The organism is Hydrogenophaga sp. YM1 (genome assembly GCF_016903055.1).
GTDB lineage: Bacteria > Pseudomonadota > Gammaproteobacteria > Burkholderiales > Burkholderiaceae_C > Hydrogenophaga > Hydrogenophaga borbori.
On the sequence record NZ_CP070223.1, the window covers coordinates 1,324,114 to 1,381,617 of the forward strand.

Annotated in this window: 46 protein-coding genes and 1 tRNA gene (2 of these 47 cut by a window edge); 29 read left to right on the plus strand and 18 right to left on the minus strand. The window is 71.0% G+C overall.

Annotated features, from left to right (window positions below; all coding sequences use genetic code 11):
* The 3 genes from orn to JNX00_RS06495 all read left to right on the plus strand — a co-directional run.
* Positions 1-578: the 3' portion of an oligoribonuclease gene (orn, locus tag JNX00_RS06485; protein WP_070398853.1), read on the plus strand. It extends 10 nt beyond the left edge of the window; 578 of the gene's 588 nt are visible here — the last part of the coding sequence; the start codon falls outside the window, past its left edge; its stop codon occupies positions 576-578.
* Positions 579-706: 128 nt separating this feature from the next.
* Positions 707-2,287 (plus strand): inorganic phosphate transporter, encoded by a 1,581-nt coding sequence (locus tag JNX00_RS06490; protein WP_204744437.1) that lies wholly within the window; start codon positions 707-709, stop codon positions 2,285-2,287.
* Positions 2,288-2,562: 275 nt separating this feature from the next.
* Entirely contained in the window at positions 2,563-4,386 is a 1,824-nt protein-coding gene (locus JNX00_RS06495) for a DEAD/DEAH box helicase (protein ID WP_204744438.1), read from the plus strand.
* Positions 4,387-4,422: 36 nt separating this feature from the next.
* Here the strand turns inward: JNX00_RS06495 and JNX00_RS06500 are convergent, their stop codons facing one another.
* Positions 4,423-4,938 carry a MarR family transcriptional regulator gene (locus JNX00_RS06500; RefSeq protein ID WP_204744439.1) on the minus strand — a complete coding sequence of 172 codons (516 nt, stop codon included), beginning with the start codon at positions 4,936-4,938 and terminating at the stop codon, positions 4,423-4,425.
* A gap of 89 nt (positions 4,939-5,027) precedes the next feature.
* On the opposite strand from JNX00_RS06500, the gene JNX00_RS06505 reads away from it, so the two are divergent.
* Both JNX00_RS06505 and JNX00_RS06510 read left to right on the plus strand, forming a co-directional pair.
* Positions 5,028-5,996, plus strand: coding sequence for a tripartite tricarboxylate transporter substrate binding protein (locus JNX00_RS06505; RefSeq protein WP_070398849.1), 969 nt, complete (start codon positions 5,028-5,030; stop codon positions 5,994-5,996).
* A gap of 79 nt (positions 5,997-6,075) precedes the next feature.
* Positions 6,076-7,284: a flavin-dependent oxidoreductase gene (locus JNX00_RS06510; RefSeq protein WP_204745007.1), complete on the plus strand. Its 1,209-nt coding sequence runs from the start codon at positions 6,076-6,078 to the stop codon at positions 7,282-7,284.
* 9 nt (positions 7,285-7,293) lie between these two features.
* Here the strand turns inward: JNX00_RS06510 and JNX00_RS06515 are convergent, their stop codons facing one another.
* A complete protein-coding gene (locus JNX00_RS06515) occupies positions 7,294-8,013 on the minus strand; it encodes a response regulator (protein WP_204744440.1) in 720 nt (239 codons plus the stop codon).
* A 147-nt stretch (positions 8,014-8,160) separates the two neighbouring features.
* On the minus strand, positions 8,161-9,465 hold the full coding sequence (locus JNX00_RS06520; RefSeq protein WP_239478266.1) for an NnrS family protein: 1,305 nt from the start codon (positions 9,463-9,465) through the stop codon (positions 8,161-8,163).
* 213 nt (positions 9,466-9,678) lie between these two features.
* On the opposite strand from JNX00_RS06520, the gene JNX00_RS06525 reads away from it, so the two are divergent.
* Positions 9,679-11,595: a type IV pili methyl-accepting chemotaxis transducer N-terminal domain-containing protein gene (locus JNX00_RS06525; RefSeq protein ID WP_204744441.1), complete on the plus strand. Its 1,917-nt coding sequence runs from the start codon at positions 9,679-9,681 to the stop codon at positions 11,593-11,595.
* Positions 11,592-12,284: a response regulator transcription factor gene (locus JNX00_RS06530; RefSeq protein WP_070398845.1), complete on the plus strand. Its 693-nt coding sequence runs from the start codon at positions 11,592-11,594 to the stop codon at positions 12,282-12,284. Before JNX00_RS06525 ends, JNX00_RS06530 begins: the two co-directional genes overlap by 4 nt.
* Before the next feature lie 6 nt (positions 12,285-12,290).
* Here JNX00_RS06530 and JNX00_RS06535 read toward each other — a convergent pair whose 3' ends face one another.
* Positions 12,291-12,845, minus strand: coding sequence for a hemerythrin domain-containing protein (locus tag JNX00_RS06535; RefSeq protein WP_083293133.1), 555 nt, complete (start codon positions 12,843-12,845; stop codon positions 12,291-12,293).
* Between the two features lie 157 nt (positions 12,846-13,002).
* Between JNX00_RS06535 and JNX00_RS06540 the strand changes: the two genes are divergently transcribed.
* The 10 genes from JNX00_RS06540 (at position 13,003) to JNX00_RS06585 (ending at position 28,712) form a co-directional block, all read left to right on the plus strand.
* The gene (locus JNX00_RS06540) at positions 13,003-14,274 is read left to right on the plus strand and encodes a nitrate/nitrite transporter (protein ID WP_204744442.1); all 1,272 of its coding nucleotides are present in this window, start codon (positions 13,003-13,005) and stop codon (positions 14,272-14,274) included.
* Positions 14,275-14,295: 21 nt separating this feature from the next.
* Positions 14,296-15,708 carry a NarK family nitrate/nitrite MFS transporter gene (locus JNX00_RS06545; RefSeq protein ID WP_204744443.1) on the plus strand — a complete coding sequence of 471 codons (1,413 nt, stop codon included), beginning with the start codon at positions 14,296-14,298 and terminating at the stop codon, positions 15,706-15,708.
* A 25-nt stretch (positions 15,709-15,733) separates the two neighbouring features.
* A complete protein-coding gene (locus tag JNX00_RS06550) occupies positions 15,734-19,549 on the plus strand; it encodes a nitrate reductase subunit alpha (RefSeq protein ID WP_204744444.1) in 3,816 nt (1,271 codons plus the stop codon).
* Between the two features lie 18 nt (positions 19,550-19,567).
* Positions 19,568-19,930, plus strand: coding sequence for a cupin domain-containing protein (locus JNX00_RS06555; protein WP_070398841.1), 363 nt, complete (start codon positions 19,568-19,570; stop codon positions 19,928-19,930).
* Complete coding sequence (narH, locus tag JNX00_RS06560) at positions 19,927-21,459, plus strand: nitrate reductase subunit beta (RefSeq protein WP_204744445.1); 1,533 nt, start codon at positions 19,927-19,929, stop codon at positions 21,457-21,459. The genes JNX00_RS06555 and narH overlap by 4 nt, the downstream gene beginning before the upstream one ends.
* 1 nt (position 21,460) lies before the next feature.
* The gene (gene narJ / locus JNX00_RS06565) at positions 21,461-22,153 is read left to right on the plus strand and encodes a nitrate reductase molybdenum cofactor assembly chaperone (protein ID WP_204744446.1); all 693 of its coding nucleotides are present in this window, start codon (positions 21,461-21,463) and stop codon (positions 22,151-22,153) included.
* A complete protein-coding gene (gene narI / locus JNX00_RS06570) occupies positions 22,150-22,857 on the plus strand; it encodes a respiratory nitrate reductase subunit gamma (RefSeq protein WP_070398838.1) in 708 nt (235 codons plus the stop codon). Before narJ ends, narI begins: the two co-directional genes overlap by 4 nt.
* 3 nt (positions 22,858-22,860) lie before the next feature.
* The gene (locus JNX00_RS06575; protein WP_083293132.1) at positions 22,861-23,712 is read left to right on the plus strand and encodes a peptidylprolyl isomerase; all 852 of its coding nucleotides are present in this window, start codon (positions 22,861-22,863) and stop codon (positions 23,710-23,712) included.
* Between the two features lie 133 nt (positions 23,713-23,845).
* Positions 23,846-27,424 (plus strand): LAGLIDADG family homing endonuclease, encoded by a 3,579-nt coding sequence (locus JNX00_RS06580; protein WP_070399204.1) that lies wholly within the window; start codon positions 23,846-23,848, stop codon positions 27,422-27,424.
* Positions 27,417-28,712 carry an FAD-binding oxidoreductase gene (locus tag JNX00_RS06585; RefSeq protein WP_204744447.1) on the plus strand — a complete coding sequence of 432 codons (1,296 nt, stop codon included), beginning with the start codon at positions 27,417-27,419 and terminating at the stop codon, positions 28,710-28,712. The genes JNX00_RS06580 and JNX00_RS06585 overlap by 8 nt, the downstream gene beginning before the upstream one ends.
* Before the next feature lie 7 nt (positions 28,713-28,719).
* Here the strand turns inward: JNX00_RS06585 and JNX00_RS06590 are convergent, their stop codons facing one another.
* From JNX00_RS06590 to gcl, 4 genes are all read right to left on the minus strand, one after another.
* Positions 28,720-30,213 (minus strand): nucleobase:cation symporter-2 family protein, encoded by a 1,494-nt coding sequence (locus JNX00_RS06590; protein WP_204744448.1) that lies wholly within the window; start codon positions 30,211-30,213, stop codon positions 28,720-28,722.
* 210 nt (positions 30,214-30,423) lie between these two features.
* Positions 30,424-31,347 carry a 2-hydroxy-3-oxopropionate reductase gene (locus JNX00_RS06595; RefSeq protein WP_204744449.1) on the minus strand — a complete coding sequence of 308 codons (924 nt, stop codon included), beginning with the start codon at positions 31,345-31,347 and terminating at the stop codon, positions 30,424-30,426.
* A 10-nt stretch (positions 31,348-31,357) separates the two neighbouring features.
* Positions 31,358-32,152, minus strand: coding sequence for a hydroxypyruvate isomerase (gene hyi / locus JNX00_RS06600; protein WP_070398834.1), 795 nt, complete (start codon positions 32,150-32,152; stop codon positions 31,358-31,360).
* Between the two features lie 35 nt (positions 32,153-32,187).
* Positions 32,188-33,984: a glyoxylate carboligase gene (gene gcl / locus JNX00_RS06605; RefSeq protein ID WP_070398833.1), complete on the minus strand. Its 1,797-nt coding sequence runs from the start codon at positions 33,982-33,984 to the stop codon at positions 32,188-32,190.
* A 122-nt stretch (positions 33,985-34,106) separates the two neighbouring features.
* On the opposite strand from gcl, the gene JNX00_RS06610 reads away from it, so the two are divergent.
* The 6 genes from JNX00_RS06610 (at position 34,107) to JNX00_RS06635 (ending at position 40,460) form a co-directional block, all read left to right on the plus strand.
* Positions 34,107-35,015 carry a LysR family transcriptional regulator gene (locus tag JNX00_RS06610; RefSeq protein ID WP_070398832.1) on the plus strand — a complete coding sequence of 303 codons (909 nt, stop codon included), beginning with the start codon at positions 34,107-34,109 and terminating at the stop codon, positions 35,013-35,015.
* A gap of 64 nt (positions 35,016-35,079) precedes the next feature.
* Positions 35,080-35,805 (plus strand): GntR family transcriptional regulator, encoded by a 726-nt coding sequence (locus JNX00_RS06615; RefSeq protein ID WP_204744450.1) that lies wholly within the window; start codon positions 35,080-35,082, stop codon positions 35,803-35,805.
* 103 nt (positions 35,806-35,908) lie between these two features.
* Positions 35,909-36,883, plus strand: a complete 975-nt coding sequence (locus tag JNX00_RS06620) for a tripartite tricarboxylate transporter substrate binding protein (protein WP_204744451.1) — start codon at positions 35,909-35,911, stop codon at positions 36,881-36,883.
* 10 nt (positions 36,884-36,893) lie between these two features.
* A complete protein-coding gene (locus JNX00_RS06625) occupies positions 36,894-38,963 on the plus strand; it encodes a metallophosphoesterase (RefSeq protein ID WP_204744452.1) in 2,070 nt (689 codons plus the stop codon).
* Positions 38,964-39,007: 44 nt separating this feature from the next.
* On the plus strand, positions 39,008-39,952 hold the full coding sequence (locus JNX00_RS06630) for a LysR family transcriptional regulator (protein WP_204744453.1): 945 nt from the start codon (positions 39,008-39,010) through the stop codon (positions 39,950-39,952).
* 4 nt (positions 39,953-39,956) lie between these two features.
* Complete coding sequence (locus tag JNX00_RS06635) at positions 39,957-40,460, plus strand: TlpA disulfide reductase family protein (protein ID WP_204744454.1); 504 nt, start codon at positions 39,957-39,959, stop codon at positions 40,458-40,460.
* A 4-nt stretch (positions 40,461-40,464) separates the two neighbouring features.
* Here the strand turns inward: JNX00_RS06635 and phnE are convergent, their stop codons facing one another.
* The 5 genes from phnE to JNX00_RS06660 all read right to left on the minus strand — a co-directional run bounded on the left by phnE (position 40,465) and on the right by JNX00_RS06660 (position 46,575).
* A complete protein-coding gene (phnE, locus tag JNX00_RS06640; protein ID WP_070399203.1) occupies positions 40,465-41,241 on the minus strand; it encodes a phosphonate ABC transporter, permease protein PhnE in 777 nt (258 codons plus the stop codon).
* Between the two features lie 44 nt (positions 41,242-41,285).
* Complete coding sequence (phnD, locus tag JNX00_RS06645; protein WP_204744455.1) at positions 41,286-42,242, minus strand: phosphonate ABC transporter substrate-binding protein; 957 nt, start codon at positions 42,240-42,242, stop codon at positions 41,286-41,288.
* Positions 42,243-42,290: 48 nt separating this feature from the next.
* Complete coding sequence (gene phnC, locus JNX00_RS06650) at positions 42,291-43,124, minus strand: phosphonate ABC transporter ATP-binding protein (RefSeq protein WP_070398825.1); 834 nt, start codon at positions 43,122-43,124, stop codon at positions 42,291-42,293.
* Positions 43,125-43,288: 164 nt separating this feature from the next.
* Positions 43,289-44,581, minus strand: a complete 1,293-nt coding sequence (locus JNX00_RS06655; protein ID WP_070398824.1) for an aspartate aminotransferase family protein — start codon at positions 44,579-44,581, stop codon at positions 43,289-43,291.
* Complete coding sequence (locus tag JNX00_RS06660; protein ID WP_204744456.1) at positions 44,578-46,575, minus strand: acetoacetate--CoA ligase; 1,998 nt, start codon at positions 46,573-46,575, stop codon at positions 44,578-44,580. Before JNX00_RS06660 ends, JNX00_RS06655 begins: the two co-directional genes overlap by 4 nt.
* 69 nt (positions 46,576-46,644) lie before the next feature.
* Between JNX00_RS06660 and JNX00_RS06665 the strand changes: the two genes are divergently transcribed.
* A complete protein-coding gene (locus tag JNX00_RS06665) occupies positions 46,645-47,346 on the plus strand; it encodes a Crp/Fnr family transcriptional regulator (protein WP_070398822.1) in 702 nt (233 codons plus the stop codon).
* Positions 47,347-47,369: 23 nt separating this feature from the next.
* Here the strand turns inward: JNX00_RS06665 and JNX00_RS06670 are convergent, their stop codons facing one another.
* A complete protein-coding gene (locus tag JNX00_RS06670) occupies positions 47,370-48,287 on the minus strand; it encodes a LysR family transcriptional regulator (RefSeq protein WP_070398821.1) in 918 nt (305 codons plus the stop codon).
* A 99-nt stretch (positions 48,288-48,386) separates the two neighbouring features.
* Here JNX00_RS06670 and JNX00_RS06675 point away from each other — a divergent pair, with 99 nt between their 5' ends.
* The 4 genes from JNX00_RS06675 to JNX00_RS06690 are packed head-to-tail and all read left to right on the plus strand — an operon-like array spanning position 48,387 to position 53,722.
* Positions 48,387-49,358, plus strand: coding sequence for a Bug family tripartite tricarboxylate transporter substrate binding protein (locus JNX00_RS06675; RefSeq protein ID WP_070398820.1), 972 nt, complete (start codon positions 48,387-48,389; stop codon positions 49,356-49,358).
* Between the two features lie 13 nt (positions 49,359-49,371).
* Positions 49,372-50,766 carry an aspartate aminotransferase family protein gene (locus JNX00_RS06680; protein ID WP_204744457.1) on the plus strand — a complete coding sequence of 465 codons (1,395 nt, stop codon included), beginning with the start codon at positions 49,372-49,374 and terminating at the stop codon, positions 50,764-50,766.
* Positions 50,763-53,030 carry a LamG domain-containing protein gene (locus JNX00_RS06685; RefSeq protein ID WP_070398818.1) on the plus strand — a complete coding sequence of 756 codons (2,268 nt, stop codon included), beginning with the start codon at positions 50,763-50,765 and terminating at the stop codon, positions 53,028-53,030. Before JNX00_RS06680 ends, JNX00_RS06685 begins: the two co-directional genes overlap by 4 nt.
* Entirely contained in the window at positions 53,027-53,722 is a 696-nt protein-coding gene (locus JNX00_RS06690) for an enoyl-CoA hydratase-related protein (protein ID WP_204744458.1), read from the plus strand. The genes JNX00_RS06685 and JNX00_RS06690 overlap by 4 nt, the downstream gene beginning before the upstream one ends.
* A gap of 42 nt (positions 53,723-53,764) precedes the next feature.
* Here JNX00_RS06690 and JNX00_RS06695 read toward each other — a convergent pair.
* The 3 genes from JNX00_RS06695 to JNX00_RS06705 all read right to left on the minus strand — a co-directional run bounded on the left by JNX00_RS06695 (position 53,765) and on the right by JNX00_RS06705 (position 55,611).
* Positions 53,765-53,840, minus strand: a tRNA-Ala gene (locus tag JNX00_RS06695).
* 29 nt (positions 53,841-53,869) lie between these two features.
* Positions 53,870-54,727 (minus strand): NAD(P)-dependent oxidoreductase, encoded by an 858-nt coding sequence (locus JNX00_RS06700; protein WP_204745009.1) that lies wholly within the window; start codon positions 54,725-54,727, stop codon positions 53,870-53,872.
* A 146-nt stretch (positions 54,728-54,873) separates the two neighbouring features.
* The gene (locus JNX00_RS06705; protein ID WP_070398815.1) at positions 54,874-55,611 is read right to left on the minus strand and encodes a GntR family transcriptional regulator; all 738 of its coding nucleotides are present in this window, start codon (positions 55,609-55,611) and stop codon (positions 54,874-54,876) included.
* A gap of 118 nt (positions 55,612-55,729) precedes the next feature.
* Between JNX00_RS06705 and JNX00_RS06710 the strand changes: the two genes are divergently transcribed.
* The gene (locus tag JNX00_RS06710) at positions 55,730-56,611 is read left to right on the plus strand and encodes an alpha/beta hydrolase (RefSeq protein WP_070398814.1); all 882 of its coding nucleotides are present in this window, start codon (positions 55,730-55,732) and stop codon (positions 56,609-56,611) included.
* A gap of 100 nt (positions 56,612-56,711) precedes the next feature.
* Here the strand turns inward: JNX00_RS06710 and JNX00_RS06715 are convergent, their stop codons facing one another.
* A protein-coding gene (locus JNX00_RS06715; protein ID WP_070398813.1) for a GMP reductase crosses the window boundary here: on the minus strand, positions 56,712-57,504 show its 3' portion. 185 nt of this gene lie beyond the right edge of the window; the window shows 793 of its 978 coding nt (coding positions 186-978); the start codon falls outside the window, past its right edge; it ends in the stop codon at positions 56,712-56,714.

Below are 57,504 nucleotides of genomic sequence, written 5' to 3' on the forward strand. Positions count from 1 at the left end.
ATCCCGCCGACATCGCCGCCCCCGAAGTGCCCACGCTCGCCAAGAGTGACCAGAACCTGGTCTGGATCGACTGCGAAATGAGCGGTCTCGATCCCGAGAAGGAGCGCCTGCTGGAGATCGCGGTGGTGGTGACCGGCCCGCAGCTCACGCCGCGCATCGAGGGCCCCGTCATCGTGGTCCACCAGAGCGATGAGCTGCTCAACGCCATGGATGCCTGGAACAAGGGCACGCACGGCCGCAGCGGTCTCATCGACAAGGTGCGCGCCAGCACGGTGAGCGAGGCCGAGGCCGAGCAGCAGCTCATCGACTTCATCTCGCGCTACGTGCCGAAGAACAGCGCCCCCCTGTGTGGCAACACCATCGGCCAGGACCGCCGCTTCCTGGTGAAGTACATGCCCCGGCTCGAGGCCTACCTGCACTACCGCAACGTCGATGTGAGCACCTTGAAGGAACTGGCCAAGCGCTGGCGCCCCGAAGTGGTCGACGCCTTCAAGAAGCGCCAGCTGCACACCGCCCTGGCCGACGTGCACGAATCCATTGACGAACTCGAGCACTACCGCGCGCGGTTTCTGCGCTGATCGGGCCGGGTCCGTGCCTTGCCGGCCCCTGCCGGCGGCGGGGTTGCCCGATGCCACCGCCGCCCCCCCTTGCGGGTCCGTCACCCCGGCCTTGCATGACAATAAAGTGACTTTCACGCCGATTTCACATGAAAAAGAAATCCCGCCCCTTCATTGAGCGCCACTTCGAGACGCTGCAACTGGCCACCGCGGTGGCCTTTCTCTTGCTTGTGGGGCTGTACGCCTCGCTCACCGGCGCGGCCGACGCCGGCCTGAGCCGCACGGCGGTCTGGCTGCTGATCGTCTCGGCGGCCGTCGGCGCCTACATGGCCATGAACATCGGCGCCAACGACGTGGCCAACAACATGGGCCCGGCGGTGGGCTCGGGTGCCATGACCATGGGCTGGGCAATCGTCGTCGCGGCGGTGTTCGAGGCGCTGGGCGCCATCGTCGCGGGCGGCGAGGTCGTGGGCACCATCAAGGGCGGCATCATCAATCCGGCCGACATCACCGACCCCACGCTGTTCGCCTGGGTCATGTTCGCCGCGCTGCTGGCCGGCGCGCTCTGGCTGAACCTGGCCACCGCGCTGGGCGCGCCGGTGTCCACCACGCATTCCATCATCGGTGCGGTCATGGGCGCAGGCATCGCCGCCGGGGGCTGGGGGCTGGTGCATTGGCCGACCATCGGCGCCATTGTCGTCAGTTGGGTGGTGTCTCCGCTGTCGGGCGCGCTGTTCGCTGCCCTGTTCCTCTATGTCATCAAGCGCAGCGTCACCTACCGCACCGAGAAGACGGAGGCGGCCGCGCGCGTGGTGCCGGCGCTGATCGCCTTGATGGTGTGGTCCTACACCACTTACATGCTGCTCAAGGGCGTGAACCAGATCGTCAAGGTGTCCTTCCCCGTGGCCGTGATCGTCGGCCTGGGCACGGCGGCGCTGGTGTGGGGCCTCATCCGCAAACCCATCGAGCGCATCGCGCTGCGCCAGGAGAACTCCAAGGATGGCGTCAATCACCTCTTCACCTGGCCGCTGATCTGCTCGGCCGCGCTGCTGAGCTTCGCCCACGGCGCCAACGACGTGGCCAACGCCATCGGCCCCCTGGCCGCGATCTTCGAGGCGGTGAAGGCCGGTGCCATCGCCACCAAGGCTGGCACGCCCCTGTGGATCATGGTGCTGGGCGCGCTGGGCCTGGCGGTCGGCCTGGCGCTGTATGGGGCCAAGCTCATCCGCACCGTCGGCAAGGAAATCACCGAACTCGACCAGATGCGCGCCTACGCCATCGCGATGGCCGCCACGCTCACGGTGATCGTCGCCTCGCAGCTGGGCATGCCGGTGTCGACCACGCACATTTCCATTGGCGCGGTGTTCGGCGTGGGCTTCCTGCGCGAGTTACTCAAGGTGAACTACGCCAAGATGGAGGCCGTGGTGCGCGCCGGCCACCAGGGCACCGACCGCGAGGAGGTCGAGGCCTACATGCAGCGCTTCGAGGCCGCCGAGGTGCAGGAAAAGAAGCAGATGCTGGCCGAGATGAAGCAGCGCGCCAAGGTGCGCGGCCTGGACGGCGCGGTGTTCGCCAAAGGCGAACGCAAGGCCTTCAAGAAGGCCTACAAGAAGGAAATCGTCAAGCGATCGGTGGTCATGCGCATCGTGGCGGCCTGGATCGTGACCGTGCCGGCCACGGCGGTTCTGGCCGCGCTGCTCTTCCATCTGGTGGCCGCAGTCATGTCCTGATGGGTGCAGGGCTTCGGGTTTTCCCGAATTTGTGCGAGAATAGCGGGCTTCGCTGGCAACGGCGAAGCCCTTTGTGCATTGGCCTCACACACCCCGGCCCCCGAACACCGCCCGCCATCCGACGCGAGCGAGCAGGGGCCACCGCTTCCGGGCGGACCGTTTGTGGTTGATGTTGTGTAACCACGAACGGATCCGACGCCCCGGGGCCTGAAACTCCCCTTCGCGCGGCATTCGGTCATTGGCGCCCCATTGCTTTTGCGGGCGCAGGAACTGACATGAGCGACGCTTTCGAAGCGCGCGGCGAGACCTCGCCCGCGATCTCTCCCGAACAACAATCCACGGCCCCGGTGGAAACCACGGCCCCCGTGGACGCCAGCGCTTTTGCCGCGCTGGGCCTGGCCCCCGAACTGGTGGCCGCCGTGGCCGACCTCGGCTTCACCCAGCCCACGGCGGTGCAGGCGCGTGTGATGCCCCTGGCCATCAAGGCCGAGGGAGCCGAGCGCTACGCCGACCTGATGGTCTCCAGCCAGACCGGCAGCGGCAAGACGGCGGCCTTCCTGCTGCCCGTGCTGCACACCCTGATCCAGCAGCAGGCCGCGCGCGAAACGGCCGAGCGCGCCGAGCGCGAGCGCCTGGCGGTCGAGGCCGCCTTGCGCGGCGAGGTGCCGCCCAAGGCGCCCAAGCGCAAGAACCCGCTGCTGCCGCGCCACTTCAAGGCCGCCACGCCGGGCGCGCTGGTGCTGTGCCCCACGCGCGAGCTGGCGCAGCAGGTGGCGCACGACGCCATCGACCTGGTGCGCCACTGCCGCGGCCTGCGCATCGCCAGCGTGGTGGGTGGCATGCCCTACCAGCTGCAGATCGCCAAGCTGCAAAACGCCGACCTGGTGGTCGCCACGCCGGGCCGACTGCTCGACCTCCAGCGCTCCATGCAGCTCAAGCTCGACCAGGTGCAGTTCCTCGTCGTCGACGAGGCCGACCGCATGCTCGACCTCGGCTTTTCCGACGACCTGGCCGAGATCAACGCCCTGACCGCCCAGCGCCGCCAGACCATGATGTTCAGCGCCACCTTCGCGCCGCGCATCCAGCAGCTGGCCATGCGCGTGATGCACGACAACGGCAAGCACGTGCAGAAGGTGCAGATCGACAGCCCGCAGGAGCAGCACGCCAACATCAAGCAGGTGCTGTTCTGGGCCGACCACGCCGATCACAAGCGCAAGCTGCTCGACCACTGGCTGCGCGATGCCTCCATCGACCAGGCCATCGTCTTCGCCAGCACGCAGATCGAGTGCGACGGCCTGGCCGGCGAACTGCAGCAGGCCGGCTTCGCGGCCGTGGCCCTGCACGGCGCGCTCAGCCAGGGGCTGCGCAACCGCCGCCTGATGGCGCTGCGCAACGGCCAGGTGCAGATCCTGGTGGCCACCGACGTGGCCGCGCGCGGCATCGATGTGCCCACCATCACGCACGTCTTCAACTTCGGCTTGCCCATGAAGGCCGAGGACTACACGCACCGCATCGGCCGCACCGGCCGCGCCGGCCGCGACGGCCTGGCCGTGACCTTCGCCGAATTCCGCGACCGCCGCCGCATCGCCGACATCGAGGCCTACACCCAGCAGCGCTTCAAGGCCGAGGTGGTGCCGGGCCTGGAGCCGCGCGAGCGCCCGCCCGCGCCGCGCCGCGACGGCTGGTCGTCCGAGCGCCGCGGCGGTGGCGGCCGGCCGGGCGGCCGTCCCGCTGGCCGGGGCGAGGGCTGGGGCCCGTCGCGCGGCGAAGGCCGTGCGCCCTACGCTGAGGCGCGCCCCTTCCGTGGCGAGGGCCGGCCTTTCCAAGGCGAGGGCCGCCCCTTCCAGGGCGACGCCCGCCCCGCGCGCGGCGATTCGCGCGCGCCGCACCAACAGGAGCCGCGTGCGCCCTACAACAACGACACGCGCGCCCCGCGTGGCGACGTGCGCTTCTCGCGCGACGAGCGCCCGGCCCAGGCGCGCGGCTGGGGCCAGCGCCCCAACGCCGGTGGCGGTGCGCGCGAGGGCGGTTTCGGCGGCCCGCGCGGTGGCGGCTTCGGCGAGCGCGCGGGTGGCCCGCGCGGCCGCCGCGACCGCTGAGTCTCCCGGTTCCCCGGCCCTTGGGCCGCGGGCCCCTCAGGTAGGGGTGTTGCGCGTGCGCGCCCGTGGTTCCCCGGCCGCGGGGACGCTGGCTTCCAGCGGCACGAAAGGCGCGCGCGCCTCGTCCGCCAGGCCTTCGGTCAGGGTCTGCAGCAGTTCGATCAACTGGCCGCGCTGCGCCGGCGTGAGCGGCGACAGCAGGCGCTGGTAGGCGCGCTCGGCTGGCTCGCGCGCGGCGGCCAGCAGCGCCTCGCCGTCGGCGGTCAGGCTCACCGTCATCTGGCGCCGGCTCACGGACGAGCGCTCGCGCCTCACCAGGCCGCGCTCCTCGAGGCCCTTGAGCACGCGCATGACGGTCACCTTGTCGAAGGCCAAGGCGCGAGACAGCCGCGTCTGGTCCAACCCGGGTTCGGCCGCCACCACGGTGAGCACGCCGTACTGCGCCGGCGTCAGCCCTACGCTCGCGCAGGCGTTTTCGAACACCGCCGCCGATATCTGGTGGGTGCGGCGCAGCAGGAAGCCGGGGCGCTGGTAGAGATCGGTCAGGGTCATGATGTTCGTCGGGCGAGCGGGATTCTACGGATGTGCGGGGGGCGAACTTCCGCCAACATCAATAGCATGCTAACGATAGGAGGTCGTCCATGGTTGCCGATTTCTCGTTCCTGCGCCGCGGCCTCGTCGCCGCCGCGCTGCTGGCCACGGCGGGCCTGAGCGCCGCGCAGGAAGGCCCGCTGCGCCTGATCGTGCCCTTCACCCCGGGCACCGGCATCGACCTGATCGCCCGCACCGTGGGCCCGAAGCTGTCCGAGCGCCTCAAGCGCCCGGTGGTGGTGGAGAACCGCGCGGGCGCCTCCGGCAACATCGGCACCGAGGCCGTGGTGCGCGCCGCGCCCGATGGCAGCACCCTGCTGGTGAGCGTGAACACGCTGGTGATGAACCGCAGCCTGTACCCGCAAATGCCCTTCGACCCGGTGCGCGACCTGCAGCCGGTGGGCCTGACGAGCTGGGGCCAGCTCATCCTGGTGACGCACCCGCGCTCGGGCTTCAAGACGGCGGCCGATCTGATCGCCGCCGCGAAGCAGGCGCCGGGCAAGCTGAACTACGCCTCGCCGGGCGTGGGCACGCCGCACCACCTGTCGATGGAGCTGTTCAAGAACACCGCCAAGGTCTTTCTCACGCACATCCCCTACCGCGGCACGGGCCCGGCGGTCACCGACATGATCGGCGGGCAGGTGGACGCCATGTTCCTGCCCATCCACGTGGCGCTGCCGCAGGTGCGCAGCGGCCGCCTGGTGGCCCTGGGCATCGGCAGCGACAAGCGCCACCCGCTGCTGCCCGACCTGCCCACGCTGAGCGAGGCCAAGGCCGGCGAGGTGAACGTGGACATGTGGTACGGCATCTTCGCGCCCAAGGGCATGCCCGCCGCGCAGGTGGCCGCGCTCAACCGCGAGATCAACGACATCCTGCGCGCCGAGGACGTGAAGAAGGCCTTCGAAGGGCAGGGCATGGACCCGGCGAGCGACACGCCCGACGGCTTCGCGAAGCTGGTGGCCCGGGACGCCGACCGCTGGGCCGCGCTGATCAAGGCGCAGGGCATCAAGGCCGAATGAGCGCCGCCGGGCCGTTCCCCTGGCGAGCAGCGACGCGCTGCGCCGCACGGAGGCTTGTCTAATGAAAGCGGGCGACACGATGAAGATCGCGGTGGTGGGCGGCGGCATTGCCGGCCTGGCGTTCGCGCTGGGCCTGAAGCAGCGCGGGCTGGCCTGCGAGGTGTACGAGGGTGTGGCCGAGGTGAAGGAGCTGGGCGTGGGCATCACGCTGCTGCCGCACGCCATGCGCGAACTCGACGCCCTGGGCCTGAGCGCCGAGCTGGAGGCCATGGCGATCGAGAACCGCGAGAGCGTGTTCTTCAACCGCTGGGGCCAGTATGTGTACAGCGAACCGCGCGGCCGCCACGCGGGCTACCCGCTGCCCGAACTGGGCATTCACCGCGGCAAGCTGCATGGCGCGCTCTGGCGCGCCGCGGTTCAGCGACTGGGCGCGCAGCGCCTGCTCACCGGCCACCGCTGCGTGGCGATCGAGCCCGACGCGCGGGGCGCCACGCTGCGCTTCGAGAACGGCGCGGCCGCGCGTGCCGACCTGGTGGTCGCCTGCGACGGCGTGAACTCGGTGGTCCGCCGCCACTTCCATCCCCAGGACCCTGTCTGCTACGCCGGCATCAACACCTGGCGCGGCGTCACGGTGCACAAGCCCATCCTGGATGGCAAGAGCTACCTGCGCATCGGCAGCATCGACACCGGCAAGATGGTGATCTACCCGATCGTCGACAACGTGGACGGCCAGGGGAACCAGCTCATCAACTGGGTGGCCGAGATCCGCGACCCGCGCGCGCCCATGAACGACTGGAACAAGCCCGGTCGGATGCAGGACTTCCTGCCGATCTTCGAGGCCTGGCGCTACGACTGGCTCGACGTGCCCGCGCTCATCCAGGGCGCGCAACAGGTGTTCGAGTACCCCATGGTCGACAAGGACGCCTTGTCCCACTGGGGCGAGGGCCGCGTGACGCTGATGGGCGACGCCGCCCACCCCATGTACCCGCGCGGCTCCAACGGCTCGGCCCAGGCGCTGATCGACGCGCGCACCCTGGCCGATGAGCTCGCCGCCACGCCGGCGGACCCCGAGGCCGCGCTGCGCCGCTACGAGGCCGCGCGCCGGCCGGCGACGGCGAAGGTGGTGGAGACCAACCGCACGCTGCCGCCGGACTTCATCATCATGAAGGCCGACGAGCTCAGCGGCGGCCAGCCCTTCACGCGCATCGACGACCTGATCAGCCAGGACGCGTTGCGCGAGATTTCCGAAAACTACAAGCGGATCGCGGGGTTTTCGCTGAAGGCCTGAGCGCGGGGCTCAGTCCTCGCCGCTGATGGTGACCAGCAGCTGGATCACCTCGGCACACTCTTCCTGGATGCGTTGCACGGGGTAGAGCTCGGCCGCGCTCGCGCCGGCCGGCACGCGCTCGCGCAGCGTCTCGGCCTGCAGCAGGATGGCCGAGATGCGCTCGAACAGCTCGGAGGTGATGGCGTTCACGTCCACCGCGGCGGCCGCGGGTGCCGCCATGGGGGCGGGCGCGGGTGCCGGGGCCCGCGCCGGCGCGGCCACGGGCGCGGGGGCGCTCGCGGCGGCCTGGCGCATCGGCAGCGGGCGCTCGTCGAGCTCGATGTACTCCATGGCCTCGCCGTTGAGGATCTGCTCCAGCCGCAGGCGGATCAGGTCGCGGTCGATCGGCTTGGTGAAGAAGTCGAGCACACCGGCCTCGAACGCGCGCTGGCGGTACGAGGAGGTGTTGTGCGAGGTCACCATCACCACCTTGGTGTGGGCCAGCGCCGGCTTCTCGCGCATGCGGGCAATCACCTCGTAGCCATTGAGGTCGGGCAGCTCGGCGTCGATGACCAGCAGGTCGGGCTGGTGCTGGGCCAGCTTGGTCAGGGCGTCGTCGCCGCGCACCGCGAAATGCAGCTGCGCGATGTCGAGCAGGGTGCGCGCCAGCAGGTGCACCATGCCCGGGTCGTCGTCGACGATGAGGATCTTGTGGCGCCGGGGCGTCGGGTTCAGCGGGGATGGCGTCATGGCGCGCTCCAGGGGCGATCGGAAAGGTCCGGGCCTGCGCCAGGCGCGTGCCCTGCCGGGTTTTCGGCGGCTGGCCGGCGTTCTTGAGCGACCGGGCCACGCCGCCCGTCAATGGTGCCACGGCGGGGCCCCCGTGCGGGGGCGGGCTCAGCCCGGGCGCCCATCCGGGCGGGGCTGCCCGTACCAGCGCAGCAGCCGCAGTCCCCAAGGCCCGACCGCCAGCAGCCACAGCCCGGCGGTGGCGGCGGTCAGGCCGCCCACCCAGGCCGCTGGCGCCACCGCCGCGGCGATGCGCAGCAGCGTCGCCAGCTGCAGCAGCAGGAAGGCGGACCAGGACAGGCGATCGGCCACCAGCGCGCGGCCGCCGTGGCCACAGGCCACCCGCGTGACCATGGCCAGCATGAGCGAGCCCAGGAACCCCATGGTGGTGGCGTGCAGCGCCGCCAGCGGCGCCACGGGCGCGCCGCCGATCCACGCCCAGATCTGCCCGAGGCCGTCGATCGACAGCCCCAGGCCCAGCCAGACGAAGCCCAGGTGGAGCATCGCCAGCAGCCGGACCGCCAGGCTTTGCACCAGGCCCCACACGAAGGCCAGCCACAGCAGCACGAAGCCGGCCACCAGCAGCGCGAAGCCCTCGAAGGCGCCCCAGGCGGTGGCGTCCAGGCCCGCCCAGGTGAGCCAGGGCCCCAGGGTCTTGAGTGCCACCGTGGCGACCAGGACATACAACACCCACATCGGCCGCCACAGCCGCACCAGCGGCAGGGCGCTGGAGGTGAAGAAGGGCACCATGCGGTGCACGACCGTCACGTAGACCAGCGCCACGAAGCCCCACAGCCCGGTGTGCAGCCAACGCCGCGCGGCCTCGGGATCGTCGTGTCCCACGCCCCAGGCCAGGCCCAGCAGCGTGAGCGCGCCCACGGCCCAGCCCAGCGCGACCAGCCGGGCGTGCACGGTGTCGTCGGCGTCGCTGGCGCGCAGCAGCCCCAGGAAGCGCGCGCCGGCCAGCGCCTGCCCGGCGGCGGCCAGCAGCAAGGCCAGCACCGCCAGCCGGGCCGACAGATGGACACCGAGCAGCCACAACGGCCAGGCCAGGGCCTGCAGCGCCACCGCGGGCAGCACGGCGCGCGCCGCGGGCCCGTCCACGCCCAGCCACTTGGGGCCGGCCGTGAACAGGAAGCCGGTGAAGAACAGCGGCATGAAGCCGTGCACCATGAGCGCGCCATGCCCCAGGCTGGGCGACACCGTCAGCGGCCCCGCCGGCAGCCAGCCGAGCCGGGCGCACTGCACCCACAGCCACCACAGCGAGCCCAGCACCAGCACCGCGGTGGCGCCAGCGAAGGCCAGCCGGTGCGGCGCCCGCATCAGGTGGACGGGGCGCCAGCGCAGGGCGGCCGGTTCGAGCGGTGCCGGCCGGGCGGCGGCCAGGGGGATGGGGCGGGGAGCGTGTGCCATGGCGGGGCGCGGTCAAGACAGGGAAGGGGCCGGCCGTGCGGGCCGGCCGACCAGGACACTGTGCCGCCGACGGGTGCGCTCCACCATCCTTCCGTGGAAGGTGCCCCGCGCCCACCATCCTCCGGAAGAACGATGGCCCGGCCACGACCCCGGCGGTGCGTGGACAGCGCGCGGGGCCGGGCCGACAATGCCGAGGCACCCTTTGCTGTCACCATGCCCTTCGTCGCCCGAGCCTGGCCGCACCAGCTCTCCACCAAGTTCGTGCTCATCGGCCTGGCGCTGCTGCTGCTGGCGCTGCTGTCCATCGGCCTGACGATGTGGGTCACGCGCCAGATCGAAGGCGGCGCGGCCGCAGTCAACGAGGCCGGGCGCCTGCGCATGCAGGCCTGGCGCCTGGCCAGCGCCTGGCAGGGCGGGCGCGATCCCGCCCAGGTGCCCCTGCTCGTGGCCGAGGTCGACCGCACGCTGGCGCTGCTCGACCAGGGCGACCCGCAGCGCCCGCTGGCCGTGCCGTGGAGCGAGGCCAGCCGAGGGCATTTCGCCGATATCCAGGGACGGTGGGAGGCCCTGCGTCCGCTGTGGACCGCCCCGGGCGACGCCGGGCGCGAGGCCACGGCGCTCACGGCGCTCACGGCGCGCATCGACGGCCTGGTCGAACGCATCGACGCCCTGGTGCGCGCCATGGAATCCACCATGGCGCGCTACACGGCGGTGCTCAACCTGTTCCAGTTCGTCATGATGGCCATGGCGGTGGCCGCGGCCGTGGTCTCGCTCTATGTGGGCCAGCTGTTCGTGATCCACCCCCTCAAGCGGCTGCGGGCCGGCCTGCGCCAGATCGAGGCGGGCGACTTCACCGCACGCGTGGAGGTGGACTCGCACCAGGAGTTCGCCGAGCTGGCGGCCGGGTTCAACCACATGGCGCAGACCCTGCAGGGGCTGTACCACGGCCTGGAGCGGCAGGTGCAGGCCAAGACGCGCGACCTCGAGGCCAAGCGCGCGCGCCTGGCGGCGCTGTACGAAGTGAGCTCGCTCATCGTCAACGCGCGCACGCTCGATGAACTGGCGCGCGGCTTCGCGCGCAAGCTGCGCGCCGTGAGCGGCGCCGACGCGGTGGCCATCCGCTGGAGCGACGAGGGCTCGCGGCGCTACTTCATGCTCGCCAGCGACTGCCTGCCCCAGCAGCTGGTGGAAGACGAGCGCTGCCTGGAGGCCGGCGAGTGCGCCTGCGGCCAGCCCGCGGCCACGGCGCGCACGCGCGTGATCCCCATCGCCACCGCCGAGGACCGGCGCCTGGGCGGTTGCGCGCAGGAGGGCTACGTCTGCCTGATCGGCATACCCATTCGTCACCAGGCGTACCTGCTGGGCGAAGTGAACCTGTTCTACCGCCATGAAGCCCTGCTGGGCGAGGACGACCGCGGCCTGTACGACGCGCTGGCGGGCCACCTGGCCAATGCGGCCGAGAACCTGCGCGTGCAGGCCCTGCTGCGCGAAGCCGCGGTGAGCGAGGAGCGCGGCCTGCTCGCGCGCGAGCTGCACGACTCCATCGCGCAGGCGCTGTCCTTCCTGAAGATCCAGGTCGCCTTGCTCAAGGCCGCCGTGCAGCGGGGCGACGAGGCCGCGGTGCCGGCCATCATCGAGGAGATCGAGGCCGGTGTGCGCGAGAGCACCAACGACGTGCGCGAACTGCTGGTGCACTTCCGGACCCGCACGCCCGATGGCGACATCGAGGACGCGCTGCGCACCACGCTGCGCAAGTTCGAACTGCAAAGCGGCCTGAACGCGCGCCTAGACCTGCAGGGCCATGGCGTGGCCCTGCCGCCGGACACCCAGCTCCAGGTGTTGCATGTGGTTCAGGAGGCGCTGTCCAACGTGCGCAAGCACGCCGGCGCGAGCGAGGTGTCGGTGGGCGTGCAGCGCGGACCGCGCTGGCGCTTCACCGTGCGCGACAACGGCCAGGGTTTCTCGACCGACGGCGCGCGCGACGCCGACACCCACGTGGGCCTGCACATCATGCGAGAGCGCGCCCAGCGCATCGGCGCGCGGGTCGAGGTCCAATCCCGCCCCGGCAGCGGAACCGAGGTGTCGCTCGACGTGCCCGCCCCCGCCGCGGATCTGCCCGCCATGCCATGAGCGAGCCGGTCATTCGCCTTCTCGTGGTCGATGACCACCAGCTGTTCCGCCGCGGCCTGATGGCCCTGCTGGCGCAGGAGCCCGGCTTTTCGGTGGTCGGCGAGGCCGGCGACGCCACCGCGGCGATGGGCCTGGCGGCCCGTCTGCGGCCCGACCTGGTGCTGCTCGACAACCACATGCCCGGCGTCACCGGCGTCGACGCGATCGCCGCGCTCAAGACCGCCGCGCCCGAGGCGCGCGTGCTCATGCTCACCGTGAGCGAGAACGAAAGCGACCTCGCGCGCGGCTTGCGCGCGGGCGCCGACGGCTACCTGCTCAAGACCATCGACACGGCCGACCTCGCGGCCTCCATCCGGCGGGTGTTCGAGGGCGATTCGGTCATCAGTCCCGAGATGATGGGCAAGCTGGTGGGCCTGCTGCGGCGCGGGCCGGCGCAGCACGAGGCGGGCGCGCCAGCGCCCGCGCCGCTGGAGCCGCCGCCGTCCGACCCGATCCACTCCCTCTCGCCGCGCGAGCGCGAAATCCTGCGCCTGATCGCGCGCGGCGACAGCAACAAGCACATCGCGCGCGCCCTCGACATCGCCGAGACCACGGTGAAGATCCATGTGCAGCACATCCTGCGCAAGCTCGAACTGAGCAACCGCGTGCACGCGGCGGTGTACGCCACCGAGCGCGGACTGCTGGCCTGAACCGCTTCAGGGCGCGGCAATGCCTCGTCGCGCGCGCATGGCGGCGCCGATGCGCGCGAGCGCGGCGCCATCGAGCAGCCGCTCGGCCATCGGCAGCAGCTCGGCCTCTTCGCGCTCGATGTGCCGCTCATACGCGGCGATGAACGCCTCGGCCATGGCCTGCGACAGCGCCGCGCCGTCGCCGCCGCGCACGCCCTCCAGCCCGGCCTCCAGGGGCCGCCACAGGTTCTCGAGCGCGCGGTGCTCCAGCGCCAGCGCCTGCGTGAGCCGCAGCACCGCGTCGCGTTCGGCGTCGTGCGCCGCGTCCCGCAGCGCCGGAAACAGGTCGGCCTCCTCGTCCGCATGGTGGTGCGGCGCGGCCTGGCGGAAGTAGCGCAGAACGGCCTCGGCCGCTTCCACGGCGCCGCGGTCCGCGCCGTGGCGCGGCAGGTGCCCGCACAGGCGCCGCAGCGTCTCGCACTGCGCCTGCACGCGGCCGTGGCAAGCCGACAGCATTTCCAGCGGCACTTCGGTGGTGGCGGTGTCCCGGGCCTGACCGGGCAGGGCGATGCGCATGACCATGGCGCATCCTAGGCCCGCGGGGCCGCTGTGGACCGGGCATAGCTCTTTGGGAGGATGCCAGGGTCCTTCTTCCGGGAGGCCGCCATCGCTCATGCGCAGGATGTTGCGAACGCCGCGGCGCCAGCACAGTGACCGGCATGGTCAAGGGAGCGATCTCATGAACGGCGACACCGCAAAAACCCGCCAAGCCTGGTCCGTGCTGATCGTGAGCACCTGGGCCTTCACCGTGTGCTTCATGGTCTGGATGATGTTCGGCGTGATCGGCATCCCGATCCGGCAGATGCTGAACCTCAACGCCACGCAGTTCGGCCTGCTCACGGCCACGCCGGTGCTCACGGGCTCGCTGGTGCGCGTGCCGCTGGGCATCTGGACCGACCGCTACGGCGGGCGCATCGTCATGACGCTGTTGATGGCGGCCACCGTGCCCGCCATCTGGCTCATGGCCTACGCCACGCAGTTCTGGCACTTCCTGGTCATCGGCCTGTTCGTGGGCCTGGCCGGCGGCTCATTCTCGGTCGGCACGCCCTACGTGGCGCGCTGGTTCCCCAAGCAGCGGCAGGGCATGGCCATGGGGGTGTACGGCGCCGGCAACAGCGGCTCGGCGGTCAACAAGTTCGTGGCGCCGGTCATTCTGGTGGCCTTCGGCTGGCAGATGGTGCCGCAGGTGTATGCGGCCATCATGGCGGGCACCGTGCTGCTGTTCTGGCTGTTCAGCCACAGCGACCCGGCGCACCTCGTGCCCAACCAGGTGGGCTTTGCGCAGCAGCTCAAGGCGCTCAAGGACCCCCGGGTCCTCAAGTACTGCCAGTACTACAGCATCGTCTTCGGCGGCTATGTGGCGCTGGCGCTGTGGATGGTGCAGTACTACATCGGCGAGTACGGCCTGGACATCCGCCTGGCCGCGCTGCTGGCGGCCTGCTTCTCGCTGCCCGGCGGCGTGCTGCGCGCGGTCGGCGGCGTGCTCAGCGACCGGTACGGCGCCCACAAGGTCACCTGGTGGGTGCTGTGGGTGAGCTGGGTCTGCCTGTTCCTGCTGAGCTACCCGAAGACGCAGTTCACCGTCAGCGCCGTCGACGGCCCGCGCACCTTCTACATCGGCCTCAACGTCTATGCCTTCACCGCGCTGATGGCCGTGCTGGGCGTCGCCTTCGCCTTCGGCAAGGCCAGCGTCTTCAAGTACATCGCCGACGACTACCCCACCAACATCGGCGCCATCAGCGGCATCGTCGGCCTGGCCGGCGGTCTGGGCGGCTTCGTGCTGCCCATCCTGTTCGGCCTGCTGCTCGACCTCACCGGCATCCGTTCCAGCGCCTTCATGCTGCTCTATGGGGTGGTGTGGGTGTCGCTGATCTGGATGTACTGGACCGAGGTGCGCCGCACCGACGTCCTGCGCGGCGCGGGGCCCGCCGAACCGTCGCCCGCGCACTGAGCGCCCCTGCAGGAGAAGCCCATGAGCAGCAACACCCGGGCGACGGCCTCCACCGGCCGCGTCCTCACCATCTGGACACCCGAAGACAAGGCCTTCTGGGAACGCGAAGGCGAAGCCATCGCCAAGATCAACCTGTGGATCAGCGTGCCCGCGCTGTTCCTGGCCTTCGCCATCTGGCAGGTCTGGAGCGTGGTCGCCGTCAGCCTGCCGGCGCTGGGCTTCAACTACTCGACCGACCAGCTGTTCTGGCTGGCGGCGGCGCCGGCCCTGTCGGGCGCCACGCTGCGCATCTTCTATTCCTTCATGGTGCCCATCTTCGGCGGGCGCCGCTGGACGGCCATCTCCACCGCCCTGCTGCTGATCCCCGCGATCGGCATCGGCGTCGCGGTGCAGGACAACACCACGCCCTACGCCACCATGCTGGTGCTGGCCCTGCTGTGCGGCTTCGGCGGCGGCAACTTCAGTTCCAGCATGGCCAACATCAGCTTCTTCTTTCCCAAGGAGCGCAAGGGCTCGGCATTGGGCGTGAACGCCGGCCTGGGCAACCTGGGCGTGTCGGTGGTGCAGTTCCTCAGCCCGCTGGTGGTGACGGCGGGCATCTTCGGCATCTTCGGCGGCGAGGCCCAAACCATCGTGAAGAACAACGCCACGGTGCAGGTCTGGACGCAGAACGCGGCCTTCATCTGGGTGCCCTGGATCGCGCTGGCCTCGCTGGCGGCCTGGTTCGGCATGAACGACATCGCCGATGCCAAGGCCTCCTTTGCCGCGCAGGCCGCGATCTTCCGGCGCAAGCACAACTGGCTGATGTGCGTGCTCTACCTGGGCACCTTCGGCTCCTTCATCGGCTATGCCGCCGGCTTTCCGCTGCTGATCAAGAGCCAGTTCCCCGGCGTCAACCCGCTGGCCTACGCCTGGCTCGGCCCGCTGGTGGGCGCCCTGGTGCGGCCGTTCGGCGGCTGGCTGGCCGACAAGCTGGGTGGCGCGCGCGTGAGCTTCTGGAACTTCGTGGTGATGGCCCTGGCCGTGGGCGGGGTGCTGCTGTTCCTGCCCAAGCAGGGCGCCGGTGGCCACTTCGCGGGCTTCTTCCTCATGTTCCTGGTGCTCTTCCTCACCACCGGCATCGGCAACGGCTCCACCTTCCGCATGATCCCGGTGATCTTCCTGAACCAGGCGCTCAAGGGCGTGGACCCGCGCGATGCCGAAGCCGTGGCGCGCGCCACGCGCGAAGGCAACACCGAGGGCGCGGCCGCGCTGGGCTTCACCGCCGCCATGGCCGCCTACGGCGGCTTCTTCATCCCCAAGAGCTACGGCACCTCGATCACCCTCACCGGCGGACCCGAGGCCGCGCTCTACCTGTTCATCGTCTTCTATCTGCTGTGCATCGCGATCACCTGGTGGCAGTACAGCCGCCGCAACGCGCCCATGCCCTGCTGATGCCCCGGGAACCAAGGAGTCCGACATGAGCCATTTCCTCGACCGCCTGATGCATTTCAAGCTGCCGCGCGAGTCCTTCGCCGGCGGGCATGGGCAGGTCACCAACGAAGACCGCACCTGGGAGGACGCCTACCGCAACCGCTGGGCGCACGACAAGATCGTGCGCAGCACGCACGGCGTGAACTGCACCGGCAGCTGTTCCTGGAAGATCTACGTCAAGGGCGGCATCGTCACCTGGGAGACGCAGCAGACCGACTACCCGCGCACGCGCTGGGACATGCCCAACCACGAGCCTCGCGGCTGCGCGCGCGGGGCTTCCTACTCCTGGTACCTCTACAGCGCCAACCGCGTGAAGTACCCCATGGTGCGCGGGCGGCTGCTGCAGCGCTGGCGCGCCGCGCTGGCGGTGGCCAAGGACCCGGTGGCCGCCTGGGCCTCCATCGTCGAGAACCCCGAGGCGCGGCGCGATTACCAGCAGGTGCGCGGCATGGGTGGTTTCGTGCGCAGCAGCTGGGACGAGGTGAACCAGCTCGTGGCCGCGGCCAACGTCTACACCATCCGGCGGCACGGGCCCGACCGCATCATCGGTTTCTCGCCCATCCCGGCCATGAGCATGGTCAGCTACGCCGCGGGCTCGCGCTACCTCTCGCTCATCGGCGGCGTGTGCATGAGCTTCTACGACTGGTACTGCGACCTGCCGCCGGCGAGCCCGCAGGTCTGGGGCGAACAGACCGACGTGCCCGAATCGGCCGACTGGTACAACAGCTCGTACATCATCGCCTGGGGCTCCAACGTGCCGCAGACGCGCACGCCCGACGCGCACTTCTTCACCGAGGTGCGCTACAAGGGCGCCAAGACGGTGGCCGTCACACCCGACTACTCCGAGGTCGCCAAGCTCGCCGACCTCTGGTTGCACCCCAAGCAGGGCACGGACGCGGCGCTGGCCATGGCCATGGGCCACGTGGTACTCAAGCGCTTCTACTTTCCCGAGAACGGCCCCCGATCGAGCTACTTCGACCACTACGCGCGCCGCTACACCGACCTGCCCATGCTGGTGGTGCTCAAGGACAAGACCCTGCCCGACGGCCGCGTGGTGCAGGTGCCCGACCGCTACCTGCGCGCCAGCGACTTCAACGGGCGCCTGGGCCAGAAGAACCACCCGGAATGGAAGACCGTGGCCTTCGATGCCGATGGCCGCGCCGTGCTGCCGCAGGGCAGCATCGGCTTTCGCTGGGGCCCCGAGGGCCGGGACGACGCCGGCCGCTGGAACCTGGAGAACAAGGAGGCGCGCCATGGCGCCGAGGTCCGCCTGAAGCTCTCGGTGCTGGAAGACGGCGAGCAGGCGCATGAGGTGGTCGACGTGGGCTTTCCCTACTTCGGCGGCCAGGCCTCGCCGCATTTCGCGGGCAATGACTCGGCCGGGGCGGTGAACCTGGCGCGCGTGCCCGCCGTGCGCCTGCGCTTGGGCAAGGCCGGTGAAGAGCGCCACGCGCTCGTGGCCACCGTGTTCGATCTGCAGGCCGCGCAGTACGGCATCGACAGGGGCCTGGGCAGCGGCGCCGCGTCGTTCGACGAGGACGCGCCCTACACGCCGGCCTGGCAGGAGCGCATCACCGGCGTGCCGCGCGAGCAGGTGATCACCGTGGCCACGCAGTTCGCCGACAACGCCGACAAGACCCAGGGCAAGTCCATGGTCATCATCGGCGCGGCCATGAACCACTGGTACCACGCCGACATGAACTACCGCGGCGTGATCAACCTGCTCATGATGTGCGGCTGCATCGGCCAGAGCGGGGGTGGCTGGGCGCACTACGTGGGCCAGGAGAAACTGCGCCCGCAGACCGGTTGGACCGCGCTGGCCTTCGCGCTCGACTGGATTCGCCCGCCGCGCCAGCAGAACAGCACCAGCTTCTTCTACGCCCACACCGACCAGTGGCGCTACGAAAAACTCGACCTCGGGGAGATCGTGAGTCCCCTCGCCGATAAGGCCGCCTGGGGCGGCAGCATGATCGACTACAACGTGCGCGCCGAGCGCATGGGCTGGCTGCCCAGCGCGCCGCAGCTCAAGACCAACCCCCTGCAGGTGGTGGCCGACGCCACCGCCGCGGGCATGGACCCCAAGGACTACGTCGTCAAGGCGCTCAAGGACGGCACGTTGGAGATGAGCTGCGAGGACCCGGACGCGCCGCAGAACTGGCCGCGCAATCTTTTCGTGTGGCGCTCCAACCTGCTGGGCTCCAGCGGCAAGGGCCACGAGTACTTCTGCCGCCACCTGCTGGGCACGCAGCACGGCGTGCAGGGCGCCGACCTGGGCCCAGACGACGCGAAGCCCACCGAGGTGCGCTGGCACGACACCGCCCCCGAGGGCAAGCTCGACCTGCTGGTCACGCTCGACTTCCGCATGAGCACCACCTGCCTGTACAGCGACGTCGTGCTGCCCACCGCGAGCTGGTACGAGAAGAACGACCTCAACACCAGCGACATGCACCCCTTCATCCACCCGCTGTCGGCCGCGGTGGACCCGGTGTGGCAAAGCCGCAGCGACTGGGAGATCTACAAGGGCTTCGCCAAAGCCTTCAGCGAGGTCTGTGTGGGCCACCTCGGCGTGGAGAAGGAGGTGGTGCTCACGCCGCTGATGCACGACAGCCCGGCCGAGCTGGCCCAGCCCTTCGAGGTGAAGGAGTGGAAGAAGGGCGAGTGCGATCTCGTTCCCGGCAAGACCGCGCCGCAGATCGCCGTGGTCGAGCGCGACTACCCCAACGTGTTCAAGCGCTTCACCGCGCTGGGGCCGCTCATGAACCAGCTGGGCAATGGCGGCAAGGGGATCGGCTGGAAAACCGAGCAGGAGGTCACGCAGCTCGGCCAGCTCAACGGCTCCACCGACGAGCCGGGGGCCACGCACGGCCTGCCGCGCATCGTCAGCGACATCGACGCCTGCGAGGTGATCCTTCAGCTCGCGCCCGAGACCAACGGCCATGTGGCCGTCAAGGCCTGGGAGGCGCTGGGCAAGGCCACCGGGCGGGATCACCGGCACCTGGCGCTGTACCGCGAGGACGAGAAGATCCGTTTCCGCGACATCCAGGCGCAGCCGCGCAAGATCATCAGCTCGCCGACCTGGAGCGGCATCGAGAGCGAGACCGTGTCCTACAACGCGGGCTACACCAACGTGCACGAACTGATCCCCTGGCGCACGCTCACCGGGCGCCAGCAGTTCTACCAGGACCACCCCTGGATGATCGCCTTCGGCGAGGGCTTCAGCAGCTACCGCCCGCCAGTGGACCTCAAGACCACCGACGCGGTGCAGGGCCGCCAGCCCAACGGCCACACCGAGATCGTGCTGAACTTCATCACGCCGCACCAGAAGTGGGGCATCCACAGCACCTACAGCGACAACCTGATCATGCTCACGCTCAACCGCGGGGGCACGGTGATCTGGCTCAGCGAGACCGACGCGCAACGCGCCGGCATCGTGGACAACGACTGGGTCGAGCTGTTCAACGTGAATGGCGCGGTGGCCGCGCGCGCGGTGGTCAGCCAGCGCGTCAACCCCGGCATGGTGATGATGTACCACTCGCAGGAGAAGATCATCAACACGCCGGGCTCGGAGATCACCGGCGTGCGCGGCGGCATCCACAACTCGGTCACGCGCATCGTGCTCAAGCCCACGCACATGATCGGTGGTTACGCGCAGTTGAGCTACGGCTTCAACTACTACGGCACCATCGGCACCAACCGCGACGAGTTCGTGGTGGTGCGCAAGATGCGCCGGGTGGACTGGCTCGACACGCCGCGCGACGATCACCTGGCCCGCGCCTATCAGGCCCAGGGCGAGAACCCCTGAACGCGGCGGGAGCACCACATGGCTTTGCCCCACGCCGCCGCCGCCGAGGTGATCGCCGCCGGCCCTCTGGGCCCGGCGCTCGCCGCGTCCTCGTCGCGCACCCTGGTGCGCGACCGTGGCCTGCAGATCTTCCGGCTGGTGCTCACGGCCGGCCAGGTGCTCGCGCCGCATCGCGTGCGCGACCGCATGGTCATCCAGTGCCTGGAAGGCCGCCTCGAGTTCGATGCCATGGGTCGCCGGCTCGTGCTGGGCGCGGGCGACCTGTGCCACATACCTCCCGACGAAGAGCACGCCGTGCGCGCCATCGAGGCCTGCTCGGCCCTGGTGACGCTGTTCGGCGTCGACACCCACGAATCCCCCGCCCCAGGAGAACAAGCATGAAAGTGCGCGCACAGATCGGCATGGTGCTGAACCTGGACAAGTGCATCGGCTGCCACACCTGCTCCGTCACTTGCAAGAACGTCTGGACCACGCGGCCCGGCGCCGAGTACGCCTGGTTCAACAACGTGGAGACCAAGCCCGGCATCGGCTACCCCAAGGAATGGGAGAACCAGGACCGCTGGAAGGGCGGCTGGGTGCGCCGCGCCGACGGCGGCCTCGAGCCGCGCCAGGGCGGCCGGTGGTCGCTGCTGATGAAGATCTTCGCCAACCCGAACCTGCCGCAGATCGACGACTACTACGAGCCCTACACCTTCGACTACGACCACCTGCAGTCCGCGCCCGAGATGCGGCACGCGCCGACGGCGCGGCCGCGCTCGCTCATCACCGGCCAGCGCATGGAGAAGATCGAGTGGGGCCCCAACTGGGAAGAGATCCTCGGCGGCGAGTTCGCCAAGCGCAGCAAGGACCCCAACTTCGACGGCTTCCTCGACGCGCAGAAGGCCATGGTGGGTGAGTTCGAGAACACCTTCATGATGTACCTGCCGCGCCTGTGCGAGCACTGCCTGAATCCCGCCTGTGTCGCCTCTTGCCCCTCGGGCTCGATCTACAAGCGCGAGGAAGACGGCATCGTGCTGATCGACCAGGACAAGTGCCGCGGCTGGCGCATGTGCGTGAGCGGCTGTCCGTACAAGAAGATCTACTACAACTGGAAGAGCGGCAAGGCCGAGAAGTGCACCTTCTGCTATCCGCGCATCGAGGCCGGCCAGCCCACGGTGTGCAGCGAGACCTGCGTGGGCCGCATCCGCTACCTCGGCGTCCTGCTCTACGACGCCGACCGCATCGCCGAAGCGGCCAGCGCCGAGCAGGAGATCGATCTCTACCGCTCGCAGCTCGACATCTTTCTCGATCCGAACGACCCCGCCGTGATCGAGCAGGCGCGCGCCGACGGCATTCCCGAGGCCTGGCTGGAGGCGGCGCGCCACAGCCCGGTGTACCAGATGGCCGTGCGCTGGCAGGTGGCCCTGCCGCTGCACCCCGAGTACCGCACCCTGCCCATGGTCTGGTACGTGCCGCCGCTGTCGCCCATCACGGCCGCCGCCAACGCGGGCCAGCTGGGCATCAACGGGGAGATCCCCGACGTCTCGCAGCTGCGCATCCCCCTCAAGTACCTGGCCAACCTGCTCACGGCCGGCGACACGCAACCCGTGGCGCGCGCGCTCGAGCGGCTGCTGGCCCTGCGCGCCTACCAGCGCAGCAAGCACGTGGAGGGGGTGCTCAACCAGAGCGTGCTCGACCAGGTGGGTCTCACGGTGGCGCAGGTGGAGGCCATGTACCGCGTGATGGCCATCGCCAACTACGAGGACCGTTTCGTCATCCCCAGCACGCACCGCGAGTACGCGGAGAACGCCTTCAACGTCAAGGGCGGCTGCGGCTTCAGCTTCGGCAACGGCTGCAGCGAGGGCGTGACCGAGACCAGCCTGTTCGGCAGCGAGAAGCGCCGCACGATTCCCATCCAGGCGGAGATCTGACATGAAGAACCCTTTCGCGCCCGCACCCGCGGCCCCGCGCAGCTTGCGCGTTCTGGCCCGCTTGCTGAGCTACCCCGACGAGGCCTTGCGCGCCCACGCCGCCGACATGGCCCAGGCGCTGGCCGGCGAGGGCGCGCTCGCCGTGGCGCGCCGCGGCGAGCTTGAGCTGCTGCTGGCGCGCCTGGCGCGCCGCCCCGCGCTGGCGGTGGAGGCCGAATTCGTGGAGCTGTTCGACCGTGGCCGCAGCACCTCGCTGCACCTGTTCGAACACGTGCACGGCGATTCGCGCGACCGCGGACCGGCCATGATCGATCTGATCCGCACCTACGAGCAGGCCGGCCTGCTGCTGCGCGAGGACGAGCTGCCCGACCACCTGAGCGTATTGCTCGAGTACGCGTCCACCCAGCCGCCGGCGCAGGCGCGCGAGCTGCTGGCCGAGACGGCCCATATCCTGCGCGCCCTCTTCAGCGCCTTGCTCAAGAAAGGCAGCCCCTACGCCAGCGTGCTGGCCGCCGTGCTCGAGCTCGCGGGCGAGCGCGCCGAGCCGGTGGCCGTGCCCGAGGACGAGCCGCTCGACCGGACCTGGGAAGAGCCGCCGGTCTTCGACGGCTGCTCCACCGCCGGCCAGGCCCGCCCCGGCGCGGCGCAAGCCGTTCGTTTCGTGCGGTCCGCCACCCAAGGAGTGCAGCCGTGAACACCTTGCACAACATCCTGTTCAGCGTCTATCCCTACATCTGCCTGTCAGTCTTTCTCATGGGCAGCCTGGCGCGCTTCGACCGCGACCAGTACACGTGGAAGAGCGATTCCTCGCAACTGCTGCGCGCCGGGCAGCTGCGCTGGGGCAGCAACCTCTTCCACGCCGGCATCCTGTTCCTGTTCTTTGGCCACGCCGTGGGCCTGCTCACGCCGCACTGGGTCTACGAACCCTTCATCTCGCCGGCGCACAAGCAGATGCTGGCGGTGGTGGCCGGCGGCGTGGCTGGCGCGGTCTGCTTCGTGGGCCTCACGCTGCTGCTGCACCGGCGCATCTTCGATCCGCGCATCCGCCTCACCAGCCACCGCACCGACCTGTTCATCCTGGTCATCCTGTGGGTTCAGCTGGTGCTGGGCTTGATCACGCTGCCGTTCTCCCTCGGCCACAGCGACGGCAGCGTGATGCTGGTGCTGTCCGACTGGGCGCAGCGCATCGTCACCTTGCGCCCCGACGCGAGCGGCCTGCTGAACCTGGCCTGGCCCTACAAGGTGCACCTGGTGCTCGGCATGACCATCTTCCTGCTGTTCCCGTTCTCGCGCCTGGTGCACGTGTGGAGCGGCTTCGCCACCGTGGCCTACCTGCTGCGCCCCTACCAGGTGGTGCGCAGCCGGCGCCTCGGATTGCCTACCCGACAGGAGCGCTGAGCCATGACCGGACACGAACCCAGCGGCTGCGGCAGCGGACACTGCGGCTGCGCCGCGAACGCCGGCGCCCCGGCGGCGGCCAGCACCGAAACCCCCAGCGTCAACGGCGTCCGGCTGGTCGGCCCGGGCGAACGCCTGGCGCCCGACGAGTTGCGCGAGCGCGCCCACACCGAGCTGCTGCGCCAGGCCGCGGTGCGGCGGGGCCGTCTGCCCGCGCAGGATGTGCACACTGCGCCGCCACTCAACGCGGACCAGCGCGCCGCCATCGAAGCCATGCTCGACGATGAGGTGACGGTCCCCGTGCCCGACGCCGAGTCCTGCCGGCGCCACTACGAGGCGCACCGCCAACGCTACCTGGTGGGCCAGGCCCGCCACGTGCGCCACATCCTGTTCGCCGTCACGCCGGGGGTGGACGTGCACCGCCTGGCCCAGCGCGCCGAGGCCGCGCTGCTGGAACTCACGCGCAAGGACGCCGAGCCCGGCCGGTTCGAGGCCCTCGCGCGCGAGCTGTCCAACTGCCCGAGCGGAGCCCAGGGTGGCGACCTGGGCTGGATCGCCCCCGAGGATTGCGCGCCCGAGCTGGCCAACGAGCTCTTTCACCTGCGCGACAGCGCCTGGGGCATGGGCGTGCACCCGCGCCTGGTGCACTCGCGCCATGGCCTGCACATCGTCGAGGTGCTGGGTCGGCGCAATGGCACGCTGCCGCCCTTCGAGGCCATCGCCGATCGCATCGCCGACGAGTTGGCGCTGCAGGCGCGCGCCGTGGCCTGGCGCCAGTACATGCAGATCCTGGTGGGCGAGGCGACGCTGCGCGGCATCGCGCTCGACGGCGCGGGCTCGCCGCTGGTGCAATGAGCGCCCGGGCCGGCGCGGCGGCGGGGCCCGGGTGGCTGCCGATCGGGCCGACGTGCGCCGCGCCGTGGAAGCGGGTACCCTGCGGCTTCACGCAGCCATGGGGCGTGTGCCCACGCCCGAGGACACCCACACCATGAACAGAGAACCCGCCGCGCGCGAGCTGTTGCCCCAGCTGGACCCCCAGCCCATCAGCGAAGAGGTGCTGCGCGAAAAATACCTCAAGGATGGCGAAAGCACGCGCGAGCAGCTGTTCGCCCGCGTGGCGCGCGCCCTGGCCAGCGTGGAAGCGCCCGAGCTGCGCGCCGGGTTCGAGGCGCGCTTCCTGGCGCACCTGCGCCAAGGCGGCATCGGCGCCGGGCGCATCATGAGCGCGGCCGGCACCGAGCTGCAGGCCACGCTCATCAACTGCTTCGTGCAGCCGGTGGGCGATTCCATCCAGGGCCGCGACGAGGCCGGCTACCCGGGCATCTACGAGGCGCTGCGCGAATCCGCCGAGACCATGCGCCGCGGTGGCGGCGTGGGCTACGACTTCTCGCGCATCCGCCCGCGCGGTGCGCGCGTGAAGGTCACGGCCTCGGTCGCCTCCGGGCCGTGCAGCTACATCAACGTCTTCGACCAGTCCTGCGCCACGGTGGAAAGCGCGGGCGCGCGGCGCGGCGCGCAGATGGGGGTGCTGCGCATCGACCACCCCGACGTGCGCGAATTCATCACCGCCAAGCGCACGCCCGGGCGCTGGAACAACTTCAACGTCTCGGTGGCCGTGCCCGACGCCTTCATGGACGCGGTGCTGGCCGACGCGCCCTGGGACCTGGTGCACCGCGCGCAGCCCGGCCCCGACCAGCTCGCCCGCGGCGCACGCCAGCGCGACGACGGCCTGTGGGTCTATGAGACCGTGCGCGCCCGCGAGCTGTGGGACGTGATCATGCGCTCCGCCTACGACTTCGCCGAGCCCGGCATCCTGTTCATCGATGCCATCGGGCGCGACAACAACCTGCGCGCGATCGAGAACATCGAGGCGACCAACCCGTGCGTGACGGCCGATACCTGGGTCATGACCGAAGACGGGCCGCGCACCGTGGGCGAGCTCGTGGGCAGGGACTTTCATGCCCTGGTCGATGGCCGCAGCTACGCGGTGAGCGGTGCGGGTTTCTTCGCCACCGGGCGCAAGCCCGTGTGGCGCCTGCGCACGCGCGAGGGCCATGCGCTGCGCCTGACCGCTGACCACCGCGTGCGCCGTGTGGCGCGCCGCACGCGCTACGGCATGGCGCTGGACTGGACCGAGGCGGCCCAGCTCCAGACCGGCGACGAGATCGTGCTCCACAACCACCGCGCCTGGCGGGGTTGGGCCGGTGCCGGCACGCGCGAAGAAGGCTACCTGCTGGGCCTGTTGATCGGCGACGGCACGCTCAAGGCCGACAAGGCCACCCTGTCGGTCTGGGCGCCCGAGCTGCGCGTCGTCGGGCAGGACACCCTGTCCTTCGCGGCCACAGGTGCCGCTGGCATCGTTCAGGCGGCCGAGGCCGCCGCGGCCACGCTCGCCCACCGGGCCGATTTCGGCGGATTCCAGCGGCCCATCGCTGGCCGGGGCGAAGCGCGCCTGTCCAGCGTTCCCCTGCGCGACCTGGCCTTTTCGCTGGGCATGGCCCCGGGCCAGAAATCCATCACGGCGGCCATGGAGCGGCGCTCCTCCGATTTCAGCGAAGGTCTGCTCGGCGGCCTGTTCGACGCGGACGGCAGCGTGCTCGGCTCACAGGACAAGGGGGTGAGCGTGCGCCTGTCACAAAGCAGCGAGACGCTGCTGCAGGCGGTTCAGCGCATGCTGCTCCGCCTGGGCATGGCCTCCACGGTGTACCGCGAGCGGCGGCCTGCCGGCCTGCGCCGCCTGCCGGACGGCCGCGGCGGCGCGGCCGAGTACGCCACGGCGGCACAACATGAGCTGGTGATCAGCGGCGACAACCTGCTGGTGTTTGCCGAGCGCATCGGCTTTCGGGACACCGACAAGGCGGCCCGTCTGGAGCAGGCGCTGGGCGCCTATCGGCGCACGCCCAACCGCGAACGCTTCGTGGCCACGGTCGAATCGCTCCAGGCGGATGGCGAGGAGGTGGTATACGACGCGACGGTGGACGACGTGCACGCCTTCGACGCCAACGGGCTGGTGGTGCACAACTGCGGTGAGCAGCCCCTGCCGCCCTACGGTTGCTGCGACCTTGGCCCCGTCATCCTCACGGGCTTCGTGCGCCACCCCTTCGGCGTGGGCGGCGACCCGGTCTTCGACTTCGATGCCTTCGAGCGCACCGTGGCCCTGCAGGTGCGCGCGCTGGACAACGTGCTCGACCTCACCTATTGGCCACTGCCTGAGCAACGCGCCGAGGCGCAGGCCAAGCGGCGCATCGGCGTGGGCTTCACCGGCCTGGGCGACGCGCTCATCCTGCTCAAGCTGCGCTACGACAGCGAGCCCGGCGTGGCCATGGCCGCGCGCATCGCCGAGCGCATGCGCGACGCGGCCTACCGCGCCTCGGTGGAGCTGGCCAAGGAGAAGGGCGCCTTTCCCAAGCTGGACGTGAACAGCTACCTGGCCAGCGGCACCTTCGCCAGCCGCCTGCCGGCCGATATCCAGCAGGGCATCCGCGCGCACGGCATCCGCAACAGCCACCTGCTGTCCATTGCACCCACCGGCACGGTGAGCCTGGCCTTTGCCGACAACGCCTCCAACGGCATCGAGCCCGCCTTCTCCTGGACCTACACGCGCAAGAAGCGCGAGGCCGACGGCGGCACGCGCGAGCACGAGGTCAGCGACCACGCCTGGCGCCTGTGGCGCGCGCTCGGGGGCGAGACGCAGGCCTTGCCGCCGTACTTCGTGTCGGCGCTGGAGATGGGCGTGGATGGTCACCTGGGCATGATGGCCGCGGTCCAGCCCTTCATCGACACCTCGATCTCGAAGACCGTCAACGTCCCCGCGGACTACCCCTTCGATGACTTCAAGGACCTGTACCTCAAGGCCTGGAGCGGCGGCTTGAAGGGCCTGGCCACCTACCGGCCCAACGATATCCTGGGCGCCGTGCTGTCCGTGCCGGGCGCGGTCGAGGCCGAGGCGTCCGTGGCGCCGTCGCCCGGCGACCCCATGCGCAGCGTGATCGAGCAGCGCCCGCTGGGCGCGCTCGACGCCGTGGCCGAGAAGATCGAGTACTGGACGCAGGAGGGCCACCACACCACCTACATCGTGGTGTCCTTCCTGCCCGTGCCGGCGGCCGAGGGGCCGGGCACGCAGTCGCGCGCCATCGAGTTTTTCATGCCGGTGGGCCAGCGCGCCGAGTCGCAGCAGTGGATCACCGCCAGCATGCGGCTGCTGTCGCTGGCCGCGCGCGGCGGCTTCCTGGAGCGCGCGCTGCGCGACATGCGCAAGGTGGCCTGGGACCGCGGTCCCGTGCGCCTGGGCACGCGCACACGCGAGGACGGCGCGGTGATCCCCATGTGGCACGACTCCGAGGTGGCGGCGCTGGCCTTCGCGGTGCAGAACATCCTGGAGCGCCGCCGGGGCGTGGTGGGCGCGGCGTCTGTCGCCACGCCCGCCGCCGCGCCCTCGGCGGTGGCGCTGTCGGTGCCGGGCCAGATGGCCGGCCGCAAGTGCCCCGAGTGCGGCGCCCACGCCATGATCCGCAAGGACGGCTGCGACCACTGCACGGCCTGCGGCTACGTGGGCTCCTGTGGCTGAGTGCGACCCGCGCGCGCATGGCCTGTGGGCGGCCTCGGCACCGCCCGCGCCCGAGGCACCGCCCCTGCAGGGGCACCGCTCGGTGGACGTGGCCATCGTCGGCGCCGGCTACACCGGCTTGTCGGCCGCGCTGCACCTGGCCGAGGGCGGGGCTTCGGCGCTGGTGCTGGAGGCCATGGACATCGGCCACGGCGGATCGGGTCGCAACGTGGGCCTGGTGAATGCGGGCCTGTGGGTCATGCCCGAGGCGCTGCCCGAGCGCCTGGGCCCCGTGTACGGCCCGCGCCTGCTGCAGCGCCTGGGCGAAGGGCCTTCGGTGGTGTTCGATCTGATCGCGCGCCACGGCATCGCCTGCGAGGCGGTGCGCCAGGGCACGCTGCACTGTGCAGTGGGAGCTTCGGGCTGGCGCGAACTGGGCGAACGCGCGCGCCAGTGGGGGGCGCTCGGGGCACCGGTGGAGCTGCTGGACGCGCCCGCCGCCGCGCGGCTCACCGGCACCCACGCCTACCGCGGCGCCTTGCTCGACCGGCGCGCCGGCACCCTGCAGCCCCTGGCCTACGCGCGCGGCCTGGCGCGCGCCGCGCTCGCGGCCGGCGCCTCGCTGCACGCGCGCTCGCCGCTGGCCTCGCTGCGGGACGAGGGCGCGCGCTGGTGCTTGAGCACCGCGCAGGGCGCCACGGTGCACGCGCGCTGGGTGCTGGTGGCCAGCAACGCCTACAGCGCACCCGATGGTCCCTGGCCCGCGCTCGACGGCGAGCTGGTGCGCTTCCCGTACTTCAACCTAGCGACGCGTCCGCTGGGCGAGCGCGAACGCGCCGCCATCCTGCCGCAGCGCCAGGGCGCCTGGGACACGGCCATGGTGCTCTCCTCGTTCCGGCTGGACGCCGCGGGGCGGCTGGTCTTCGGCAGTGTGGGTGCCCTGCGCGGCGCGGGCCGCGCCATCCACACCGGCTGGGGCCGGCGCTCGCTCGCGCGCCTCTTCCCGGCCTTGCGTGGTGTCGAGGTGGAGCACGAGTGGTACGGCCAGATCGGCATGACGGGCGACGCGCTGCCGCGCCTGCACCGCCTCGCGCGCGACACCTGGTCCTTCAGCGGCTACAACGGCCGGGGCATCGCGCCGGGCACGGTGTTCGGCCGCGAATTCGCGCGCCTGGTGCTGGGGCAGCTGGGCGAGGCCGACATGGCCCTGCCCGTGACGCCGCCACGCGCCGCGCCGCTGCGCGCCGCGCGCGAGGCCTTCTACGAATTCGGCGCGCGCGCCGCGCACCTGGCGCGGGCGCGCTGGTGAATCGGGCTCAGTGCGCTTCCGCCGTTTTCGCGGCGTTGATGGCGGCGCGGACGTCGCCGTTCGTGCCGTTGAAGAACAGGTTGAGCACCACCGCGGCCACCGCCGTCAGCAGGATGCCCGACTCGAGCAGGGGGTGCAGGCCATGGGCCATCTGCTGCGACCAGCGCGGCGCCACCAGGGGGATCAGGCCGAAGCCGATGGACAGCGCGACGATGTAGAGGTTGTTGCGGTTGCCCTGGTAGTCCACCGTCGACAGGATGCGGATGCCCGAGGCCGCCACCATGCCGAACATCACCAGGCCCGCGCCGCCCAGCACGAAGGTCGGGATGGACTCGACGAAGGCCGCCATCTTGGGCAGCAGGCCCAGCACCACCATGATGGCGCCACCCGCCACGCAGACCCAGCGGCTGCGGATGCCGGTTACGCCCACCAGGCCGACGTTCTGGCTGAAGCTGGTGTAGGGGAAGGTGTTGAAGAGGCCGCCGATCAGCGTGCCCAGGCCATCGGTGCGCAGGCCGGCCGCCAGGTCCTTCTGGTCGATCTTCTTGCCCGTCATGTCCGACAGGGCCAGGAACATGCCCGTCGATTCGATCATCACGACGATCATGACCAGGGCCATGGTCAGGATCATCACGACGTCGAAGGTCGGCATGCCGAAGGCGAGGGGCGTGACCACCGCGAACCAGTCGGCCTTGGCCACCTTGTCGAAGTTCATCGCGCCCATGGACGCCGCGATCGCGCAGCCCGCGACGATGCCCAGCAGCACCGAGATGTTGGCGATGAATCCCCGGGTGTACTTCACCAGCAGGAGGATCACCAGCAGCACGGCCGCGGCGACGGCCATGTGGCTCAGCGAGCCATAGTTCGGGTTGTTCACCATCGGGATCGGCCCCGGCAGAACGAGGGCGGGCGCGCTCGCGCCGCTGGCCACCGCCGCGGCCTGGACCGCCTTGGCGCCGTCGACCATGGCCACGAGCTTGGGCACGTCCACGCTTTGCGCCAGGGGCGCCGGGCCGCCCATGGCCCAGCCCACGCCCACGCGCATCAGGCTGATGCCGATGATGGCGATGATGGTGCCGGTCACGACGGGCGGGAAGAAGCGCAGCAGCTTGCTCACCATCGGCGCGATGAGCATCGAGATGACACCGGCGCCGATGATGGCGCCGAAGATCGCGCGGGCGCCGTCCACGCCCGGCATGGCGTTGGCGAAGGCCACCATGGGCCCGACCGCGGCGAAGGTCACGCCCATCATCACGGGCAGCTTGATGCCGAACCAGCGCGTCACGCCCAGGCTCTGGATCAGCGTGACCAGGCCGCAGACGAAGAGGTCGGCGGAAATCAGCATGGCGACCTGCTCGGGCGAGAGCTTGAGCGCCCGGCCCACGATCAGCGGGACCGCCACCGCGCCGGCGTACATCACCAGCACGTGCTGCAGGCCGAGCGCGGCCGTCTGGCCGACGGGGAGTTTTTCGTCCACGGGGTGGACAGCGGGGGTGGACATGGGGTCGTCTCCTCAAGCCTCAGCGGTGGCGAGCGTCCTGGCGGAACGGATCCAAGGGGGAAGGCGGCCAGGGCTGACCGGTTCTTCCCCCCACCACAGCGGGCTCTGTGAGGAGCAAGGGTCGCGATCCCCGTCAAGGGAACCCGCGGCGACCGAATGGCAAAAAGTGTATACAGTTCTGTGTGCCATTCACCTTCGGATAAACCCGTGTCAGGCCGATGGGACGGGGTCGCCGGCCGTCCGACCGATCTCGACCCCCGACAGCCGTTCGAGTGCGCGGACCAGGCCGGAATGGTCCCAGGCCGCGCCGCCCTGCGCCACGCAGGCGCTGAAGAGCTGCTGGGCGGTGGCCGTGCCCGGCAGCGCCAGCCCGAGCGAGCGGGCGGCGCCCAGCGCCAGGTTCAGGTCCTTCTGGTGCAGGGCGATGCGAAAACCGGGCTCGACGTTGCGCTGGACCATGCGATCGCCCAGGACCTCCAGGACGCGCGAGGTGGCCAGGCCGCCCAGCAGCGCCTCCCTCACCTTTGCCGGGTCCGCGCCGGCGCGCGCCGCGAACAGCAGGCCCTCGGCCACGGCCTGGATGGTGAGCGCCACGACGATCTGGTTGGCCACCTTGCAGGTTTGCCCATCGCCGCTGCCGCCCACGCGCGTGATGTTCTGGCCCATGGCCTGGAGCACCGGCTTCAGGCGCTCGAAGACCTCGGGCTTGCCGCCGCACATGATGGACAGGGTGGCGCGGCGGGCGCCCACCTCGCCGCCGGACACGGGCGCGTCCAGGTAGTCGCAGCCCAGCGCCTCGATGCGCCGGGCGAAGGCCTGGGTGTCCACGGGCGAGATGGAGGACATGTCGACCACCACCTTGCCCGGCGTCAGGCCTTCGGCGACGCCGTCCGGGCCGAACAGCACCGAGGCCACGTCCGGCGTGTCGGGCAGCATGGTGATGACGATGTCGGCCCGCTCGGCCACGCCGCGCGCGTGGGTGCATTGCGTGGCCCGGCTGTCCGCGATCTCGGCCGGCACCTTGCCGCGCGCGAACACATAGAGGGCGTGGCCGGCGCTCAGCAGGTGGCCGGCCATGGGGCGGCCCATGACGCCGAGGCCGATGAAGCCGATCTTCAAGGGGGGTGTGCTCATTCGTGGTCTTTCAGGTGGTGGGTGCGGATGCCGTCAGGCGGTCGAGCCAGCCCAGGCCCGCTTCGGTGCGGCCGGCGGGCTTGTATTCGCAGCCGATCCATCCGGCGTAGCCGAGGCGGTCGAGGAGGGCGAACAGGAAGGGGTAGTTGATTTCGCCGGTGCCCGGTTCGTGGCGGCCCGGGTTGTCGGCGAGCTGGATGTGGGCGATGCGCGGCAGCCGCTTCTCCAGCGTGGCCGCGAGCTCGCCTTCCATGCGCTGCATGTGGTAGATGTCGTACTGCAGAAAGGCGTTGTCGGCGCCCAGCTCGTCGAGCAGGTCCAGCGTCTGGTCGCTGCGGCTCAGGTAGAAGCCCGGTATGTCGTGGCTGTTGATCGGTTCGAGCAGCAGCTTGAGGCCCGCCCGGCGCAGCCGCTCGGCGGCGAAGCCCAGGTTCGTGAGCAGGTTGCCGCGCAACCTCGCCGGGTCCGCGCCCGCCGCGACCTGGCCCACCAGGCAGTTCAGCTGCCGCACGCCCAGGGCCTGGGCGTAGTCGATCGCCAGGTCCACGCCGGCGCGGAACTCGTCGCCGCGCCCGGGCAGGCAGGCGATGCCGCGTTCGCCGGCCGCCCAGTCGCCGGCGGGCAGGTTGTGCAGCACGAGCCGCAGCCCGTTGTCGTCCAGGCGGCGGCGGATCTCCTGCGGCGCGTGGTCGTAGGGAAAGAGGAACTCCACGGCCTCGAAGCCCGCGTCGCGCGCCAGCGCGAAGCGGTCGAGGAAGGGCACCTCGTCGAAGAGCATGGTCAGGTTGGCCGCGAACCGGGGCATGTCGGGTCTTTCCTTGGGGTGGTGGGGAGGGCGGCTCAGTCGGACCAGGTGGCGGCGATCGCCGTCGGCGAGTCGGCGCGGTCCTGCGCGAGCGCTTCGAACTCGCTCACGTTGTCGATCTCGGTGCCCATCGCGATGTTGGTCACGCGCTCGAGGATCACCTCGACCACGACGGGCACCTCGAACTCCGCCATCCAGGCCTCGGCCTGCGCGATGGCGGGCGCGATCTCGTCGGGCCGGTGCACGCGGATTGCCTTGCAGCCCAGGCCTTCCACCACCTTCACGTGGTCGACACCGTAGCCGCGGGCCACTTCGCCGGCGGGCATGTTGACGTTGTCGAAGGCCAGCTGCACGCAGTAGTCCATGCCGAAGCCGCGCTGCGCCTGGCGGATCAGGCCGAGGTAGCTGTTGTTGACGACGATGTGCAGGTAGGGCAGCTTGAACTGCGCGCCCACGGCCAGCTCTTCGATCATGAACTGGAAGTCGTAGTCGCCCGAGAGCGCGACGAGCTTGCGCTGGGGGTCGGCCGCGCGCACGCCGAGCGCGGCCGGCACGGTCCAGCCCAGCGGTCCGGCCTGGCCGCAGTTGATCCAGCGGCGCGGCCCGTAGACGTGCAGGAACTGCGCGGCGGCGATCTGCGACAGGCCGATGGTGGAGACGTAGGTCACGTCCTGGCCAAACGCCCGGTTCATGCACTGGTAGACGCGCTGCGGCTTCAGGGGCACGTCGTCAAAGTGGGTCTTGCGCAGGTACTGGGGATCGGCCTTGCGGCTGTGGCATTGCGCCGCCCAGGCGCCGCGCTCGCGCAGCCGTCCGCCGGCGCGCCGCTCCTCGGCCACCTGGATGAGCAGTTCCAGCGCGGCGCGGGCGTCGGAGACGATGCCGTAGTCGGGCGCGAACACGCGCCCGATCTGCGTGGGCTCGATGTCGATGTGGATGAACTGGCGGCCCTTGCAGTACACCTCCGGGCTGCCGGTGTGGCGGTTGGCCCAGCGGTTGCCGATGCCGATCACGAAGTCGCTGGCCAGCAGGTTGGCGTTGCCGTAGCGGTGGCTGGTCTGCAGGCCGCACATGCCGGCCATCAGCGGGTGGTCGTCGGGTATCGCGCCCCAGGCCATCAGCGTGGGGATCACCGGAATGCCCGAGAGTTCGGCGAAGCGCACCAGCAGGTCCGAGGCTTCGGCGTTGATGACGCCGCCGCCGGCCACGATCAGCGGCCGCTGTGCAGCGTCCAGCATGTCGAGCGCCTTCTCGATCTGGCGGCGCGTGGCGGTGGGCTTGTACACGGGCAGGGGCTCGTAGGTGTCGATGTCGAACTCGATCTCCGCCATCTGCACGTCCAGGGGCAGGTCGATCAGCACCGGGCCGGGGCGGCCCGAGCGCATCAGGTGGAAGGCCTGCTGGAAGGCGCGCGGCACCTGGGCCGGCTCCATCACGGTGGTGGCCCATTTGGTGAGCGGCTTGGCGATGGCGGCGATGTCCACCGCCTGGAAGTCTTCCTTGTGCAGCCGGGCGCGCGGCGCCTGCCCGGTGATGCAGAGGATGGGGATGGAGTCGGCCTGGGCCGAGTACAGGCCGGTGAGCATGTCGGTGCCGGCCGGCCCCGAGGTGCCGATGCACACGCCGATGTTGCCGGCCCTGGCGCGGGTGTAGCCCTCGGCCATGTGCGAGGCGCCCTCGACGTGGCGGGCCAGCACGTGGGCGATGGTCTGTCGCTCGTGCAGCTGCGCGTACAGCGGGTTGATGGCGGCCCCCGGCACGCCGAAGGCCTGGGTCACGCCTTCCTTCTCCAGCACCAGCACCGCGGCCATCGCGGCCTTCATCTTCGCCATATCCGGCTCCTTGGTTGGGACGGACGCGATGGTGGTGCGGCGCGGGCCGGCTGGGAATTCCAGCCAGGGGATATGTCTTATTCCGGGTGGGAATGCGGCCCTTGGCGTGTATACATTTCGGTATGGACAAAGTTGCAGGCATGCAGATCTTCGTGCGCGTCGTCGAGACCGGCAGCTTCAGCAAGGCGGCGGCGGCGCTGGGCACCACCCAGCCCACCGCCACCAAGGCCGTGGCCGAGGCCGAGGGGCGCCTGGGTGTTCGGCTGCTGCACCGAAGCACGCGCGGCGTCACGCCGACCGAGGCGGGCAGCCTCTACTACGAGCGCTGCAAGCTGATCACGCGCGACGTGGAAGAGGCAGAGAACATCGCCGCGCTGCTTCAGAAGGCGGCGACGGGCACGCTGCGCATCAGCGCCTCGGTGGCCTTCGGGCGGCGCGTGATGGCGCCGCTGGTGCTGCGCTACATGCGCGAGCAGCCGATGCTGCAGATCGACCTCAGCTTCGATGACCGCTACGTCAACCTCGTGGAGCAGGGGGTGGACCTGGCGGTCCGCATGGGCCGCCTCGCGGATTCCACGCTCGGAGCGAGCTACCTGGGCACCAATCCCTGGATGCTGGGCGCCGCCCCGGCCTACCTGTCGCGGCGCGGCCGGCCGCGCTCGCCGGGCGAGCTTGCCGCGCACGACTGCCTCATCTACAGCAGCGTGCAGGGCGATGCGCGCTGGCTGTTCCACGGCGCCTCGGGAGAGGACGAGTCCGTGCCCGTCAAGGGGCCGCTGCGTTCGAACAACCTGAGCGCGGTACTGGCCGCGTGCGAGGCGGGCTTCGGGCTTGCTGTCCTGCCGTGGTACGTGGCGCGCGATTCGGTGGCGGCGGGCCGTGTGGTGCCGCTGCTGGAGGGCCACGCCCTGCCGTCGCAGGAGATGCACGCCGTGTTTCCTTCGCCCAAGCTCGTGCCGCAGAAGGTCAAGTCCTTCATCGCCTGGCTTCAGGCGCAGCTCCAGGACGGCTGGTGGCAACGCGCGCCCTGAGGCCCGCTTGACCCGTCGCCCGTCCGCTCCACCGCCCCACCGCCCAGTTCAAGGGACCGAACCCATGGCCAAGAAGCCCGCCGCGAACCCCAGGCCCGCCGAGGCGAAACGCGCCCCGCGCACCGAGGCCAGCGCCACCGACCAGATCACGGAGTCCATCACCGGTGCCATCGTCGAACGCCGGCTGATGCCCGGCACGCGCCTGGTCGAGCAGCAGATCGCCGACGTGTTCTCGGTGTCGCGAACCATCGTGCGGCAGGCGCTCAACCAGCTCAGCCGCGACCGGCTGGTGACGCTGGAGCCGGCGCGCGGGGCCTTCGTGGCCATGCCCAGCATCGACGAGGCCCGCCAGGTGTTCCAGGTGCGCCGCCTGGTCGAAGGCGGCATGGTCCGCCAGCTGGCCGCCCAGATCAGCGACGCGCAGATCGCCGAGTTGCGCACGCACCTGAAAGAAGAGCGCCAGGCCGTGGTGCGATCGGACGTGCCGGGGCGCACACGCCTGCTGGCGGACTTTCACGTGGTGCTGGCGCGCCTGCTGGGCAACGAGGTGTTGGCGGAGATGATCACGGACCTGCTGTCGCGTTCTCAGCTGATCGCGCTGATGTACCAGTCCGGGCATTCGGCCGAGCACTCGCAGGCCGAGCACGTGGACATCGTCGAGGCCCTCGCCCGGCGCGACGGGCGCGCGGCCTCGCGCCTGATGGAGCAGCACATCACCAGCGTGGAGCGCAACCTGCAGCTCGACCCGCGCACGCCCGACCTGGCGGCCGTGCTGCGCCGGCGGGCCTGAGCGGCGGGCGGCAGAAGTTCTGCTTATCCGCGCATTAGAAATTTGCGCTTCAGTCGCGCGGCCTCGTTGCCCACAATGGGCCGGACTTCAACGAGACCGCCCCATGCAAAGACGACAACTGATCCACGCCATCGGCGCCGCCGCCCTCATGGGCGGGCGGCCCTCCTGGGCCCAGGAGGCCTATCCCGCGCGCGCCATCCAGGTGCTGGTGGGCTTTCCCGGCGGGGGTGCGATGGACGTCGCCACGCGCGTCGTCACCAACGCCCTGGCCGACGAGGGCCTCAAGCCACTGGCCATCATCAACAAGCCCGGCGCCTCCGCCACCATCGCCACCGGCCAGGTGGCGCGCGCGTCCGCCGACGGCTACACAGTGCTGCTGTCCACCTCGGCCAACCTCGGCATCGCGCCCTACCTGTACGCCCGGCTGCCCTACGACGCCGACAAGGAACTGGTGCCCGTGGCGCAGTTCGGCGTGGCGCAAAGCGTCATCTACGGCTCGCCCGCCCTGGGCACGCGCGACCTGAACGCGCTGCTGCGCCGCATCGCGGCCACGCCGGGCCGCCTGAACTACGCCTCGCCCGGCAGCGGCACCACCGCGCACCTGGCTTTCGAGAGCCTCAAGGCCCAGCGCAAGCTCTTCATCGTGCACGTGCCTTTCCGGGGCAGCCCGGCGGCCATTACCTCGGTGCTCAGCGGCGAGCTGGACATCGGCATCGACGCCATCGGTCCCACGCTGAACCACATCAAGGCCGGCAAGATCGTGCCGCTGGCGCAGACCGGCTCGAAGCGCTCGGCCTCCCTGCCCGATGTGCCGACGCTGGACGAGCTCGGCGTGCGCGGTATCCCCAGCGGCACCAACCTGGGCTTCATGATGCCCAGCGGCACGCCGGCGGCGGTGCTGTCCCAGTGGAGCGGCGCGATGAAGCGCGTGCTGGCCACGCCGGCCGTGGCCGAGCAGCTCGGCGCGGTGGGCGTGGACGTGGCCTACCGCGATGCGCGCGACTACGCCGCCACCATGGCCAGCGAGCAGAAGCTGTGGCAGGCCGCCGTCAAGTACTCGGGCGCGGCCGCCAGCTGAGAAGGTCCGCATGTCCGAACGCCTCTTCCGTTTCGCGGTCATCGCCGACAGCCACGTCAACCCCTCCGACGAAGACCTGATCTCGCCCTACGAGTCGCACCGGCTCACCAACGCCCGCCTCGCGCACACCGTCGAGGTGCTCAATGCCCTGGCGCCGGATTTCACGGTGCACGTGGGCGACATGATCCACCCCGTGCCCGAGGCCGTGTCCTACCCCGACGCGGTGGCGCGCTTCAAGGCGGCGGTGGGCCGGCTCAAGGCGCCCCTGCACCTGGTGCCGGGCAACCACGACGTGGGCGACAAGCGCGCGGACTACGTGCCCGCCGGCGAGATCTGCGAGCCCTACGTCGAGCTCTACCAGCGCCACTTCGGCGAGCACTTCTACGCCTTCGACCGGGGCGACTGCCACTTCGTGGTGATCAACACCTCGCTCATCAACTCGGGCCTGGACGCCGAGGCGCGGCAGGCCCGCTGGCTGGAGCAGGACCTGCAGGCCCACGCCGGCCGGCGCACGCTGCTCTTCGTGCACTACCCGCCCTTCATCGCCCGTGCCGACGAGCACGGCCACTACGACAACATCGACGAGCCCGGCCGCTCCTGGCTGCTGTCGCTGGTGGCGCGGCACCGGCTGGCGGCCGTGTTCACCGGCCACGTGCACAACTTCTTCTTCAACGAGCACGCGGGCACGCCGATCTTCTCGCTGCCGTCCACCGCCTTCGTGCGCGGCGACTACTCGGAGCTGTTCGCCGTGGGCCAGCCGAGCGAGCACGAGAACGGCCGCAACGACGTGTCCAAGCTCGGCGTGCTGGTGGTCGACGTGTATCCGGACCGGCTGGTGCCGCAGTTCATCCGTACTCAGGACCGGCCCGAGGGCGCCGCGCCCCAGGTGCAGCGCGACTGGCCCCAGCTGCCGCCCGCCGCCGCCGGGCGCGAACCCGGCCTGGGCCTGGACCTGCGCTACCACTGGGGCGAGCTGCACCAGATCCCCTACAGCAGCATGCTTGACGAGTTCCGCCGCAAGCAGGCGCGCAACGACTACCCCATCCTCGCGCTCTGGGAGATGGGCATTCGCGCGCTGCGCGTGCCGCTGGACGACCTGGCCGACCCGGCCTCGCGCGCGCGCATGCGGGCCCTGGCCGCGCTGGGCAGCCGCTTCACGGTCTTCCTGTTTGGCTGGCCCACGGACGAGCAGATCGAGCTGCTGCGCCAACACCAGGGCTTGCTGCGGGCGCTGGAGCTCATCGTGAAATGGCCGCTGGCGCCGGACCTCGGCGGGAGGCTCGGCGCGCTGCGCGCGCGGGTCGGTGTGCCGCTGCACCTCTCGCGCTTCTGGAGCGCCTCGGGCCAGTCGCGCGACGGCAAACAGATCAAGCTGCTGGTGGACCACGGCTTCGCGGGCCCGGCCGACCCGGCCGCGGAGGCGCTGCTTCAGGCCACGCGGGGCCAGGGCTTCGACGGCCTGGTGTTCCGCGTCGCGGCCGACACCGACGTCGACGAAGGCATCACCGGCGCCGCCGCCTTCGCGGCGCGCCACGGCCTGCGCGCGCAGGTGCACGTGCGGCTGGCGTCCGACAGCCCGGCCCAGGCGCGGACCGATGCACAGGCCAACGGCGTGCGCGCGCTCGGCGCGGCCTTCACCAGCCGCGGCTGCCCGCAGGCCGACGTGTTCCTCGACACGCTCAGCGACGTCGACCGCGGCTACTTCCCGCGCGCCGGCCTGGTGGACCGCCGCTTCAACCCCAAGCGCGAAGGCCAGGCGCTGCGCAACCTGCACGGCGCGCTGAGCGAGCTGCCCGCGATGGACACACCGCGCTGGGTGCGCGACCCGCAGTTCCTGGTCGGCGCCGCGCGGATGGACCGGTCGCAGCTGCTGCTGGTGCTGCCCCTGGGGGGCGCCGCGCTCATGCAGCTGCCCGACTGGCTGGACACGCAGGACCTTCGGGTGCGGCGCTGGCTGGACCTGGCGAGCGGCGAGGAGCGGCCCTGGCCCGCGTCGGACCCCGATACCGCGAAGGTGCTCGATGGCCCCTGCCTGATCGAGCTGGCGACCAGCCGCGTGGCAGAGCGCGCCCTGGCCTGAGGCGGCGCGCCCGCCGCGGGCGGACGCGGCCACCATAATCGGCCATGCCCACCCTTCGCCAGCTCAAGGCCCTGGCCCTCATCGGCCAGACCGGCAGCTTCACGCGCGCGGCCGAGAAGCTCTTCATCACGCAGTCGGCCGTGAGTTCGCTCATCCGCGAACTGGAGGAAGAGATCGGCATGCCCCTGGTGCAGCGCGGGCGGGTCATCAGCCTGACCGAGGCCGGCGAGCACCTGCAGCGCGCCGGCCAGCGCGCGGACCTGGAGATCGACCGCGCCCTGAAGGACCTGCGGCTGGGCGGGGCGGCGCAGCGCGTCGTGCTGCGCGTGGCGGCCGGTTCGCTCTCGTCGGCGGCGCTGCTGCCGCCGGCCATTGCCTGCCTGCAGGCCAGCGACCCGCAGCTGAAGATCGCGCTCTTCGACCGCCCCGTGGGCATGCTGGGCGACATGCTCCTGCAGGGCGAGGCCGACGTCGCCGTCGGCTCCATCGATTCGCCGCTGCGCCTGTCGGGCGAGCTGCGCTCCACGCTGCTGTTCGAGGACCGCATCGCCGTGGTGTGCGCGCGCGGCGGCGCACTGGACGAACAGGCCGAGCGGGCCGGCGGACTGGGCTGGAGCGACCTGCACCACACCGACCTGGTGCTGGTGGGCCGCACCGGCGGCCAATGGAACCTGCTGCTGCAGGACCAGATCGCCGCGCACGAAGGCCTGGCCATCGGCTACGAGGTGCAACTGCTCTCCACCGCGCTGGAGCTGGTGCGCGCCCGGCTCGGCGTGGCCGTGCTGCCGCTGTACGCCACGCGCCACCTGGCCGAGCGGGACTTCTGCGTGGCGCCGCTGCTCAAGACCAGCGCGGGCTGGAGCACCTACTTCGTGACCCGCCAGGGACCGCCGGACGCGGCCAAGGCGGCCTCCATCGAACGCCTGCGGGAGGCGCTGCGCGCGCAGGCGCCCGCCAGGCCACAGCGCGCGCCGCGCGGCAAGGACTGAAGCCATGGACAGACGAACCCTTCTCCAGGCGCTGGGCGCCGCCTCCCTGGCCCGCGCGCCCCTGGCGCAGGCAGCGGACGAGGTGCCGCCACCGGCCGTCGGCACCGCCCTGGCGCTGCCCGACGCCCCGCTGTTCGATGGCAGCGCCTTCAAGGCCTCGGCGGCGCAAGGGCAGGTGGTGCTCGTCTACTGGTGGGCCAGCTGGTGCCCCTTCTGTGGCGCCACCAACCCCTTCATCCAGAAGCTGTGGGACGCGCAGCGCCCGCGCGGCCTCTTGATGCTTGGCCTGGCGGTCGACAAGCGCATCGAGGACGCGCGCCAGTACATGGCGCGGCGGGGCTATACCTTCCCCACCGCGCACTACACGCCCGCCATCGAGCGCGTGATGCCCCGCCCGGGCAAGGCCATACCCGTCACCTGCGTGCGCGGTCGGGACGGGCGGGTCGTGATGTCGGAGGTCGGGCAGCTGTTCGAGGAAGACGTGCAGCAGATCTCCCGTTTCCTCTAGCGCGTCAGATGAAGCGCTGGCGCAGCCGCGCCGAGGCCAGGTCGATGAGGGACACCGTCACCACCAGGATCAGCAGCACCGCGCCGGTCTGCGCGTACTGGAAGCTGCGGATCACCTCGTACAGCACCACGCCGATGCCGCCGGCGCCGACCATGCCGACCACCGAGGCCGAGCGCACGTTCGATTCGAAGCGGTAGAGCGTGAAGCCCATCCACAGCGGCAGCACCTGGGGGATCACGCCGTGAACGACCTCCACCAGCTTGTGCGCGCCGGTGGCGCGGATGCCCTCCACCGGGCGCGGGTCGATGGCCTCCACCGCCTCCGAGAACAGCTTGGCCAGCGTGCCCGTGGTGTGCACCGCCAGCGCCAGCACGCCGGCGAAGGGACCCAGGCCCACGGCGACGATGAACAGCATGGCGAACACCATCTCGTTGATCGCGCGGCAGGCGTCCATGAGGCGGCGCATGGGCTGGTGCACCCAGGCCGGCGCGATGTTCGAGGCGCAGAGCAGGCCGGCCGGCACGGCGGCCAGCACCGCCAGCACCGTGCCCCAGACGGCGATGTGCAGGGTGACCAGCATCTCGCGGGCATAGATGCGCCAATCGTGGAAGTCCGGCGGGAAGAAGTCGCGCGCGTAGGTGGCGATGTTGCCGGCGTTGTCGACCAGGGCGAAGGGCTGGATCTCGGCGCCCCGCCACGACCAGCCGAGCAGCACCGCCACCGCCGCCCAGGCGGCCCAGGTGCCCGGGCCGGGCCGCTCGGCGGCGGCGCGCTGGCGCAACTGCGCGAGCGAGGCGGCGCTGGCGTTGATGGGGTGCGCGGCGCTCACGGTTGCAGCTGCGCGAGCTTGGCGTCGATCTCGGCCAGGGCCTTGGCCTTGGCGCCGGCGTCCAGCGCGGCGTCGTTCTCGACCTTGTTGCGGTCCTTGTACAGCTCCAGCTGGCGGGTGGGGATCAGCTGCGCGTTGGTCGAGGCGCGGAAGCCGCCGTAGTTGTAGATGTTCTTGAGGATCGCCTTCTCCTGCTCGTCGGACTTGGCGTAGTTGACGACGAAGTTCGCCAGCTTGGTCTTGACGGCCGGGTCGAGGTCCTTGCGCCAGACGAAGGGGTCGCTGGCGATCAGCGGGCTTTCCCAGATCACGCGCAGCTGCGCCAGCAGCTCGGGCTTGTTGGCGCGCAGCTTCTCGATCTCTTCGGTGTTGTTGGTGGCCACGTCCACCTGTTTGGCCAGCACGGCCTGGATGTTGGCGCCGTGGCTGGCGTTGCGGATGGTCTTGAAGCGGGTGCGGTAGTCCACCTTGTTCTGGGCGAACACATAGAAGGTGGGCACCAGGAAGCCGGAGGTGGAGTTCGGGTCGCCGATGCCGAAGTTGATGGACTTCGAGTGCTTGAAGACGTCGTCGAGCGACCGGTACGGGCTGTCCTTGTGCGTGATGAGCAGCGCCTTGTAGCCGAAGCTGCCGTCGGCGAACATGACCTGCGCGAACACCTCGCCGTTGGCGCGGTCCACCGCCTCCATGGCCGACTTGTTGCCGAACCAGGCCACCTGCACCTTGTTGAAGCGCATGGCCTCGATGACGCCGGCGTAGTCGGGCGCGTAGAAGGATTTGACCGTCAGGCCCGTCTTCTTCTCCATGTCGCGGAAGAAAGGCTCCCAGCGCTCGCGCTGGGTCGAGGCGGTGTCGGTGGCGATGATGCCGAAGTTGATCTCCTGCGCGTGCAGCGTGGCGCTGCTGGCGATCAGGGTGGCGGCGAAGGCGAAGAGGGCTTTGTGTTTGAACATGGTGGTGGCTTTGGCGAAGGGAAACGGAAGGGCCGCGCGGGGACCGGTTCAGGCGGCCAGCGCGAGCGGCGGCGCTTCGGCGGCCGCGGCCGAGAAGCCGGGGCCGTCGTGCAGCAGCTCGTCGGCCGCGGTGCCGTACAGCTGCTGCAGGAAGCTGGGGGTGAGGGCGGCGCTGGGGCCGTCGTAGACCAGTTCGCCGTCGCGCAGCGCCAGCACGCGGTGGCAGTAACGGCGCGCCAGGCTGACCTGATGCAGGCTGACGATCAGCGTGAGCCCGGCGTCGCGGTTGAGGGTGGCGAGCTGCTCCATCACGCGCAGGGTGGATTGCGGGTCCAGCGAGGCCACCGGTTCGTCGGCCAGCACCAGTTCGGCGCCCTGCACCAGCACGCGGGCGATGGCGGCGCGCTGCTGCTGGCCGCCGGACAGCGTGGACGCGCGCTGGAAGGCCTGGGGCGCCAGGCCGATGGTGTCCAGCGCGTCGAGCGCGCGGGCCCGCTGCGCCAGCGTGTAGCGGCCGAGCAGGCCGCGCCACAGCGGCGCGTCGGCGGCCAGGCCGGTGAGCACGTTGTTCATCACGCCCAGGCGGCCCACCAGGTTGAACTGCTGGAAGATGACGCCGATGCGCCGGCGCAGGGCGCGGATCCGCGGGCTGTTGCGGCCGCCCTCCTGCAGCGCCTGGCCGAAGACCTCGATGCGGCCGGTGCCGGGGTCGGTGGTCTCCAGCCCGCTCAGGCAGCGGATCAGCGTGGACTTGCCGGAGCCCGAGGCGCCGAGCAGGGCCACGCGCTCACCGCGGCGGACGTCGAAGGACACGCCGCGCAGGGCCGCGCGGGTGCCGTAGGTGCGGCGCAGGTCTTGCGCCCGAAGGACGGGATGGGTCATGGCGCGAGTCTTTCCAGCCCGCGTGACCGTTCCGTGACGCGGATGGCCTCAGGGGGCCATCCACGCCATTCAAATTTCTCCAGCCAGGTATTGAAGAAAGCTATGCATCACGCGCGACGGCCGCCCCGCGCGCGACAGGGACCGGGCCCTGCACCGGCGCGCGCTCAGCGCGGCAGCACCGGCCCATAGCGCTGAAGGAAGGCCTCGACCGCCGCGTGGAAGCGCTCCAGGTCCGCGTCGGTGAGCGGCAGCGACAGCACGGTGAAGCCGCGCCGCGCCAGGTAGAAGCCCTGTTCGAGCATGTGGAAGAAGAACAGGTCCTTGACGAAACGCTCGCCGGCGGGGACGTCGTCCACGCAGCGGATCGCGGCGCCTGTGCCGTGCAGGTTCATGAGCGAGCCCAGGCCGGTGAACTGCAGCGCCAGGCCGTGCGCCCGGCAGCTGGCGTTGAGGCGCTCGCGCAGCGCGTCGCCGCGCGCGTTGAGGGCCAGGGCCGCCTCGGGCGTGTAGACGCGGCTCAGGCCCGCGATGCCGGCCGACATGCTCAGCACGTTGTTGTTGAAGGTGCCCGCGTGGCCCAGGTGGCCCGGCGCGCGCGGGTCGAACATCGCCATCACGTCCGCGCGGCCGCCGAAGGCGCCGAAGGACATGCCGCCGCCGATGTACTTGCCCAGGGTGGTCAGGTCGGGCCGGATGCCCAGCTGGGCCTGCCGGCCGCCGGGCGCCAGGCGCGAGGTCATGACCTCGTCGAAGACGAGCAGGGCGCCGGCCTCGCTGGCCAGTCGGCGCAGTTCGTGCAGGAAGCCGGGCTCGCCGACGATGCAGCCGCCCGCGCCCTGCAGGGGCTCGACCACGATGGCGGCGAGATCGGCCGCGTGCTCCTTCACCAGGGCCGCGGCCCCGGCGCTGTCGTTGTAGGTGCCGATCACGAAGGGGAAGGGCACGTTCACCGGCGAAGGCCCGGCCGCGAAGGTGAGCACGCCGCCGTGGTACGCGCCCTTGAACACCATCACCTGGCGCCGGCCGGTGAAGTGCCGGGCGGCGGTGATGGCCAGCAGGTTGGCCTCGGTGCCCGAGTTGGTGAAGCGCAGGCGCTCCAGCGAGGGGAAGCGCTGCGTCACCAGGCGCGCGAGTTCGGCTTCGAGCAGGTTGTGGCCGGTGAGGTTGATGCCGCCGTCCAGCGCGGCATCGATGGCGGCGCGGATCACGGGGTGGCTGTGGCCGTACAGGCCGGCGGTGAACTCGCCGAGGAAATCGGTGTATTCGTGGCCGTCCGCGTCCCACAGGCGCGCACCCTCGCCGCGCGCGATGGCCAGGGGGAAGGGGTCGTAGAACAGCACCGAGCGGGTGTTGCCGCCGGGCATGACCTCGGTGGCGGCCTGGTAGCGGGCCAGGCTTTCGGGGTGGCGCGCCGCGTAGGCCTCGCGCAGCCGGTCCAGTTCGGTGTCCAGGTTCATGGGGTGTGCTCCAGTCGGTTGGCGTAGGCCACGAAGAAGTCGAGGCTGGCCGGGTTCTGCATCGCGTCGGGGCTGGCCACCTTGTCGGGCGCGGCGCCCAGCAGCAGCTTGCGCACCGGCACCTCCATCTTCTTGCCGCTCAGCGTGCGCGGGATGTCGTCGACCTGCACCACCTCGTTGGGTACGTGACGCGACGAGGCCTTGCGGCGGATCTGTTCCGTGATGCGCTGGCGCAGGGCGTCGTCAAGCGTGAGGCCGGGCTGCAGCACCACGAACAGCGGCATGAAGGACGGGCGGCCCAGGTACTCCAGGTCCACCACCAGGCTGTCGCGCACCTCGGGCAGTTCCTCCACCACGCGGTAGATCTCGGCCGTGCCCATGCGGATGCCGAAGCGGTTGATGGTGCTGTCCGATCGGCCGTAGATGACCGAGGTGTGGCGCGGCGTGAAGCGGATCCAGTCGCCGTGCCGCCATACCCCGGGAAAGGTCTCGAAGTAGCTCTCGCGGTAGCGGCGGTCGTCCGCGTCGTTCCAGAAGCGCACCGGCATCGAGGGCATGGGCTGGGTGATCACCAGTTCGCCCACCTCGTCCACCACGGGCTGGCCCGCGTCGTTGAAGGCTTGGGCCGCCACGCCCAGTTCGGCGCATTGGATCTCGCCCGCGTGCACCGGCAGCGAGGGCGCGCAGGCCACGAAGCCCGAGGCGATGTCGGTGCCGCCGCTGATCGAGGCCAGCCACAGGTCGGGCTTGATCGCCTCGTAGGCCCAGTGGTACGCGTCCACCGGCAGCGGCGAGCCGGTGACGTTGATGGCGCGCAGGTGCTTGAGCGGGCCGATGTCGCGCGGGCGCAGGCCGTCCTTCTTGGCGGCGATGAGGTAGGCCGCGCCGCAGCCGAGCAGGGACACCTGGCGCTCGTCGATGAAGCGCCACAGCGCGCCCGGGTCCGGCCAGTTGGGGTTGCCGTCGTAGAGCACGATGCTCGCGCCGGTGAACAGGGCACCGACCTGGAAGTTCCAGACGATCCAGCCGGTGCTGCCCAGGAACAGCAGGCGGTCGCCGGGCCGCAGGTCGTGCTGCAGCGCGCAGGTCTTCAGGTGGGTGAGCACGATGCCACCATGGCTGTGCACCATGGCCTTGGGCAGGCCGGTGGTGCCCGAGGAGTAGACGATCCACAGCGGGTGGTCGAAGGGCAGGCGTTCGTAGCGCGGCGGCGCCGGCGTGGCGATGCAGTCGGCCCAGGCCAGGCGGTCGCGCCAGGCCGGCGCGCCGCGCTGCGCCTGCAGCGGGCCGGGCACCTGCACCACGTGGCGCACGCTGGGCAGGGCGGCGAGCAGTTCGTCCACCTGCGGCACGCGGTCGTGCCGTTTGCCGTTGTAGCTGTAGCTGTCGGTGGCGAAGAGCAGCGTCGGTTCGATCTGGCGCAGGCGGTCCAGCACCACGGTGGGACCCATGTCCGGGGCGCAGCTGGACCAGATGGCGCCGATGCTTGCGCAGGCCAGGAAGGCCACCACGGTCTCGGTGCGGTTGGGCATGTAGCTGGCCACGCGGTCGCCGGGGCCGACGCCCAGTGCGCGCAGGCGCGCGGCCAGCGCCGCGGTGTCGCGCTCCAGTTCGGCCCAGGACACCTCGCGCCAGGGCGCGTCCTCGCTGCGCGCGAGCAGGGCGGGGCGTTCGGTGCTGGCCTGGCGGAAGATGTTCTCGGCGTAGTTCAGGCGGGTGTTCGGGAACCAGGTCGCGCCCGGCATCTCGCGCTGGCCGAGCACCGGCGTGAGCGGGCCTTCGCCCACCACGTCGAAGTAGCGCCAGATGGAGGCCCAGAAGTCCTCGATGTGATTCACCGACCAGCGCCAGAGCCCGTGGTAATCGGTGGTGCGCACGCCCTGATGCTCGGCCAGCCAGGCCTGGTAGTGCGCCAGCCGGCTGGCGGCGACCTGTTCGGCCGAAGGGGTCCACAGGAGTTGGCCGTAGCCGTCGGGGTGGGGGTCTGCTTGCATGAGGCCATTCTGGGCAGCCGCGGGTATCCTCACAGTTCACCCGATGACAGTTCAGCCAAGGGTTTTCCCTTGAATTCGCGCCGCTCCAAAGCCCCTTCGCCCACGCTCGACGGCCTGCTGGCCCAGTCGCCGTGGTTCCGCGCGCTGCCGCCGGCCGTGCAGGCCGGGGTGCGCGGCGACCTGATCGAGGTGGTGGTGCCCCTGGGCGAGTCGCTCGGGCGCCGCGGCGATCTGCCCGGCCACTGGTACGGCGTGATCGACGGGCTCTTCAAATGGTCGGTGTCGAGCGCCGATGGCCGCAGCGTCTCGCTGGGCGGGCAGCTCGGCGGCAGCTGGTTCGGCGAAGGCACGCTGATCCGCCAGAAGCCCCGCAACGCGGACGTGGTGGCCCTGCGCGACAGCCGCGTTGCGCTGATGCCGCTGGACACCTTCCTGGCGCTGCGCGACACGCAGCCCGCGTTCAACGAGTTCCTGCTGCGCCAGATCAACGAGCGCCTGCACTGGTTCATGGGCAAGCACGCGGACCACAGCCTGCTCGACGCCGACGCCCAGGTGGCGCGCGCCCTGTGCGGCCTGCTGCACCCGCTGCACAACCCCAGCGAATCGCCGCAGCTGCGCCTGTCGCAGGAAGAGCTGGCCAGCATGGCCTCGTTGTCGCGGCCGCGCTGCAACCAGGCGCTGAGCCGGATGCGCGCGCAGGGCTGGATCCGCACCGGCTACGGCGGCATCACGCTGCTGAACGTGGACGCGCTGCTCGACATGGGCAGCTGAGTGGCCGGCGCCTTGGCCCGGGCTCAGGCCGGATCGAAGCCTTCCACGCCCGCCATCACCTCGCACAGCACGTCGATGAAGGCGTTGATGCGGGCGGGCCGGAAGCGGCCGGCGACGGACACCGCCTCGATGGCGATGGGCTCGAGCTCCCACTTGGGCAAGATGCGCTTGACCCGGCCGCTGGCGATGTCCGGGCCGCACAGCCAGCGCGCGCTCGCCGCGATGCCCAGGCCCTCGAGCATGGCGCGGTAGCTGGCCAGCAGGCCGTCGGTGGTGAAGGGGGTGCGGATCGGCACGGTGCGGCGCTCGGTCTGGTCCTGCGTGTGCATGGGCAGGCGGTCCATCACGTAGGGAATCAGTCCCACGAAGGGCAGGGACGACAGGTCTTCCGGCGTGCGGACGCGGTGCCGCGCCGCGAAGGCCGTCGAGGCCACGAGCACGCGCCGCATGCGACCGATGGGCCGCACGTGCAGCGACTGGTCGGCGCTGCTGCCGACGCGGATCCAGCAGTCGCAGGCCTGGCCCACGATGTCCACCGGTCGGTCGGTGAGCCGCAGCTCCACCTCCACCTGCGGGTAGCGTTCGCGGAACAGGCGGACGGCGTCCATCAGGAAGGCGTGCCCGTAGGCGTGTGGTCCGATCAGCGACAGCTTGCCCTTGGGCAGGCCGGCGCTGACCTTCAGCGCGTCTTCCCACTCGTTCCAGGCGTCGGCCCAGGCCACGGCGCGGCGCTGCAGTTCCTCGCCTTCGGCCGTGAGGTCGAAGCGGTGCGTGGAGCGCGTGGCCAGGCGCGCGTTGAGCAGCTGTTCCAGGTCGCGCAGACGCCGGCTCACGGTGGGCTGCGTGGTGCCCAGCGCGCGCGCGGCGGCCGACAGGCTGCGCCGCTCGGCCACGGCCAGGAAGGTGGTGATGAGCTGCAGGCGATCGAGTTTGGCCGTCATACGTGTGGCGTATCAAGCTTATCGGGGTCGGCATACTACTCGGCCGCGGGCCTTTGCCAAATACTGCGCGGACCCATTTCCCACCCCACAGGTCCGCCCATGAAACTGTCCCGGTTCCTTCTTTGCTCCGCCCTGACGGCGCTGGCCGCGCTGCCCGCGATCGGCCACGCGCAGGCCGCCAAGGCGCCACTGCGCCTGGTCGTCGGCTACACGGCCGGTGGCTCCTCCGATGCGCTCGCGCGCATGGTCGCGGAGAAGCTCAAGGACGAGCTCGGCACGGCCATCATCGTGGACAACCGCCCCGGCGCGGGCGGGCAGATCGCGGCCGAATACGTGCGCGCGTCGGCGCCCGATGGCAACACCATCCTGGTCGCCAACAGCCACATGATGGTGATGCTCCCGCTCACCACCAAGGGGGCGAAGTACAAGCCCGCCGAGGACTTCGCGCCCGTGGTGCGGCTCACCAGCTTCTTCGAGGCCCTGTCGGTGCCCAGCGGCGTGCCCGCGACCTCGATCGCCCAGTGGCTGGACCTGGCGCGCAAGAACCCGCAGGCCGGCAACTTCGGCGTGCCCGCGGCCGGCAGCGTGTCGCACTTCCTCGGCTACCGGCTCGGCCAGGACAACAAGGTCGACCTGCAGGCCATTCCCTACAAGGGCGCCGCGCCGCTGGTGCAGGACCTGCTGGGCGGCCAGATCCAGGCCGGCATCCTGCCCATCCTCGACGTCGCGCCGCACCACCAGGCCGGCAAGCTGCGCGTGCTGGCGGTGAACGGCGCCAAGCGTGCGCAGCTGCTGCCCACCGTGCCCACGCTGAAGGAGCTCGGCATCGCCGGCTTCGACACGCTGGAGTGGACCGCGCTGCTGGCGCCGGCCGGCACGCCAGCGGCGCTGGTGGAGCGGCTCAATGCCGCGACGCGCAAGGTGCTCGCCACGCCCGACATCCAGGAACGCCTGCTCAAGCTGGGCATGGAGGCCAACCCTAGCAGCCCCGCCGAACTCGGCCAGCTGCTGGCCAGCGACCTCGCGCAATGGGCGCCGGTGGTCAAGGCCTCGGGCTTCACCGCGGACTGACGCCGAGGTGAACATGCAGACAGCGACGGCCCGCCGCACGGTGGGCGACACGCCAGCGGGCGGATCGGTTCTCGGCTTCTACGCGCCCAAGGGCACACCGCGCCCGCCGCGCGTGGCGCGCGCCGAAGGGGTGTTCCTGTGGGACGAGGATGGCCGCCGCTACCTCGACGCCACCTCGGGCGCCGTGGTCACCAACATCGGCCATGGCAACCCTGCGGTGCTGCAGGCCATGCAGGCGCAGGCGCGCAAGGTCACCTTCGCCTACCCGCGCTTCTTCGAGAGCGAAGACAGCATTGCGCTGGCCGACCGCGTGTGCGCGCTCGCGGGCCCGGGCCTGGACCGGGCGTTCTTCGTCTCGGGGGGCTCGGAGGCCAACGAGTCGGCGCTCAAGCTCGCGCGCCAGTACGCGGTGGTCAGCGGTCAGCCCGGGCGCTGGAAAGTGATCTCGCGCAACCCCAGCTACCACGGCGCTACGCTGGGCGCGCTCACCGTCACCGGCGACGCCAGCGCGCACGCGCTCTACGGCCCGATGCTGCGCGCCCAACCCAAGGTGGCGGCCCCGTTGTCCTACCGCGTGCCGGACGGCCACAGCGTCGAGTCCTTCGAGGCGGCCTGCGCGCAGGCGTTGGAAGACACCATCGTGCGCGAAGGCGCCGACAGCGTGCTCGCCTTCATCCTGGAGCCCATTGGCGGCCTGTCCACCGGCGCGGTTGTCTCGTCGCCGGCCTACTTCCGCGCCGTGCGCGAGATCTGCGACCGCCACGGCGTGCTGCTGGTGTTCGACGAGATCATGTCGGGCGCCGGCCGCACCGGCCGCTTCCTGGCCGCGCACCACTGGCCCGAGGCGCGGCCCGACCTGGTCACGCTGGCCAAGGGCCTGGCCGCGGGCTACACACCGCTTGGCGCGGTGCTCGCGCCCGAGCGCATCGTCGACGCGGTCGCCGCGAGTGGCGGCTTCGTGCACGGCCACACCTATTTCACCAACCCACTGTCCTGCGCCGTGGCCAACGCGGTGCTTGACGAGGTGGTGCGCCAGGACCTGGTGGCGCGCGCGCAGGCCGCGGGCGTCTACCTGAAGGACCGGCTGCATGCGCTGGCGGCGCGCTCCCCGCTGGTGGGCGACGTGCGCGGCCTCGGGCTGCTGGGGGCGATCGAGCTGGTGGCGGACAAGGCCAGCCGCCGGGCGCTGCCGGTGGACTTCAACGCCCCCGCGCGCCTCACGGAGCACGGTCTGCGCCATGGCATTGCGCTCTACAACCGGCGCGCCAACCGCGGCGAGTTCGGCGACTTCCAGATGATCACGCCGCCGCTGACCGCCAGCGACGCCGAACTCGACCTGCTGGTGGCGTTGCTGGAGCGCGCGTTGGCCGACCTGCACGACGAGGTGCGCGGGCGGGGCCTCGCTTGAGCGCGGGCATCCCGCCGCACCGGGCCATCGCGTTGCCCGGCCTGCACGCCTATGCCAGCGCCGTCAGCGTGGCGGCCGGCGAGGCCATCGGCTTTCACGTGAGCAGTTCGGTGCCCTACCGCTTTTCCTTCTGTGCGCTGGGGCCCGACGCCGACGACGCCTCGCGCGACCCGGTGCTGCACGCCGGGGGTGAGCACCCGGCGCGGGTCCAGGCCATCCACCCCGGCTCCTACGTGCACATCGAGCGCGGTCTGCCCGAGGGCGCGCTCGAGGCGCTCACCCTGGAGTGCTGGCTCATGCCCTGGGGCTTCGGCGAGCGCCAGGCCGTGATCGCGCAATGCGACGACGAGGTCGCCGACGAAGGCGTCGGCCTGTTCATCGAGGCCGACGGCACGCTCGTGCTGCGGCTGGGGCGTTCGCGGCTCAGCGGGCCGGTCCTGGCGCCGCGCCGTTGGGCGCACCTGGTGGCCGTGCTGCACCAGGGCCACCTGTCGCTGTGGATCGACGGCCGCCGGGTGGCGCAGGGCGCGGCGGGCCCAGGTCGGCCGGGCCGCGCTGCGCTGCGCCTGGGCGCCGCGTCGGCGGGGGGCGTGGCCACGCACTTTCTGGACGCGGACCTCGTGATGCCGGCGCTCTACGGCCGCGCGCTCGGCGCCGCCGAGATCGCCCAGCGCTGCGCGCAGCGCGGCCAGCAGGCCGCGCAAGGCCCCGGCCTGCTGGCCTGCTGGCCCTTGAGCGAGCAGCGCGGCGAGCGCATCGCCGACGCCAGCGGGCAGGGCCGCCACGGCCGCCTCATCAACCACGGCACCTGGATGATCGTCGGCCCGGCCTTCGACCCCGCGCGGGTGCCGCGCTTTTCGCGCCGCGAAGGCGAGTACGCCGCCGCCAGCGACCGCCTGCGTGGCCACGGCCTTCGCTTGGCGAGCGACGACCTCGTGGATTGCCGCTGGGCCGAATCGCACCGCGTGACGGTGCCGCGCGGGGCGAAGCCCGGCATCCACGTGGGCCGCTTCGAATGCGAAGTGGACGGCCGGCCCGTGCGCTACGACGTGAGCGTCGTCGTGCGGCCAGCCGCCGATGCCGCGCCCGCGCCGCTGCTGGTGCTGTGCGCGACCAACAGCTGGCGCGCCTACGCCGCCTCGCCGTTCGCGCGCAACGTGTCGGGCCCGGCGCACTGGCCACGCCGCGCCGCGCCGCTGCCCAACAGCCACCCCGACGCCCCCGAGTACAACCACTACACGCCCCACCGCAAGGGCCAGCCCACCTACTACGCCGGCCTGCGCCTGCCCTGGCCCAACGCCGCGCCCGACGCCTTCTACGCGCCCGAAGGCAGCGGCTTCAGCCAGGGCCCGCGCCTGGAGCGCTGCCTGCACCGCTGGCTCGACGCGCAGGGCTACGCGTACGACGTGGTGAGCGACCTCGACCTGCACCGCGACCCCGGCCTGCTGCGCCGCTACCGCAGCGTGGTCATCAACGGCCACAGCGAGTACTGGTCGGCGCCGGCCTTCGAGGGGCTGGACGCCTACCTGCGCGGGGGCGGCAGCGCGGTGGTGCTGTCGGGCAACTCCCTGTACTGGCGCGTGAGCTTCGACGAAGACGCCACGGTGATGGAGCAGCGCAAAACGCTGACGCCCGCCGACGACCACGAGGCGGCGCTGGACAAACACGCGGCGCCCGGCGGCGTGCACGGCGAGCAATACCACAGCCAAGACGGCGAGCGCGGCGGGCTCTGGCGCTTCAACGACCGCTCGTGCAGCGATCTGATCGGCCTGGAAACCGCGGGCTGGGCCTTCGCCGACGCCGCGGATTTTGGTGTCTACCGGGTGCGCGACGCCGGCCACTTCCTGTTCCACCGGCCGCACGAGACCGGCCTGCGCGCCGGCGACAGCTTCGGCCACGGGCCCGGCGGCGCCCTGCCACGCGCCATCGGCCACGAGTGGGACCTGAGCATCGCCACGCTGCGCCGCATGACCCACCACATCCCGCGGGGCGCCGAGCTGCCGCGCGATCATCCCGGCCTGCAGGTGCTCGCCGAAGGCGTGCGCCGCGTGCCGGGCCGGCTGGACGCCTACCTCGACTTCTTCGAGGGCGCCACGCAGTCGCTCGACGGCCTGTCCGCCGAGATGGTCTACTGGGAGCGTCCCCAGGGCGGCCGCGTGTTCAACGCCGGGGCCGTGGGGGCCAGCTGGGTGCTGGGGGCCGATGAGGCGTTCGGTGCCTTGCTGCGCAATGTGCTTCACCACTTTGGAGTCGAGCCCGCATGAACCCAGCCAAGCTCCTGGTCGAGGTCCACGACGGCGTCATGGCGCTCACGCTCAACCGCCCCGAGAAACGCAACGCCATCGACAACGACCTCGCGCGCGCGCTGCTGGCGGCGATCGCGCTGGCCGAGCGCGACGACACGGTGCGCGTGCTGCTGCTGCGGGGCGCCGGACCGGCGTTCTGCGCGGGGCGCGACATGGGCGCGCCGCCGACGGAGGACGACCTGAGGCTGGTGCAGGCCGTGGCGCAGGCCCTGGTGTCCCTGCCCAAGCCGGTGGTGGCCGCCGTGCAGGGCTGGGCCGTTGGCGCGGGCCTGGAGTGGGCGCTCGACGCCGACGTGGTGATCGCCGCCGAGGGCGCGCGGTTCAAGCTGCCCGAGGCCTCGCTGGGTGTGTTCGTCACCGGCGGCCTCACGGCCACGCTGCCCGCGGCCGTGGGGCTGGCGCGCGCCAAGGGGTTGATGCTGCTTGGCGAGCCGATCGGCGCCGCGCAGGCCCAGGCCTGGGGCCTGGTGTGGCAGGTGGTGGCCGACGACGCGCTCGACGCCTCGGCGCGGCGGGTGTGCGCGCGTCTCGCGCAACTGGCGCCCGAGGTGGCCGGGCGCTTCAAGAAGGTGCTCAACGAATTGGGCCTGGCCCACTTCCAGCGCGCGATCGAGGCGGAAAACGCGGCGCAGCGCGGGCTGCCACCCTGACAAGAAAAAAGGCCTTGCGGAGCAAGGCCTTTTTCAGTTTGGTGGTGGAGACGAGGAGGATCGAACTCCCGACCTTCGCATTGCGAACGCGACGCTCTCCCAGCTGAGCTACGTCCCCACGAATCGCGCATTCTAGCGAATCTTTTGTCAGGCCATTCCGTTGCGGCTGGCGAGTTCCACGAACAGCGCGGAGTGGTCGAGGTCGGACAGGCCGTGGTCCGCCGCCTCGGCGAACAGGCGCTCGAACAGCGCGGTGATGGGCGCCTCGAAGCCGATCTCTTTCGCCGTGCCGAGCGCGTTGCGCATGTCCTTCAGCTGCACCGCCATCGCGGCGCGCTTGCCGAAGTCGCGCTCCACCATGCGCTGGCCGTGCACCTGCAGGATGCGGCTGTCGGCGAAACCGCCGGTGATGGCCTGGCGCACCTTGGCCATGTCGGCGCCGCCCTTCTCGCACAGCAGCAGCGCCTCGGCCACGGCGCCGATGGTGATGCCCACGATCATCTGGTTGGCCAGCTTGGCGAGCTGGCCCGAGCCGTGCGGGCCCACGTGCGTGACGCGGCCCAGCACCTCCAGCACGGCGCGCGCGCGCTCCACGTCGGCCGGTTTGCCGCCGGCCATGATGGCCAGGGTGCCGGCCTCGGCGCCCACGGTGCCGCCCGAGACCGGCGCGTCCAGGTGGTGCACGCCCAGCGCGGCCAGGCGGGCCGCGTGGTCGCGCGCCTGGCGCGGCTGGATCGACGACATGTCGATCACCAGGCTGCCACGGGGCAGGGCCTCGGCCACGCCCTGGCGGAACAGCACGTCCTCCACCACCTCGCCGTTTTCGAGCATGGTGATGACGATGTCGGCGCCTCGCACGGCGTCGGCGGCCGTGTCGGCCACGCGCGCACCCAAGGGCGCGAGACGCTCGGCCTTGGTGCGCGAGCGGTTCCAGGCGTCCACGGCGCAGCCGGCTTCGCACAGGCGCCGGCCCATGGGGAAGCCCATCAGGCCGATGCCGAGCATGGCGACGGCGTGGGAGGGAGTGGTTGCCGGGGCGGCGGGGGAGTCGGTCACGGTGCGTGTCCCTTCAGGGCAGGGCGCGGAGGCGGTGTTCGGGCAAAAAAAATCGCGGTCCCCGGCTCGCGCCGAGGACCGCGCAAGTGGACCGGCTATCGAGATAGCTGGGGACCACGGAGTTGAACGGTGTCGTCCTCGGCGGGTTCGGCCGAGGCGTGGGCGATCTGCTCGGCCAGGGTGCCGCAGGCATTTTCGGCGTGTTCGGCGATGAGCGATTCGGCCCCGTCCGCGTCGCCCTGGGCGATGGCGCGGGCAATGGCCTCGTGTTCGTCCCACACGGGCTCGCGCAGGTGCTCCAGCTGCAGCGCCAGGCCCATGGCGCGGCGGATGTGCTGCCAGTGCAGCAGCGCGCTCTGTTCGATCAGCGGGTTGCCGGCGGCGCGGTAGATGGCGGTGTGGAAGGCCAGGTCGGTGTCGATCAGGGCCTTCACGTCGTCACGGCGCTCGGCGGCGCGCCCGGCCTTGAGCACGGCCGGGTCGATGACGGTGCGCTGCTGGGCGGCCAGTCGCACGGCCAGGCGGTCCAGCGCCACGCGCACCTGGTAGACCTGGGCGATCCAGCGCCCGTCCAACGGCGTCACCTGCAGGCCGCGCACGCGGCCGGGGTCGCCGCTGGTCTGGGGCGCGTCCTGCACGAAACCGTCCTTGCGCAGCAGGCGCAGGGCCTGCATCACCGGCTGGCGCGACACCGCGAAGCGCTCGGCCAGCTCTTCCTGGCGGATGCGCTGGCCCGGCCGCAGCGCGCCCGAGCTGATCGCGTCGAGCAAGGCCCGGTAGACCTGGTCGGCCAGATCGGGCGTCGATTCGATCCTGAACAACTGCGCGGTCATGGGGGCGGGCGGGTGGTGCGAATTCTGTATACGGAATTCGCGCAGCATACCCCAGGCGGTGCCGGCGCCAGCGTCCCCAGAGGGAATACCCCAAGCCCCCATGACACAATCGCCCGCCATGCAATCGCCCTTCCCCCGAGACCCGGCCTGGCTGGACCGCGAATACAACAACCGCGCCCGGGTGCCCGAGCACCCGGCGTACTTCGAGCGCTGGGCCCGGGACTCGAAGCAGGTGCGCGAGCGGGGTGGGGCGCTGATCGATCTGCGCTATGGGCACGGGCCCGCCGAACAGCTGGACGTCTTTCCGGCCCAGGGGGGCGCCGGCGGCGCCGCGCCGGTGCTGTTCTTCATCCACGGCGGCTACTGGCGCGCCCTGGACAAGTCCGACCACTCCTTCCTGGCGCCACTGTTCCAGCGCCTGGGCGTGTGCGTGGTGATGCCGAACTACGCGCTGTGCCCGGCCACCACCGTCCCGGGCATCACGCTGCAGATGGCGCAGGCCCTCGCCTGGACGCACCGCCACATCGCGGTGCACGGGGGTGACCCGAGCCGCATCACGGTGGCGGGGCATTCGGCGGGCGGTCAGCTGGCGGCCATGATGCTGGCCTGCCGCTGGCCCCAGGTGGGCGCCGACCTGCCCGCCGCACTGGTGCGCAATGCGCTGTCGGTGTCCGGCCTGTTCGATCTGGAGCCGCTGCGCCTGGCGCCGTCCCTGCAGTCCTCGCTGAAGCTCACGCCGGACCAGGTGCGCAAGGCCAGCCCGGCGCGCCTGCCCTCGCCCGGGCTGCGGCAGGGGCGCGGCGAGCTGGTGGCCGTGGTCGGTGGCCAGGAAAGCGGCGAGTACCACCGCCAGAACCACCTCATCCGCGAGGCCTGGGGCGCCGAGGTGGTGCCGGTGTGCGAGGCACTGCCCGGCCTGAACCACTTCAGCGCGCTGGACGCGCTGGTCGCGCCAGACCACCGCCTGCACACGCTCGCGCGCCACTTGCTGGGCGTGTGAGGCGCATCGCCCCCGAGCTGCCGCGGAACCGGCTTTGCCGGGCCGCGGGCGCCACTCCGTCGAGGGGGACGCGCGAAGCGCGGCGGGGGTGGGGCACGAACTACATCAAGAGGTGCTCGCCCGCGTTGTCCCCGCCCAGGATGACGTAGTTCACCTTGCGGATGTCCAGCAGCTTGGTGCCGCCGGCGTAGCTGATGGAGCTTTGCACGTCCTGCTCCATCTCGATCAGCGTGTGCGCGAGCGGGCCCTTGATCGGCTCCAGGATGCGCTTGCCTTCCACATGCTTGTACTCGCCCTTGTTGAAGTCGCTGGCCGAGCCGTAGTACTCCTTGTAGAGCACGCCGTCGACTTCCACCGTCTGGCCCGGTGATTCCTCGTGTCCGGCGAACAGGGAGCCGATCATCACCATGCTGGCGCCGAAGCGCACGCTCTTGGCGATGTCGCCGTGGCAGCGGATGCCGCCGTCCGCGATGATGGGCTTGGTGGCCACGCGCGCGCACCACTTGAGCGCGCTGAGCTGCCAGCCGCCGGTGCCGAAGCCGGTCTTGAGCTTGGTGATGCAGACCTTGCCGGGGCCGATGCCCACCTTGGTCGCGTCGGCGCCCCAGTTCTCCAGGTCGATCACCGCCTCCGGCGTGCCCACGTTGCCCGCGATCACGAAGGCCTTGGGCAGCTTTTCCTTCAGGTAGCCGATCATCTTCTTCACGCTGTCGGCGTGGCCGTGCGCGATGTCGATGGTGATGTACTCGGGGCACAGGCCCTGGGCCACCAGGGTGTCCACCGTGGCGTAGTCGGGCGCCTTCACGCCCAGCGAGATGGAGGCGAAGCTGCCCTTGGCCTGCATCTCGCGCACGAAGGCCACGTTGTCCAGGTCGAAGCGGTGCATGACGTAG

Coding starts and splice junctions, on each gene's coding strand:
- JNX00_RS06490 (WP_204744437.1), top strand. CDS start 707: ATGAAAAAGAAATCCCGCCCCTTCATTGAGCGCCACTTCGAGACGCTG.
- JNX00_RS06495 (WP_204744438.1), top strand. CDS start 2,563: ATGAGCGACGCTTTCGAAGCGCGCGGCGAGACCTCGCCCGCGATCTCT.
- JNX00_RS06500 (WP_204744439.1), bottom strand. CDS start 4,938: ATGACCCTGACCGATCTCTACCAGCGCCCCGGCTTCCTGCTGCGCCGC.
- JNX00_RS06505 (WP_070398849.1), top strand. CDS start 5,028: ATGGTTGCCGATTTCTCGTTCCTGCGCCGCGGCCTCGTCGCCGCCGCG.
- JNX00_RS06510 (WP_204745007.1), top strand. CDS start 6,076: ATGAAGATCGCGGTGGTGGGCGGCGGCATTGCCGGCCTGGCGTTCGCG.
- JNX00_RS06515 (WP_204744440.1), bottom strand. CDS start 8,013: ATGACGCCATCCCCGCTGAACCCGACGCCCCGGCGCCACAAGATCCTC.
- JNX00_RS06520 (WP_239478266.1), bottom strand. CDS start 9,465: ATGGCACACGCTCCCCGCCCCATCCCCCTGGCCGCCGCCCGGCCGGCA.
- JNX00_RS06525 (WP_204744441.1), top strand. CDS start 9,679: ATGCCCTTCGTCGCCCGAGCCTGGCCGCACCAGCTCTCCACCAAGTTC.
- JNX00_RS06530 (WP_070398845.1), top strand. CDS start 11,592: ATGAGCGAGCCGGTCATTCGCCTTCTCGTGGTCGATGACCACCAGCTG.
- JNX00_RS06535 (WP_083293133.1), bottom strand. CDS start 12,845: ATGGTCATGCGCATCGCCCTGCCCGGTCAGGCCCGGGACACCGCCACC.
- JNX00_RS06540 (WP_204744442.1), top strand. CDS start 13,003: ATGAACGGCGACACCGCAAAAACCCGCCAAGCCTGGTCCGTGCTGATC.
- JNX00_RS06545 (WP_204744443.1), top strand. CDS start 14,296: ATGAGCAGCAACACCCGGGCGACGGCCTCCACCGGCCGCGTCCTCACC.
- JNX00_RS06550 (WP_204744444.1), top strand. CDS start 15,734: ATGAGCCATTTCCTCGACCGCCTGATGCATTTCAAGCTGCCGCGCGAG.
- JNX00_RS06555 (WP_070398841.1), top strand. CDS start 19,568: ATGGCTTTGCCCCACGCCGCCGCCGCCGAGGTGATCGCCGCCGGCCCT.
- narH (WP_204744445.1), top strand. CDS start 19,927: ATGAAAGTGCGCGCACAGATCGGCATGGTGCTGAACCTGGACAAGTGC.
- narJ (WP_204744446.1), top strand. CDS start 21,461: ATGAAGAACCCTTTCGCGCCCGCACCCGCGGCCCCGCGCAGCTTGCGC.
- JNX00_RS06575 (WP_083293132.1), top strand. CDS start 22,861: ATGACCGGACACGAACCCAGCGGCTGCGGCAGCGGACACTGCGGCTGC.
- JNX00_RS06580 (WP_070399204.1), top strand. CDS start 23,846: ATGAACAGAGAACCCGCCGCGCGCGAGCTGTTGCCCCAGCTGGACCCC.
- JNX00_RS06590 (WP_204744448.1), bottom strand. CDS start 30,213: ATGTCCACCCCCGCTGTCCACCCCGTGGACGAAAAACTCCCCGTCGGC.
- JNX00_RS06595 (WP_204744449.1), bottom strand. CDS start 31,347: ATGAGCACACCCCCCTTGAAGATCGGCTTCATCGGCCTCGGCGTCATG.
- hyi (WP_070398834.1), bottom strand. CDS start 32,152: ATGCCCCGGTTCGCGGCCAACCTGACCATGCTCTTCGACGAGGTGCCC.
- gcl (WP_070398833.1), bottom strand. CDS start 33,984: ATGGCGAAGATGAAGGCCGCGATGGCCGCGGTGCTGGTGCTGGAGAAG.
- JNX00_RS06610 (WP_070398832.1), top strand. CDS start 34,107: ATGGACAAAGTTGCAGGCATGCAGATCTTCGTGCGCGTCGTCGAGACC.
- JNX00_RS06615 (WP_204744450.1), top strand. CDS start 35,080: ATGGCCAAGAAGCCCGCCGCGAACCCCAGGCCCGCCGAGGCGAAACGC.
- JNX00_RS06620 (WP_204744451.1), top strand. CDS start 35,909: ATGCAAAGACGACAACTGATCCACGCCATCGGCGCCGCCGCCCTCATG.
- JNX00_RS06625 (WP_204744452.1), top strand. CDS start 36,894: ATGTCCGAACGCCTCTTCCGTTTCGCGGTCATCGCCGACAGCCACGTC.
- JNX00_RS06630 (WP_204744453.1), top strand. CDS start 39,008: ATGCCCACCCTTCGCCAGCTCAAGGCCCTGGCCCTCATCGGCCAGACC.
- JNX00_RS06635 (WP_204744454.1), top strand. CDS start 39,957: ATGGACAGACGAACCCTTCTCCAGGCGCTGGGCGCCGCCTCCCTGGCC.
- phnD (WP_204744455.1), bottom strand. CDS start 42,242: ATGTTCAAACACAAAGCCCTCTTCGCCTTCGCCGCCACCCTGATCGCC.
- phnC (WP_070398825.1), bottom strand. CDS start 43,124: ATGACCCATCCCGTCCTTCGGGCGCAAGACCTGCGCCGCACCTACGGC.
- JNX00_RS06655 (WP_070398824.1), bottom strand. CDS start 44,581: ATGAACCTGGACACCGAACTGGACCGGCTGCGCGAGGCCTACGCGGCG.
- JNX00_RS06660 (WP_204744456.1), bottom strand. CDS start 46,575: ATGCAAGCAGACCCCCACCCCGACGGCTACGGCCAACTCCTGTGGACC.
- JNX00_RS06670 (WP_070398821.1), bottom strand. CDS start 48,287: ATGACGGCCAAACTCGATCGCCTGCAGCTCATCACCACCTTCCTGGCC.
- JNX00_RS06675 (WP_070398820.1), top strand. CDS start 48,387: ATGAAACTGTCCCGGTTCCTTCTTTGCTCCGCCCTGACGGCGCTGGCC.
- JNX00_RS06680 (WP_204744457.1), top strand. CDS start 49,372: ATGCAGACAGCGACGGCCCGCCGCACGGTGGGCGACACGCCAGCGGGC.
- JNX00_RS06690 (WP_204744458.1), top strand. CDS start 53,027: ATGAACCCAGCCAAGCTCCTGGTCGAGGTCCACGACGGCGTCATGGCG.
- JNX00_RS06700 (WP_204745009.1), bottom strand. CDS start 54,727: ATGCTCGGCATCGGCCTGATGGGCTTCCCCATGGGCCGGCGCCTGTGC.
- JNX00_RS06705 (WP_070398815.1), bottom strand. CDS start 55,611: ATGACCGCGCAGTTGTTCAGGATCGAATCGACGCCCGATCTGGCCGAC.
- JNX00_RS06710 (WP_070398814.1), top strand. CDS start 55,730: ATGCAATCGCCCTTCCCCCGAGACCCGGCCTGGCTGGACCGCGAATAC.